The organism is Bacillus sp. I-2, from assembly GCF_001974945.1.
GTDB lineage: Bacteria > Bacillota > Bacilli > Bacillales > Bacillaceae > Bacillus > Bacillus safensis.
Genome location: NZ_LZRW01000004.1, coordinates 1 through 56,343, shown reverse-complemented (window position 1 = coordinate 56,343; position 56,343 = coordinate 1). Strand labels below are relative to the sequence as shown.

Annotated in this window: 65 protein-coding genes, 1 riboswitch and 1 other annotated feature (1 of these 67 only partly in view); of the genes, 42 read left to right on the top strand and 23 right to left on the bottom strand. The window is 41.5% G+C overall.

Annotated elements, in window-relative coordinates:
* Positions 1 to 834, top strand: partial view of an o-succinylbenzoate--CoA ligase gene (locus BAE31_RS01905; protein ID WP_076839342.1) — the 3' portion only. The gene continues 627 nt to the left of window position 1, outside the view; 834 of the gene's 1,461 nt are visible here — the last part of the coding sequence; its start codon lies beyond the left edge, outside the window; its stop codon occupies positions 832 to 834.
* On the top strand, positions 821 to 1,945 hold the full coding sequence (gene menC, locus BAE31_RS01900) for an o-succinylbenzoate synthase (RefSeq protein ID WP_024425781.1): 1,125 nt from the start codon (positions 821 to 823) through the stop codon (positions 1,943 to 1,945). Before BAE31_RS01905 ends, menC begins: the two co-directional genes overlap by 14 nt.
* A 106-nt stretch (positions 1,946 to 2,051) precedes the next feature.
* Here menC and BAE31_RS01895 read toward each other — a convergent pair whose 3' ends face one another.
* The 4 genes from BAE31_RS01895 to BAE31_RS01880 form a co-directional block, all read right to left on the bottom strand.
* Positions 2,052 to 2,243, bottom strand: coding sequence for a hypothetical protein (locus BAE31_RS01895; RefSeq protein ID WP_076839341.1), 192 nt, complete (start codon positions 2,241 to 2,243; stop codon positions 2,052 to 2,054).
* A gap of 25 nt (positions 2,244 to 2,268) precedes the next feature.
* Positions 2,269 to 2,427, bottom strand: coding sequence for a DUF1540 domain-containing protein (locus BAE31_RS01890; RefSeq protein ID WP_008360682.1), 159 nt, complete (start codon positions 2,425 to 2,427; stop codon positions 2,269 to 2,271).
* A gap of 68 nt (positions 2,428 to 2,495) precedes the next feature.
* Entirely contained in the window at positions 2,496 to 3,542 is a 1,047-nt protein-coding gene (locus BAE31_RS01885; protein WP_170871266.1) for a cytochrome d ubiquinol oxidase subunit II, read from the bottom strand.
* A gap of 22 nt (positions 3,543 to 3,564) precedes the next feature.
* Positions 3,565 to 4,896 (bottom strand): cytochrome ubiquinol oxidase subunit I, encoded by a 1,332-nt coding sequence (locus BAE31_RS01880; RefSeq protein ID WP_024425783.1) that lies wholly within the window; start codon positions 4,894 to 4,896, stop codon positions 3,565 to 3,567.
* Between the two features lie 176 nt (positions 4,897 to 5,072).
* Between BAE31_RS01880 and BAE31_RS01875 the strand changes: the two genes are divergently transcribed.
* The gene (locus tag BAE31_RS01875) at positions 5,073 to 5,315 is read left to right on the top strand and encodes a type B 50S ribosomal protein L31 (protein ID WP_076839339.1); all 243 of its coding nucleotides are present in this window, start codon (positions 5,073 to 5,075) and stop codon (positions 5,313 to 5,315) included.
* Between the two features lie 77 nt (positions 5,316 to 5,392).
* Here the strand turns inward: BAE31_RS01875 and BAE31_RS01870 are convergent, their stop codons facing one another.
* Positions 5,393 to 6,382 carry a metal ABC transporter solute-binding protein, Zn/Mn family gene (locus BAE31_RS01870; RefSeq protein ID WP_076839338.1) on the bottom strand — a complete coding sequence of 330 codons (990 nt, stop codon included), beginning with the start codon at positions 6,380 to 6,382 and terminating at the stop codon, positions 5,393 to 5,395.
* Positions 6,383 to 6,596: 214 nt separating this feature from the next.
* On the opposite strand from BAE31_RS01870, the gene BAE31_RS01865 reads away from it, so the two are divergent.
* Positions 6,597 to 7,163 (top strand): beta-class carbonic anhydrase, encoded by a 567-nt coding sequence (locus tag BAE31_RS01865; protein ID WP_024424929.1) that lies wholly within the window; start codon positions 6,597 to 6,599, stop codon positions 7,161 to 7,163.
* A 1-nt stretch (position 7,164) separates the two neighbouring features.
* On the opposite strand, the gene yidD is transcribed toward BAE31_RS01865, so the two are convergent.
* Positions 7,165 to 7,389 (bottom strand): membrane protein insertion efficiency factor YidD, encoded by a 225-nt coding sequence (yidD, locus tag BAE31_RS01860; RefSeq protein ID WP_076839336.1) that lies wholly within the window; start codon positions 7,387 to 7,389, stop codon positions 7,165 to 7,167.
* 126 nt (positions 7,390 to 7,515) lie between these two features.
* On the opposite strand from yidD, the gene BAE31_RS01855 reads away from it, so the two are divergent.
* Positions 7,516 to 7,989: an S-ribosylhomocysteine lyase gene (locus BAE31_RS01855; protein WP_003217624.1), complete on the top strand. Its 474-nt coding sequence runs from the start codon at positions 7,516 to 7,518 to the stop codon at positions 7,987 to 7,989.
* A 118-nt stretch (positions 7,990 to 8,107) separates the two neighbouring features.
* Positions 8,108 to 8,545: a FixH family protein gene (locus BAE31_RS01850; RefSeq protein WP_024424927.1), complete on the top strand. Its 438-nt coding sequence runs from the start codon at positions 8,108 to 8,110 to the stop codon at positions 8,543 to 8,545.
* A gap of 6 nt (positions 8,546 to 8,551) precedes the next feature.
* Here the strand turns inward: BAE31_RS01850 and ytzI are convergent, their stop codons facing one another.
* Positions 8,552 to 8,698 carry a YtzI protein gene (gene ytzI, locus BAE31_RS01845; protein WP_003217544.1) on the bottom strand — a complete coding sequence of 49 codons (147 nt, stop codon included), beginning with the start codon at positions 8,696 to 8,698 and terminating at the stop codon, positions 8,552 to 8,554.
* Between the two features lie 131 nt (positions 8,699 to 8,829).
* Here ytzI and BAE31_RS01840 point away from each other — a divergent pair, with 131 nt between their 5' ends.
* The 4 genes from BAE31_RS01840 (at position 8,830) to BAE31_RS01820 (ending at position 10,695) form a co-directional block, all read left to right on the top strand.
* A complete protein-coding gene (locus BAE31_RS01840; RefSeq protein WP_024424926.1) occupies positions 8,830 to 9,267 on the top strand; it encodes a Dps family protein in 438 nt (145 codons plus the stop codon).
* A 127-nt stretch (positions 9,268 to 9,394) separates the two neighbouring features.
* Positions 9,395 to 9,586 (top strand): hypothetical protein, encoded by a 192-nt coding sequence (locus BAE31_RS01835; protein ID WP_024424925.1) that lies wholly within the window; start codon positions 9,395 to 9,397, stop codon positions 9,584 to 9,586.
* Between the two features lie 352 nt (positions 9,587 to 9,938).
* On the top strand, positions 9,939 to 10,343 hold the full coding sequence (locus tag BAE31_RS01825) for a phage holin family protein (RefSeq protein ID WP_076839335.1): 405 nt from the start codon (positions 9,939 to 9,941) through the stop codon (positions 10,341 to 10,343).
* Between the two features lie 43 nt (positions 10,344 to 10,386).
* A complete protein-coding gene (locus tag BAE31_RS01820; RefSeq protein ID WP_076839333.1) occupies positions 10,387 to 10,695 on the top strand; it encodes a hydrolase in 309 nt (102 codons plus the stop codon).
* A 28-nt stretch (positions 10,696 to 10,723) separates the two neighbouring features.
* Here the strand turns inward: BAE31_RS01820 and BAE31_RS01815 are convergent, their stop codons facing one another.
* A complete protein-coding gene (locus BAE31_RS01815; RefSeq protein ID WP_024424922.1) occupies positions 10,724 to 11,509 on the bottom strand; it encodes an AIM24 family protein in 786 nt (261 codons plus the stop codon).
* A gap of 22 nt (positions 11,510 to 11,531) precedes the next feature.
* Positions 11,532 to 12,143: a TerD family protein gene (locus BAE31_RS01810; RefSeq protein WP_076839332.1), complete on the bottom strand. Its 612-nt coding sequence runs from the start codon at positions 12,141 to 12,143 to the stop codon at positions 11,532 to 11,534.
* A 248-nt stretch (positions 12,144 to 12,391) separates the two neighbouring features.
* On the opposite strand from BAE31_RS01810, the gene ytkD reads away from it, so the two are divergent.
* On the top strand, positions 12,392 to 12,868 hold the full coding sequence (gene ytkD / locus BAE31_RS01805) for an RNA deprotection pyrophosphohydrolase (RefSeq protein WP_025093666.1): 477 nt from the start codon (positions 12,392 to 12,394) through the stop codon (positions 12,866 to 12,868).
* A 30-nt stretch (positions 12,869 to 12,898) separates the two neighbouring features.
* Here the strand turns inward: ytkD and BAE31_RS01800 are convergent, their stop codons facing one another.
* Genes BAE31_RS01800 through BAE31_RS01790 form a run of 3 tightly spaced genes read right to left on the bottom strand, consistent with a single transcriptional unit; the run spans position 12,899 to position 15,467 of the window.
* Positions 12,899 to 13,645 (bottom strand): ABC transporter permease, encoded by a 747-nt coding sequence (locus BAE31_RS01800; protein ID WP_370880888.1) that lies wholly within the window; start codon positions 13,643 to 13,645, stop codon positions 12,899 to 12,901.
* A gap of 34 nt (positions 13,646 to 13,679) precedes the next feature.
* A complete protein-coding gene (locus BAE31_RS01795) occupies positions 13,680 to 14,450 on the bottom strand; it encodes an ABC transporter ATP-binding protein (RefSeq protein WP_076839330.1) in 771 nt (256 codons plus the stop codon).
* Between the two features lie 15 nt (positions 14,451 to 14,465).
* Positions 14,466 to 15,467, bottom strand: coding sequence for an ABC transporter substrate-binding protein (locus BAE31_RS01790; protein ID WP_076839328.1), 1,002 nt, complete (start codon positions 15,465 to 15,467; stop codon positions 14,466 to 14,468).
* Between the two features lie 174 nt (positions 15,468 to 15,641).
* Between BAE31_RS01790 and BAE31_RS01785 the strand changes: the two genes are divergently transcribed.
* The 6 genes from BAE31_RS01785 to BAE31_RS01760 are packed head-to-tail and all read left to right on the top strand — an operon-like array spanning position 15,642 to position 20,778.
* A complete protein-coding gene (locus BAE31_RS01785; protein WP_076839327.1) occupies positions 15,642 to 16,370 on the top strand; it encodes a carotenoid biosynthesis protein in 729 nt (242 codons plus the stop codon).
* On the top strand, positions 16,339 to 17,085 hold the full coding sequence (locus BAE31_RS01780; RefSeq protein WP_076839325.1) for a lysophospholipid acyltransferase family protein: 747 nt from the start codon (positions 16,339 to 16,341) through the stop codon (positions 17,083 to 17,085). Before BAE31_RS01785 ends, BAE31_RS01780 begins: the two co-directional genes overlap by 32 nt.
* Entirely contained in the window at positions 17,070 to 18,197 is a 1,128-nt protein-coding gene (locus BAE31_RS01775) for a glycosyltransferase family 2 protein (RefSeq protein ID WP_076839324.1), read from the top strand. The genes BAE31_RS01780 and BAE31_RS01775 overlap by 16 nt, the downstream gene beginning before the upstream one ends.
* Positions 18,194 to 19,675, top strand: a complete 1,482-nt coding sequence (locus BAE31_RS01770) for a phytoene desaturase family protein (protein WP_076839322.1) — start codon at positions 18,194 to 18,196, stop codon at positions 19,673 to 19,675. Before BAE31_RS01775 ends, BAE31_RS01770 begins: the two co-directional genes overlap by 4 nt.
* A gap of 26 nt (positions 19,676 to 19,701) precedes the next feature.
* The gene (locus tag BAE31_RS01765) at positions 19,702 to 20,496 is read left to right on the top strand and encodes an alpha/beta hydrolase family protein (protein ID WP_076839354.1); all 795 of its coding nucleotides are present in this window, start codon (positions 19,702 to 19,704) and stop codon (positions 20,494 to 20,496) included.
* 39 nt (positions 20,497 to 20,535) lie between these two features.
* Complete coding sequence (locus BAE31_RS01760; protein ID WP_025092385.1) at positions 20,536 to 20,778, top strand: DUF2584 domain-containing protein; 243 nt, start codon at positions 20,536 to 20,538, stop codon at positions 20,776 to 20,778.
* 42 nt (positions 20,779 to 20,820) lie between these two features.
* Here BAE31_RS01760 and pckA read toward each other — a convergent pair whose 3' ends face one another.
* Positions 20,821 to 22,407 carry a phosphoenolpyruvate carboxykinase (ATP) gene (pckA, locus tag BAE31_RS01755; protein ID WP_048239156.1) on the bottom strand — a complete coding sequence of 529 codons (1,587 nt, stop codon included), beginning with the start codon at positions 22,405 to 22,407 and terminating at the stop codon, positions 20,821 to 20,823.
* 226 nt (positions 22,408 to 22,633) lie between these two features.
* Positions 22,634 to 22,768: riboswitch (SAM riboswitch) on the top strand.
* Positions 22,769 to 22,963: 195 nt separating this feature from the next.
* On the opposite strand from pckA, the gene metK reads away from it, so the two are divergent.
* Both metK and asnB read left to right on the top strand, forming a co-directional pair.
* Positions 22,964 to 24,166, top strand: a complete 1,203-nt coding sequence (metK, locus tag BAE31_RS01750) for a methionine adenosyltransferase (protein WP_075621974.1) — start codon at positions 22,964 to 22,966, stop codon at positions 24,164 to 24,166.
* Between the two features lie 148 nt (positions 24,167 to 24,314).
* Positions 24,315 to 26,213 (top strand): asparagine synthase (glutamine-hydrolyzing), encoded by a 1,899-nt coding sequence (gene asnB / locus BAE31_RS01745; protein ID WP_041107362.1) that lies wholly within the window; start codon positions 24,315 to 24,317, stop codon positions 26,211 to 26,213.
* A gap of 142 nt (positions 26,214 to 26,355) precedes the next feature.
* Here the strand turns inward: asnB and BAE31_RS01740 are convergent, their stop codons facing one another.
* Positions 26,356 to 26,931 (bottom strand): gamma carbonic anhydrase, encoded by a 576-nt coding sequence (locus BAE31_RS01740; RefSeq protein ID WP_264082779.1) that lies wholly within the window; start codon positions 26,929 to 26,931, stop codon positions 26,356 to 26,358.
* Here BAE31_RS01740 and BAE31_RS01735 point away from each other — a divergent pair.
* Positions 26,917 to 27,696, top strand: a complete 780-nt coding sequence (locus tag BAE31_RS01735; RefSeq protein WP_024424906.1) for an alpha/beta hydrolase — start codon at positions 26,917 to 26,919, stop codon at positions 27,694 to 27,696. The genes BAE31_RS01740 and BAE31_RS01735 overlap by 15 nt on opposite strands.
* Before the next feature lie 30 nt (positions 27,697 to 27,726).
* On the top strand, positions 27,727 to 28,806 hold the full coding sequence (locus BAE31_RS01730) for a tetraprenyl-beta-curcumene synthase family protein (RefSeq protein WP_076839321.1): 1,080 nt from the start codon (positions 27,727 to 27,729) through the stop codon (positions 28,804 to 28,806).
* Between the two features lie 15 nt (positions 28,807 to 28,821).
* On the opposite strand, the gene mnmM is transcribed toward BAE31_RS01730, so the two are convergent.
* Both mnmM and mnmL read right to left on the bottom strand, forming a co-directional pair.
* Positions 28,822 to 29,397 (bottom strand): tRNA 5-(aminomethyl)-2-thiouridylate-methyltransferase MnmM, encoded by a 576-nt coding sequence (gene mnmM, locus BAE31_RS01725; RefSeq protein ID WP_075621977.1) that lies wholly within the window; start codon positions 29,395 to 29,397, stop codon positions 28,822 to 28,824.
* Positions 29,394 to 30,359 carry a tRNA modification radical SAM protein MnmL/YtqA gene (mnmL, locus tag BAE31_RS01720; protein WP_017358356.1) on the bottom strand — a complete coding sequence of 322 codons (966 nt, stop codon included), beginning with the start codon at positions 30,357 to 30,359 and terminating at the stop codon, positions 29,394 to 29,396. The genes mnmM and mnmL overlap by 4 nt, the downstream gene beginning before the upstream one ends.
* Positions 30,360 to 30,511: 152 nt before the next feature.
* Here mnmL and BAE31_RS01715 point away from each other — a divergent pair, with 152 nt between their 5' ends.
* The 7 genes from BAE31_RS01715 (at position 30,512) to BAE31_RS01685 (ending at position 35,391) form a co-directional block, all read left to right on the top strand.
* The gene (locus tag BAE31_RS01715) at positions 30,512 to 30,787 is read left to right on the top strand and encodes a YtzC family protein (RefSeq protein WP_056768312.1); all 276 of its coding nucleotides are present in this window, start codon (positions 30,512 to 30,514) and stop codon (positions 30,785 to 30,787) included.
* A 143-nt stretch (positions 30,788 to 30,930) separates the two neighbouring features.
* Positions 30,931 to 31,110 carry a hypothetical protein gene (locus tag BAE31_RS01710; protein WP_076839319.1) on the top strand — a complete coding sequence of 60 codons (180 nt, stop codon included), beginning with the start codon at positions 30,931 to 30,933 and terminating at the stop codon, positions 31,108 to 31,110.
* A 17-nt stretch (positions 31,111 to 31,127) separates the two neighbouring features.
* On the top strand, positions 31,128 to 31,520 hold the full coding sequence (locus BAE31_RS01705; RefSeq protein WP_019743690.1) for a GntR family transcriptional regulator: 393 nt from the start codon (positions 31,128 to 31,130) through the stop codon (positions 31,518 to 31,520).
* Positions 31,513 to 32,391 carry an ATP-binding cassette domain-containing protein gene (locus BAE31_RS01700; protein ID WP_024426211.1) on the top strand — a complete coding sequence of 293 codons (879 nt, stop codon included), beginning with the start codon at positions 31,513 to 31,515 and terminating at the stop codon, positions 32,389 to 32,391. The genes BAE31_RS01705 and BAE31_RS01700 overlap by 8 nt, the downstream gene beginning before the upstream one ends.
* Positions 32,385 to 33,371: an ABC transporter permease subunit gene (locus tag BAE31_RS01695; protein ID WP_056768310.1), complete on the top strand. Its 987-nt coding sequence runs from the start codon at positions 32,385 to 32,387 to the stop codon at positions 33,369 to 33,371. Before BAE31_RS01700 ends, BAE31_RS01695 begins: the two co-directional genes overlap by 7 nt.
* Positions 33,372 to 33,392: 21 nt before the next feature.
* A complete protein-coding gene (locus tag BAE31_RS01690; protein ID WP_024424897.1) occupies positions 33,393 to 34,091 on the top strand; it encodes an ABC transporter ATP-binding protein in 699 nt (232 codons plus the stop codon).
* The gene (locus BAE31_RS01685; RefSeq protein ID WP_076839317.1) at positions 34,081 to 35,391 is read left to right on the top strand and encodes an ABC transporter permease; all 1,311 of its coding nucleotides are present in this window, start codon (positions 34,081 to 34,083) and stop codon (positions 35,389 to 35,391) included. The genes BAE31_RS01690 and BAE31_RS01685 overlap by 11 nt, the downstream gene beginning before the upstream one ends.
* A 66-nt stretch (positions 35,392 to 35,457) precedes the next feature.
* Here the strand turns inward: BAE31_RS01685 and BAE31_RS01680 are convergent, their stop codons facing one another.
* Positions 35,458 to 36,156, bottom strand: coding sequence for a sunset domain-containing protein (locus BAE31_RS01680; RefSeq protein WP_076839315.1), 699 nt, complete (start codon positions 36,154 to 36,156; stop codon positions 35,458 to 35,460).
* Positions 36,157 to 36,242: 86 nt separating this feature from the next.
* Positions 36,243 to 37,046, bottom strand: a complete 804-nt coding sequence (gene ytvA, locus BAE31_RS01675; protein WP_076839313.1) for a YtvA family blue-light photoreceptor — start codon at positions 37,044 to 37,046, stop codon at positions 36,243 to 36,245.
* A 422-nt stretch (positions 37,047 to 37,468) separates the two neighbouring features.
* Here ytvA and BAE31_RS01670 point away from each other — a divergent pair, with 422 nt between their 5' ends.
* From BAE31_RS01670 to BAE31_RS01645, 6 genes are all read left to right on the top strand, one after another.
* Positions 37,469 to 37,798: a DUF4257 domain-containing protein gene (locus BAE31_RS01670; protein ID WP_008343006.1), complete on the top strand. Its 330-nt coding sequence runs from the start codon at positions 37,469 to 37,471 to the stop codon at positions 37,796 to 37,798.
* A 103-nt stretch (positions 37,799 to 37,901) separates the two neighbouring features.
* Positions 37,902 to 38,130, top strand: a binding site (T-box leader).
* A gap of 97 nt (positions 38,131 to 38,227) precedes the next feature.
* Positions 38,228 to 40,642 carry a leucine--tRNA ligase gene (leuS, locus tag BAE31_RS01665; protein WP_024424893.1) on the top strand — a complete coding sequence of 805 codons (2,415 nt, stop codon included), beginning with the start codon at positions 38,228 to 38,230 and terminating at the stop codon, positions 40,640 to 40,642.
* A 130-nt stretch (positions 40,643 to 40,772) separates the two neighbouring features.
* Entirely contained in the window at positions 40,773 to 41,675 is a 903-nt protein-coding gene (locus tag BAE31_RS01660) for a dienelactone hydrolase family protein (RefSeq protein WP_076839312.1), read from the top strand.
* Positions 41,676 to 41,722: 47 nt separating this feature from the next.
* A complete protein-coding gene (locus BAE31_RS01655) occupies positions 41,723 to 42,475 on the top strand; it encodes an NAD-dependent epimerase/dehydratase family protein (protein ID WP_076839310.1) in 753 nt (250 codons plus the stop codon).
* Between the two features lie 219 nt (positions 42,476 to 42,694).
* Positions 42,695 to 43,555: a carbohydrate ABC transporter permease gene (locus BAE31_RS01650; protein ID WP_095117953.1), complete on the top strand. Its 861-nt coding sequence runs from the start codon at positions 42,695 to 42,697 to the stop codon at positions 43,553 to 43,555.
* 25 nt (positions 43,556 to 43,580) lie between these two features.
* Positions 43,581 to 45,080 (top strand): extracellular solute-binding protein, encoded by a 1,500-nt coding sequence (locus BAE31_RS01645; protein WP_076839308.1) that lies wholly within the window; start codon positions 43,581 to 43,583, stop codon positions 45,078 to 45,080.
* A 45-nt stretch (positions 45,081 to 45,125) separates the two neighbouring features.
* Here the strand turns inward: BAE31_RS01645 and BAE31_RS01640 are convergent, their stop codons facing one another.
* Both BAE31_RS01640 and BAE31_RS01635 read right to left on the bottom strand, forming a co-directional pair.
* Complete coding sequence (locus tag BAE31_RS01640) at positions 45,126 to 45,968, bottom strand: aldo/keto reductase (protein WP_076839306.1); 843 nt, start codon at positions 45,966 to 45,968, stop codon at positions 45,126 to 45,128.
* 10 nt (positions 45,969 to 45,978) lie between these two features.
* Positions 45,979 to 47,166 (bottom strand): MFS transporter, encoded by a 1,188-nt coding sequence (locus tag BAE31_RS01635; RefSeq protein ID WP_326149176.1) that lies wholly within the window; start codon positions 47,164 to 47,166, stop codon positions 45,979 to 45,981.
* Positions 47,167 to 47,321: 155 nt separating this feature from the next.
* Between BAE31_RS01635 and BAE31_RS01630 the strand changes: the two genes are divergently transcribed.
* Positions 47,322 to 47,693 carry a winged helix-turn-helix transcriptional regulator gene (locus BAE31_RS01630; RefSeq protein ID WP_003217763.1) on the top strand — a complete coding sequence of 124 codons (372 nt, stop codon included), beginning with the start codon at positions 47,322 to 47,324 and terminating at the stop codon, positions 47,691 to 47,693.
* A 38-nt stretch (positions 47,694 to 47,731) separates the two neighbouring features.
* On the opposite strand, the gene BAE31_RS01625 is transcribed toward BAE31_RS01630, so the two are convergent.
* Positions 47,732 to 50,032, bottom strand: a complete 2,301-nt coding sequence (locus BAE31_RS01625; protein WP_076839303.1) for a helix-turn-helix domain-containing protein — start codon at positions 50,030 to 50,032, stop codon at positions 47,732 to 47,734.
* 231 nt (positions 50,033 to 50,263) lie between these two features.
* Here BAE31_RS01625 and BAE31_RS01620 point away from each other — a divergent pair, with 231 nt between their 5' ends.
* The 7 genes from BAE31_RS01620 to BAE31_RS01590 all read left to right on the top strand — a co-directional run bounded on the left by BAE31_RS01620 (position 50,264) and on the right by BAE31_RS01590 (position 55,541).
* Complete coding sequence (locus BAE31_RS01620) at positions 50,264 to 51,229, top strand: ABC transporter permease (protein ID WP_041107330.1); 966 nt, start codon at positions 50,264 to 50,266, stop codon at positions 51,227 to 51,229.
* 18 nt (positions 51,230 to 51,247) lie between these two features.
* A complete protein-coding gene (locus BAE31_RS01615) occupies positions 51,248 to 52,360 on the top strand; it encodes a glycoside hydrolase family 88/105 protein (RefSeq protein WP_076839302.1) in 1,113 nt (370 codons plus the stop codon).
* On the top strand, positions 52,357 to 52,881 hold the full coding sequence (locus BAE31_RS01610; RefSeq protein ID WP_076839301.1) for a lipoprotein YteS: 525 nt from the start codon (positions 52,357 to 52,359) through the stop codon (positions 52,879 to 52,881). Before BAE31_RS01615 ends, BAE31_RS01610 begins: the two co-directional genes overlap by 4 nt.
* Before the next feature lie 17 nt (positions 52,882 to 52,898).
* Complete coding sequence (locus BAE31_RS01605; protein WP_041107324.1) at positions 52,899 to 54,188, top strand: Gfo/Idh/MocA family protein; 1,290 nt, start codon at positions 52,899 to 52,901, stop codon at positions 54,186 to 54,188.
* 20 nt (positions 54,189 to 54,208) lie between these two features.
* Positions 54,209 to 54,892, top strand: coding sequence for a YesL family protein (locus tag BAE31_RS01600; RefSeq protein WP_041107322.1), 684 nt, complete (start codon positions 54,209 to 54,211; stop codon positions 54,890 to 54,892).
* 54 nt (positions 54,893 to 54,946) lie between these two features.
* A complete protein-coding gene (locus BAE31_RS01595; protein ID WP_024424882.1) occupies positions 54,947 to 55,258 on the top strand; it encodes a rhodanese-like domain-containing protein in 312 nt (103 codons plus the stop codon).
* Positions 55,259 to 55,358: 100 nt separating this feature from the next.
* Positions 55,359 to 55,541, top strand: a complete 183-nt coding sequence (locus tag BAE31_RS01590) for a sporulation protein Cse60 (RefSeq protein ID WP_024424881.1) — start codon at positions 55,359 to 55,361, stop codon at positions 55,539 to 55,541.
* A gap of 45 nt (positions 55,542 to 55,586) precedes the next feature.
* On the opposite strand, the gene BAE31_RS01585 is transcribed toward BAE31_RS01590, so the two are convergent.
* Both BAE31_RS01585 and BAE31_RS19435 read right to left on the bottom strand, forming a co-directional pair.
* Positions 55,587 to 56,111, bottom strand: coding sequence for a CbrC family protein (locus tag BAE31_RS01585; protein ID WP_076839299.1), 525 nt, complete (start codon positions 56,109 to 56,111; stop codon positions 55,587 to 55,589).
* Between the two features lie 145 nt (positions 56,112 to 56,256).
* Entirely contained in the window at positions 56,257 to 56,316 is a 60-nt protein-coding gene (locus BAE31_RS19435) for a hypothetical protein (protein ID WP_481747120.1), read from the bottom strand.
* Between the last annotated feature and the right edge of the window lie 27 nt (positions 56,317 to 56,343).

Genomic DNA, 56,343 nt, shown 5'->3' with positions numbered 1-56,343 from the left:
ATGACAGTCGTGCTTCATCAGAAGTTTGATGTTGATGAAGTAAAGGATTCTATTGAACGGCATCGTGTGACGATGATTTCTGTTGTTCAGACGATGTTATCTCGTTTATTAAGCAGACTGGAAGAATGTCCATCTTCTTTGCGCTGTCTTTTATTAGGCGGAGGGCCTGCGCCTTATGCGATGCTCCAAGAAAGCAAAGAGAAGGGCTTTCCTGTCTTTCAATCGTACGGGATGACGGAAACCTGTTCACAAATTGTGACCCTTGCGCCCGAATTTAGCGTAGAGAAACTTGGTTCAGCGGGAAAACCTCTTTTTGGGTGTGAGCTGAAAATTCAAGATGGTGATCGCATTTGCCGTCCTTTTGAGCATGGCGAAATTATGGTGAAAGGTGCAAATGTGATGAAAGGATACCTTTACCGTGAAGAAGCGACCTCGGATGCCTTTGATGAGGGCTGGCTGAAAACGGGCGATATTGGCTATGTGGATGAGGAAGGGTTCTTATTTGTGCTTGACCGCCGTTCAGATTTAATTATTTCTGGCGGAGAAAATATTTATCCTGCGGAAATTGAAGCGGTTCTGCTAACACATCCGCATGTAAAGGAAGCCGGAGTAACGGGTATGTATGATGATAGATGGGGAGAGGTACCTGCTGCTTTCCTTGTAACAGATGATAAGATACCGGAGAATGAGCTCTATGCTTTATGTGGGTCGCATTTAGCCAAATATAAATGGCCCGCAGCTTTTCACTTTGTGGACGAGCTGCCAAGAAATGCGTCGAATAAATTGCAAAGGCACAGACTCAGATCAAAGGGGTTTTCAAATGATTCAAATTGAACGAGTAATTTTATATCATGTCACGATGAAGCTTAAACAGCCATTTACAACAAGTCTTGGAACCATTTCAGAGCGTGAGTTTATTATTGTTGAAGTCAAAGATCAGACAGGATTGACTGGATGGGGAGAAGTTTCTGCTTTTTCTTCTCCGTGGTATACAGAAGAAACAATTGAGACTTGCTATCATATGCTGAGGGCTTTCTTTATCCCGAACGTGCTGACGCGCACCTTTACACATCCTTCAGAAATCCCTGACAGTCTGTATCATTTTAAAGGCAATAGGATGGCGAAAGCAGGCATTGAAGCGGCTGTTTGGGATATTTATGCGAAGCGTGAGAATAAGTCTTTACGCGATGTATTAGGCGGTACAAAAGATAAAATACCATCTGGCGTTGTGGCGGGGTTAGGCCCTATTGACGATATGCTTGAGCAAATTCAGCAATTTGTTGACCAAGGCTATCAGCGGGTGAAGGTGAAAATTAAACCAGGACAAGATATTGGACTTCTTCAAAAGATCAGAGAGTCTTTTCCTGATCTGCCATTAATGGCAGATGCAAACTCTGCTTATGAATTAAAAGATATTAGCAAGCTTAAGCAGCTCGACGATATTCGTTTATTAATGATTGAACAGCCTTTAGCTGCAGATGATATTGTGGACCATCGCCATTTGCAAAAGCATTTAAAAACGCCGATTTGTTTAGATGAAAGTATCTGTTCTTTAGATGATGCTAGAAAAGCTGTAGAGCTTGGCAGCTGTCAAATTATTAATGTGAAGCCTTCACGAGTTGGCGGATTGACAGAGGCTCTTAAAATTCATACGTTCAGTAAGGAGCATCAAATTCCATTATGGTGCGGAGGGATGATTGAAACAGGTATTTCCCGAGCGCAGAACGTAGCACTTGCTTCGCTTCCTCAATTTACGATTCCCGGTGATATTTCAGCTTCGTCAAAATTTTGGGAGCAGGATATCATTTTTCCTGAAATTAAGGTTGAAAATGGGTTTATTGAGGTGCCCCGCTCCCCAGGAATGGGCGTGGAAGTTGATTACCAAGCGCTCCGTTCGTTTTCAGATAAAATCGACGTGTTTACAAAACATGATTTTGTGAGATAAAAACGAAGGAATCACCTTTTGCATCCCCAATATAATCTAGGTATAGTGAGAGAAAGTTTTTCCTTCCTGTCTGAACAAAAAAGAAAGAGCGGTGATCCGCTCTTTCTTACTCTTCAACCAGCTCGCTGTCAAAAGCAAGCTGTCCGATATACTGATGAATTTCACTTGGCATGTTTGATGCATGTCCATATTCATAATCCCAAAGATTTAAAAAGGAGTGAGCGGCTTGGTGGAATGCGGCTTCATCCGCGTCATGAATTTCGTCAAAAAACGTTTGAAGCAGCCGATCGTGTTTCAAATTGAAGCGCCTCCTTTAATGAGACTTAAAGGTCTTGTGGTTTAAACGTTTTACAATCCGTTTCTTCACTTTTCTCAGCCGTATTTCCTGTGTGGCTGACGACATATATTGCATCTGCACCACAGCGGTTTCCAGCATTCCAATAGGAACAGTTATTGACTTCACAAAGGATTTTTTGACTCATACAGATGACCTCCTTTTGAGTATGTCTTTCATCTATAATGTAACCGAAATGAAGCTCGTCCATTCATGTTAATCTTCCTGGCGAATATAGCGCTTATCCTTCATAAATAATTTCCAGAAGAAATAAAATCCGGGAAACAAGATGATAAACCCTACAATATAGGTGATAAATAATGCCCTAAATGTGACAGGGTCTGTAAATCCAGACATGATTGTAATATCTGGATAAGCCATGTAAGGCAAATGGGCACGCCCATACACATAGCTTGCTAAGAAATATTGAATGGTAATTGCAATGACGGCAAGGCGTGGTCTCCCTTTCCGATGCTTAAACCGGCTGTTTGGTAAAAATAGAGCCAGTCCTGCGAGCAGAAACATTAAGAGAGATACAAGAAGAATAGGAATGTTCTGCATCATTTTTGTGAACAGCCAATTGGCCTCGCTTCGTAATGTCAGCATGATAAAAAAGGCCATCATGAGTGAAAGTGGACCCGTAATGAGCGCCCCTCTTCTATAAATGCTGTAAGCTTCATCTTCATCAGCAACATTAGAGAAATCAGCTAAAAGCAAGGACGAAAGAAAAAGGGTGCTGAAAATGGCAAAGCCGACAAAAGAATAGACATTTGCACTTGTAAAGACCAGTCCAAGATCTAATGAGTAGACGTTGTTCTCCTGAAAGATAAAGCCACCATGGGTGATTGGGAGAACCATGATCAGGATGGACGGAATGATAAAGCCGCTGATCCCTGAAATATACGTCACCGCTTTTCGGTATTTCTTAGGCAGTGAATGAGAAAACACGAGAAACCCGCTTCGCAGTGCAAGAAGCAATAATATAATGCTGCCGGGTATTAATAAAACGGTACCAAGTACAAAGGTCGCACCTGGAAACAGGCTGAACAATGCGACAACGATGGCGACAATAAAGACGTTTGTCACTTCCCATGTTGGAGAAAGGTACTTATTTGCGATATTAGCGGCCTTTGTTTGTTCTCTATTCATATAAATCATCGACCAAAATCCTGCGCCGAAATCCATTGATGCCATCACTGCATAGATAAAAACGAATCCCCATAAGATGGTGATTGCAATGAGCGCATCAGTTGTAACATCCATTTGCATCAAGATCGCTCCCTTTTTAAGATTCTGTTAACCGTAGGTCTTCTTCAATCGAATGTTTTCTAAAGTAGTACGTCAGCACAATAACGGTTGCTATGCCTAAGATGAGATAGACAATGGCAAAAAGGATAAAAAGTGTCCCGATCGAGCCTGATGATGTGACAACCTCTGACGTTTTGAGCATTCGATAAATGACCCATGGCTGGCGGCCTGTACAAGCAAAGATCCAGCCAAATTCAATAGCCAAAAGACTAAGAGGCCCGCCGAATAAGTAAAGAAAAAGAAGCCACTTCGGAAATTTGTCCCGTTTTAAAATTTTACGGTAAAGCAGCGCTAATACCGCAAATAGAATGAGTACCGATCCAATAATGACCATGCCGTTAAATAATGTGTGTATAAATAAAGGCGGCCACTCGTCACGAGGAAAATCATTTAAGCCTTTGACCACTGTATCGAAGCTATTTCCTGCCAGAAAACTGAGCGCCCAAGGAATTTCGATCGCACCTTTAATTTCCTGCGAATCAGCATCCGTAAAACCACCTATTGCAAGAGGCGCATGTGATTGCGTTTCAAATAAACCTTCAGCTCCAGCCAGCTTTTCAGGCTGATATTCATACAGAAGCTGAGCGGATTCGTGGCCATTTAAGGCTGTTAGAAAAGAGAAAAGTCCTCCTACAATGAGTCCAAGAAAAAGGGCTTTTCGATGAAATGTATAGAGCTTCTCATTTTTTCTCGTTTTGAGCATTTTAAAAGCTGCAACTGAAGCAATCACAAAAGCACCTGTTGTAAAAGCAGACAGCACAACATGTGTAGCAGTTACAGCAAAGCTTGGATTGAAAAAGGCCTTCCAAGGCTCGATATTTGTGATTTCTCCATTTACCATCTGAAAGCCAGCAGGAGTTCCTTCAAAAGCATGTACGTTTGTAATTAGAATCGCTGATGCAGCTGCACCAATGACGATAAAAATAACCGTAATGATGCGCATTGCATTTGATAGGCGGTCCGCTGCGTACACATAAATAGACATAAATAATGCTTCTATAAAGAACGCATAGATTTCAATCTGGAATGGCAGTGACATGACCTTTCCGATGACCTCCATAAAACCTGGCCATAAAAGGGCAAGCTGCGTACCAGCAATGGTGCCTGTTGGAATGGCGACCCCTAACAGAACAGCCTGTGCTTTTGTCCACCGCTTGGCCATGATGGCATAATGCGGGTCCTTCGTTTTTTGAAAGATGAGTTCAGCTAACAAAATCATTAGCGGGATGCCAACGCCAAGCGAGGCATAAATAATATGAAAGCCCATGGTTGTGCCGAACAGGCTTCTAGCTAAAACGAGATCAGTCAATTTTTTCTCCGCCTTTCTTATCGCTTCTCTTTTTCATGATGCTTATTATTCTCCACCATTTTTAGATTATTCTTCCTGACTAAGAAAGCTTGTTTTTTGACAAGTTGTAAAAGAGGGAGTAGAATATAAATATAAAACGTAACCATTACGTTTTATTAACGAAAGGAGTTTTGACATTGAAAAAAGATATTCATCCAACCTCACATGAAGTTGTATTTATGGACGTAAACAGCGGTTACCGCTTCTTGAGTAGATCAACAAAGACATCAAACGAGACAGTAGAGTGGGAAGATGGGAAAACGTATCCTGTCATTAAAGTAGAAACAAGCTCTGATACGCATCCTTTTTATACAGGACGTCAAAAATTCGGAGAAAAAGGCGGAAGAGCTGAGCAGTTTAAGAAAAAATATCAAATGTAATCAAAAAAGCACGCCCGATAACGGTGTGCTTTTTTTACAGCAAAAAACCCCGGTTGATCACCCGGGGTTCAAAAGCATTAATCATTTAATGCAGTTTTTAAGGTCTTTAAGTTTTGTTTCATTAAGCTGACGTAGTTTTCGCCATTTTTGGCATCATCTTCAGTAATGGATTCTAGATTTTTAAGGGTCAAGCTTTTTGCCCCAATTTCACTGCGGATTGTATCTGATACTTTGCTGCTGACATTGTTTTCAAAAATAACGTATTGAATGTGATGCTTTTCCGCTTTTTGTACAATGTTTTCGAGCTGTTTTTGTGATGGCTCCTCAGAAGCGGATAACCCTAAAACACTGATTTGCTCAATGCCATAGCGCTTTTCCCAATAACCATAAGCTGCGTGAGAAACAAGAATTTCTTTATGTTTAGCTTTAGATAACGTTGTTTTAAATTCTTGATCTAACGATTGCAAATCTTTTTTTAGATGTTCATAGTTTTTTGTGTATTCGTCTTTATGATCTGGATCTAAAGAGACGAGTGTGTCTTTAATGTTTTTCGCCATTTGCTGTGCATAAACTGGGTCTAACCATGCATGAGGGTCTTTATCTCCGTGATCGTGCCCGTCATGATCATGGTCGTGGTCTTGACCTTCATGGTCATGATCTTCGCCTTCTTCATGTGCATGTTCTTCTTTTGTCGATAACAATTTGATGCCTTCGGCTGCTTTGACTGTTTTCACACCTTGGTCTTTTAAAGTGGCAGCAGTTTTGTCTGCGAATGCTTCAGCCCCTGTGCCGCTGTAGATAAAGGCATCACCTTCAGCCATTTCAACCATTGTTTTTGAACTTGGTTCAAAGCTGTGTGCATCTGCATTTGCAGGATACACGCTTTGAGCATGAACGTGAGAGCCGCCAATTTTTTCAGTGAAATCTTGAATTGGGAAGATCGTGGTGTAAATGATTAGTTTCCCGTCTGCCTTTCCTTTTGAAGCATTAGTGCCCGCACTGCTTGAGCAAGCGGCAAGACCGATCGCGAATAAAGCAGCTGTTAAAATAAAAAAGATTTTTTTCATGTAGAAAATGTCTCCTCTCAATCTAATAGATAGAAATGATTACGATTTAATGTCCTGAGTTATTGTATCGTAATAATTACGATTTGAAAAGAGGAAAATAAAAAATTTTCATCAGCAGATGTTTCCTTTAAAAAAATAAGCTGCAAAACGTGACGAAATTTCTTACATTGTGCTATATTTATTTTTAAAAAAAGATAAAGGAATGGACAAACGTATGAAACTTTTAGATGAAATCATCGAATATAATCAACAATTTATTGAAGAAAAGAAATACGAAGAATTTACAACAACAAAGTTTCCACAGAAAAAAGCTGTCATTCTATCGTGTATGGATACAAGACTTGTTGAACTGCTTCCGCGTGCCATGAACATGAAAAATGGTGATATTAAGATTGTCAAAAGTGCTGGGGCGCTTGTTTCTCATCCATTTGGAAGTATTATGCGAAGCATTTTAGTTGCTGTTTACGAATTAAATGCTGACGAGGTATATGTCATTGGGCATCATGATTGCGGGATGAGTAAAATAGACAGCCAGACACTTTTAAATAAAGCCGTTGAGCGCGGTATTCCAGAAAAACGTATTGAAGTACTGGAATACTCAGGAATTGATTTTAAACAGTGGCTCAAAAGCTTTAGTTCAGTTGAAGAGAGCGTGAAGGACAGTGTGTCTGTAGTAAAAAATCACCCGCTTCTTCCATCAGATGTACCTGTACATGGGCTTGTCATTGACCCTGGAACAGGGAAGCTTGACTTAGTTGTCAACGGATATGAAGAAAAGTAAGTTATTTTTCCTTTTTAGGCGGGACAGGATCGATGCCTCCAGGATGAAGCGGATGACATTTCAAAATCCGTTTTGTGGTGAGCCAGCCGCCCTTGATCGCGCCATGCGTTTTGATTGCCTCTAGTCCATAGTTTGAGCATGTTGGATAAAACCGGCAGCTTGGCGGTGTCAGAGGGGAAATGCATTTTTGATAAAAGCGTATCATGCCGATAAAAATTTGTTTCATAGAGGTTCCTCCTTGTCTGTCTTCCACAGTATAAGAAAAAAGGACAAAGAAGGAAAGTTTTATAAACTAAACTGGTCGGAGAAATATGTTATAATATAGGAAATTGCAATTATAGGAGTGGTGATTATGCCTTCAGTCGAAAGCTTTGAACTTGATCATAATGCTGTAAAAGCGCCATATGTTCGTCATTGCGGCGTTCATAAAGTGGGATCAGATGGGGAAGTAAATAAATTCGATATTCGTTTTTGTCAGCCCAACAAGCAGGCGATGAAACCTGATACGATTCATACATTAGAGCATTTGCTTGCGTTTAATATTAGAACACACTCTGAGAAATATGATCATTTTGATATCATCGATATTTCTCCAATGGGCTGCCAGACAGGCTACTATTTAGTTGTCAGCGGTGCACCAACTCCAAAAGAGATCGTTGAACTTCTTGATGCAACATTCAAGGATGCGGTTGAAGTAACAGAAATACCTGCTGCAAACGAAGAGCAATGCGGCCAAGCGAAGCTTCATGACCTTGAAGGGGCAAAACGTTTAATGCGTTTCTGGCTTTCTCAGGATCAAGAAGAGCTTTTAAAAGTATTTGGTTAATAGAATGATGAACCGGGCATTTAGATGTCCGGTTTTTTATTTGAATTCAAACAGAGATGTCAAAATAGGGGATATTTGTTAAAATGGACATGTCAGTAAAAGAAGGGGGAAACGCAGGATGCGAAAAATGTTGGGAATGATTCTGATGCTCACGTTATTGAGTGCATGTGGAAACTCTGCAGCAAATAGCGGCAAAGGGGAAGTGCCTGAGCTATTAGAAGTAAAGCTCACAGGACCTGAGCAAGTGGAGAAAAATGAAAGCGTTATAGTAAAAGCAGCTGTCACATACGGTGATACGCCTGTTGATGATGCAGATGATGTTCAATTTGAAGTGTGGAAAGATGGCGACAAGGATAACAGCAAGATGATTCAGCCAAAGAAAGAAAACAAAGGTGTATACGAATTGCATACAGCCTTCAAAAAAGATGGCCTTTATATCATACAAGTCCATGTGACAGCTAAACAGCAGCATAATATGCCGAAAACGAACATCCACGTAGGTGAGGTGAAAAAAGAGAGTTCAACTACTGCAGAAGAAGAAACCTCACATCATTAAAAGGATTTATTTTGGATTAGGACGTTGATTTGGTTCTGCATCCTGTGGTGAATCGACTTTATGCTTATATTCATAAGCCTTCGATGTCGTCCACAATGATAAAAAGACAACGATTGAGATAATGATAAAGCTGATAATCCCAAGTAACAGCATCTAACTCCCTCCTTATTTCCATATTAACATATATTTCATGCAGTCAAAATAGAAGAAATTGACGGCAGGTTTCAGTATAATAAGAAAAGGGTATTCTCATACTAAACGCAATTACATAAGGAGGAATAAATATGTCTGAACAATTATTAAACGTCGTCAATAAACAAGTAGCTGATTGGACTGTGCTTTACGTGAAATTACATAACTATCATTGGTATGTAAAGGGGAAAGATTTCTTTACACTCCATGAGAAATTTGAAGAACTATATACAGAAACAGCTACATATATTGATGATTTGGCTGAGCGTATGCTTGCTTTAAATGGACAGCCTGTTGCGACAATGAAAGAGTGCTTAGAAATTTCCAGCATTCAAGAAGCAGAGGGCAAAGAATCAGCGGAGCAAATGGTGAAAAATCTATATGATGATTTCTCCAATATCGCTGAGGAATTAAAGCAAGGAATGGAGCTAGCTGCAGAGGTTGGCGATGAAACTACAGGTGATATGCTGCTTGCGATTCATCAATCCATTGAAAAACACAACTGGATGCTTAAAGCATATTTAGGATAATACACGTATGTGAAAAGAATGTCGGTCATAAATAGACCGACATTCTTTTTTTACTGGAATCGGGACAGACAGCCCATTGAAATCATAGGGCTTTCAGCCGAAGAGAAAAGAGAAGGGAGGGAAGAAGATGTCTTCTATTGCAGGAATGATGAGTCAGCAAGTAGCGAGCATTCAAAAGACACTCAATATTAGTTTGTTGAATTCACAGCTTGCTACGAATACAGCACAAGCTATGGTGATGCTGGATCAAGTGCAGCAGCAGCCTCAAGCTGTTCAGCCAAAGGATTCAGATGCTTCATTTATTGATGTCAGAGTCTAAAAAGAGAAGCCGCCTCATGGGCGGCTTCAGCGTGTAGACAAACCCTCGCATTCGGTGTCAGGTCTGCGCTCCGGTGCTCACGAATGTTTCAATTCGCTCCGCTCCGGTACTCGCCCTTCCTAGGGCTGCAAAGGTTTTCTATCACGCTGAAAAGAAGACAAAGGGCTAAAATCAAGATCATTTTAGCCCTTTGTCAACAGTCTAAAGCCGCCTCATGGGGCGGCTTTTTTGGTCTCATTCGTCTCCCTGAATACATAACAGCGCCTTTATTTTTTGTCGTCCAAGCTATTGCGAGAAATCGGCATATACTATTGAGGTAAGGAGTTCCACTTTGAAAGGATGTTGATGCCAAGTGAGCAAGGATTTAGGCATCTTTTCGTTGGTTACAGTGAGTTTGTCGGCGATGGGCTTTCTGTTTGGTGGAGCAGGATATTTACTGATGATTTTAGTGACGTTGATGGCTATTGAATTAATTTGTTCAAGCCTAAGAGAATCTTTGACTGGGCAGCTCACAATGAAGCGGTTTTTAACGCGGATTGTTCGAAAGGTCGTGACAGTCTCCTTAATATCTATGGCACATTTCTTCGATGTCATGCTGAAGACAAATGGGACGATTAAGGATTTAGCGATCATCTTTTATATTATTTATGAATCTTACCAAATCGTCTCGACAGCCAGAGCCCTTGGAGTTCCCATTCCACAGTTGTTTATTGATGTATTGGACATGTTGAAAAATAAATTGCGCAAAAAGCCGTAATTTCCTCATATCTGGTCATACTAAAGGAAAAAGGATGATTCAGATGGCGCGACACACGTACTATGTATCCGTACAAGATGGATCGATATCGCAGCATAGAGATGCAGCGGCTTGGCAATTTCAAATAGAAGCAGATGATGATCAAATTTTGCAGCTGAGAGACTATTTCGATGAACAGTATATGACAGATTGGAAAGGCTTCTTTCGGGCGCATGTTCCGTTTCTTGAATATCATTATGATAGTCCAAATGATGAAATGGATAGAAAAAGAAAAGAGATTTACACAATGATTTATGAGCTCGGCAATGAAGAAACAAGGAGCTTTATTGAGACAAATGGTTTGATGAGTTGAAAAAGCATGTAGAGAATCTCTACATGCTTTATTTTCGCGGTTGTAAAATGCCTCCGATCAAATCACTGATCCCGCCGCCTCTATTTTCTTGCTGTGAATTGGTGAATTCATGAGAGGAGCTCTGGCTCTGAGGTTTGTAGCGATTATCATCTAAGCCCACCCGTAAGCCAGATGTGCGCTCAGATGGCTGGATAATGACGATTTGATCTTGTTCCTGGAACTCAAATAAGTAGGATTCGCCAGATGTTTGTCCAATGAAAGTTTTCCAGTTCACATCTAGTTTGACCTTCGGTGCTTTGCCTGTCCAAGCAACAATTGCGTCAGGGTCTACACGGCAGGGGGCTTTTAAAATGAGCGGATTTCCATTCGTTTTAATGGCGACCTGCGCTCCGTGCCCTTGATAAGAGAGTTTTGATGTAAACAGTCCTTTCTGTGATAAAATACCAACGCCCACTGGTGTGACGCCGTAATGGCATTCCTCAGTAAAGGCAAGTAAATCTTCACTTTCTACACTTACATGCTGCCAAGGACCGCTTGGCTCAAGATTAATCACTGTTACATGCTCGCTTGCATCCGCCAAGTAGCAAGTACCTTGTCCACTCACTTCCATCATTTCAAGGTTTTCACCTGTGAATTTCCTGCTGATATGGTTAAATACTTGGCTGACCATATTTCCTTTATTCGTTCCAAGTAATCGCTTGCGGTATTGGAAACTTCCTTGATCAGCAATCATGGCGCCTTTTTTGGCAAAAAAGATTCCGCTGCCTTCTGCTTGTAAGGTAAGTTCTTCTATCGTGTTGAAATGAAATCCCATAGGTGCCGGCTCCTTTCCTGCGTCAAGATGTAAATCCGTAGATGCGGCATAAATCATTTAAATCTAGAGTAGTCCCTTGCCCGGTCGCGGTGATTTTCCATTCCTCCTGATCTCTCGTGAGTTCAGCGCATATAATGGATGTACAATACGAATAATCCTCTGTTAACTGAAAGGTACAAATCTCTTGCTGCGAGATTTGATCCGTAAGTCGCACGTAGGCATTGGTGACTTGTCCAAAATGATGCTGGCGTTCGTGTGCATCATGTATCGTGGCTGTGACGACAATTTTATGAATATCAGGTGAGACTCTGCTTAATTGCATAATAATCATTTCATTGTCTCGATACCCTCCGCCAAATTGATGATCACCAAGATGACGAACAGCTCCATCTAAGCTTTGCTGCTGGTGATAATAGATCAGATGCTTAGGAGACAACAGCTTATCCTCTTCATTTAAAAGAAACACTTGCGTATCTAAATCAATTGGCTGACCAGCCAGGTCCCAGCCAAGCCCGATATGAATTTGGTCGACCGATGGATTGTCTTTTGTTAAATCTAACTTTTGTCCTTTCACGAGGTGTTTCTTGATCACCTCATGGGGTGAGTCTTGTTTTGACCCATTTTTTATACTCATGCTGATTTCCTCCTCGTTGTCATAGGACAAACACTGATTCATTTACGTCATATAGGGATAAAAGGTTTCATGATTAAAATTGGGTGAAGTTGGAGATGATAAAAAGGTTTTAGCAACAATACCTCATTTTAGATACAGACGAGTTGGAACCACTTGTTTGTTTCACTTTTGATAAAAATTCTTCAGATAAATGTGATCTGTGGTATGATGTTTTACAAGAAGCAAGGACAGGATATGAGGGATTTCACATGCATGTATTTAAAGACTATTATCATAATACGGTCAAGCTCTCTTTTGAGGAGAAGCCTTTTTCAAGTCATCCTAAGCATGTTTGGGCCATCTGCCGCTACCAAGGGAAATGGCTGCTCACTGAACATGAGGATCGGGGCTATGAGTTTCCAGGAGGGAAAGTTGAGCCGGATGAAGAAGCAGACCAAGCCGCTATACGGGAGATTCAAGAAGAGACGGGTGCTGTTGTTCGTGAATTAACGTATATTGGTCAATATCAGGTGCTGGGCAGAGAAAAGGTCATTGTCAAGAATATTTATTTCGCTGATATTGAAAAACTAGTGAAGCAAGACACGTATTTTGAAACGAAAGGACCCGTTCTTTTCGCAGACTTGCCAAGATCCATCGCAAAAAATAAGAATTTCAGTTTTATTATGAAAGATGATGTGTTAAGACAAAGTCTTGCTTATTTAGAAAAGAACGGTTTGATTCGTTAAAAAAGCGCAGGGTGACAATCCCTGTGCTTTTTATTTTTGAAGAAAACGACGTTCGAGCCATTCCACAAGCTGGTACATGATGGTCGCAAACACGGCAATAATGAAAAGACTTAAGAACACGAGTGTAAAGTTGAAGACTTGAAAGCCGTAAATGATCATGTAGCCGAGCCCTTTTGAGGAAACAAGAAATTCCCCTACAATAACCCCTACCCAAGAAAGGCCGACATTGACCTTGATCGCAGAAATCATCGTTGGAATACTAGCTGGCAAAATGACCTCGCGAAAGACGACGCTTTTTTTCGCACCAAAGGTTTTCATCACCTTTAAATAATTCTCATCGACCTCTTGAAAGGCTGTATATATGACGATCGTCGTAATGATTACACTAATGATTGCGCCCATGGCAACGATGCTGATCATGCCAGGCCCAAGGGCAACAATTAAAATCGGGGCGAGGGCAACTTTTGGCATGGCATTTAAAATGACTAAATAAGGATCAAGAACGTTTGCCAGGCGGGTGGACCACCATAAGGCGGCAGCGAGCAAAATGCCGCAAAAGGTACCAAGTAGAAATCCGAGCACTGTTTCAAATAATGTAATACTCATATGATTCATTAAAGACCCATCGGATATTTTTTGTACAAACAATTGGCAGACTGCTGATGGTGAACTAAATATCAGTGGATCGATAAGACGAAAATGACTGGCAAGCTCCCAAAGCGAAAAGAAGCTGGCGAAAATAATGAACTGATAGATTCGGGTCATGCGTTTTTCCATTCGGTATTTTTTGCGATAGGCTTCATGTAAAAGGTCACTGTGTTTCAACGGTTTTCAGCTCCTTCCAAATCGTTTGAAAGAGCTCTTGGAAACTCTGGGTCTGTCTTGTTTCGAAAGGAGAAAGAGTCCTCAGTTCATCTGGAACGGTAAACATTCGCTTGATTGAGCCAGGATGCTTAGAGAATAAGAAAATGCGGTCACTCATCGCAATGGCTTCGCCGATGTCATGTGTCACAAGGACCGCTGTTTTTTGATAGTTTTTGAGTGTATGAAAGACGAGATCCTCTAAAGTGAGTTTGGTTTGATAGTCTAGAGCTGAAAAGGGTTCATCTAGTAAAAGCAGACCGGGATTCACTGCAAGCGTTCGGGCGAGAGCCGCACGCTGCCTCATACCGCCTGACAGCTCCTTCGGGTATTTTTCCTCTACATCATGAAGGCCAAGCTTAGGCAGTAAGCCAAGAGCGGCGGAGGTGGCTTCATGTGAATCTTGCTTGGTAATTTTTAACCCGAGAATGATATTTTCCTTGATGGTTTTCCAAGGAAACAAATAATCTTGCTGGAGCATGTAGCCGATTTGATGCTCTTTTTGATTCGGTTCTTTTCCTTCGATTAAAATTCGGCCTTCAGAGGGCGGCGTTATTCCTGCAATGATAGACAGCAGGGTGGTTTTTCCGCAGCCGCTGGGACCAATAAATGAGATAAATTCTCCTTGGTCTATCTCCATATTGATGTGCTGTATGGCCGTTGTTTTTTCTTTTAAAGAGAAGTACGTGTGGGTCACATGGTCAATTTGAAGGAAAGACATGTGCTACCTCCTATTCTATTTGTGTTCTGTGACCTTCTTTGCAATGGATGAATCGACAAGTTGTTTGTACGGGATAAATTTCGGCAATTCATCGCTCTCCTTCATGATTTCCTGCAATTTGTTCCATTCCTCTTCATTCAGAAGGGGATCTGCTGCATAGGAGTTTTGCTGTTTGTAGCGTTTGATGGCAGTTGATAAGACATCAAGTTCTGTGTCAGGAAAATGAGATTGAATGGTTTTGGCAATCTCCTCCGGCTGCTTGGCTTCTACCCATTTCTGCGCTTTGTAAATGGCGCGAGTGAAGGCTTCAGCTGTCTCTTTGTTTTCCTCTAAGTAACTCTTCTTTGCCATGAAGGTGGTATACGGCACCTTTCCGGAAGCCTCTCCAAAGGAGGCGGTAATGTACCCTTTGCCTTCTTTTTCAATTAAGGATGCTGTCGGTTCGAATAACTGCACAAAATCGCCAGTTCCAGAGGAGAAAGCGCCTGAAATGTTGGCAAAATCAATATTTTGAATCATGCGGAGATCCTTTTTTACATCAATGCCTTCCTTTTTCAGGACATATTCACCGACCATTTGCGGCATGCCGCCTTTCCGCTGTCCAAGAAAGTCTTTTCCTTTTAATTGATCCCAAGAGAATTCGCTCACTTTCTCCCTTGAAACAAGAAATGTACCGTCTGTTTGTGTCAGCTGTGCAAAGTTGATGACAGAGTCTTTTGTGTCTTGAGCCTCTACATAGATAGAGGATTCAGATCCGGTCAGGGCGATATCTGCACCGCCGGATAAGAGAGCTGTCATCGTTTTATCACCGCCCCAAGTCGTTTTTAATTCAACCTCTAGCCCTTCTTCTTTGAAGAAATCCTCAGATAAGGCAACATATAGCGGAGCATAAAAAACCGAATGGGTCACCTCGGCTACTTGTACGGTCTGCTCTTGTTCTTTTTTACAGGCGACAAATGGAATAAAGAGCAGGACAACGACGATGAATGCAAGTCTGACTTTGATGGAACGATTCAAGAGTAATTCGCCTCCTTTGTTCTAGATCACTAATTAAAGTATGTCAAAAGGGATTTTTGGTGAGTGCCTAGATGAAAATAAGAAGCGCATTGTTTATTTATAGAACGTGTCTTTTTTTCTATACTAGAAGCATGAATACTTTCTTGAATTTGGAAGAAATAAAGGGGCGGTTTCGTGTATAGAGTGAGTTGGGTATTTCTTGGATGGTATTTAGTAGGGCTCATATTAATGGTCTCTTTTGAAGTGCCAGCATGGCTTCAGTTTGCAAATGGCATTTTCCTTGTGCTGTATGCCTGCTGTGTGATAGAGATTGGGCGAAATATTTATGGGGCATGGGGGGGTGTGATCAAAAGGGCAGCCGTTGTCGGGGTGCTGACCTTTACGGTTGAATGGATAGGGATCACAACCGGTTTTCCTTTCGGGGCCTATGACTATTATCCGACGTTAGGTTTTCTAGTGGCAGGGGTGCCTTTAACCATTGCTTTTGCATGGGTTGGTGTGTTTTTAAACAGCCTTTTTTTATCCAATCAGCAGTCGAAATGGAAACGAGCAGTCGAAACGGGGATATGGATTGTCTTGCTTGACCTCATATTAGACCCAGTAGCGGCTGAACGGAAATTTTGGGTGTGGTATGACGGCGGCGGTTTTTATGGTATTCCTTTTGAGAATTTTGTGAGCTGGGGTATGATTGGAGCAGGACTTTCCTTTCTCTTCCCGCTTGTTCAGATTGATCAAAAGGCTCTGAGCTGGACGAGCCGTATTTATCAGGCAATGGTGTTCTTTTTTGGTGTGCTGGCATTAAAGGGCGGGCTCGATGTCATTTTTTATTTAGCACTGATCATTGTTATTTTGTGTGAAGGAAGGGTTCAATTTGAAAGAAAGCGACAAAAGCCGATCGTTTAGACGTATATTTTCTCTTTATCTTGAGCGGTATTTACTTCATAAACATTTCCGCTGCGTGATGATGAAAGGCACTGTGGACCCAAACGAGAAGCTGCCTGTTCTTTATATCGCCAATCATAGCTCATGGTGGGATGGACTGATCATCTTTCTTTTAACAGAAAAAGCGTCCGAACTCGATCACTATATGATGATGGAGGAGAAACAGCTGAAGCAATATGCCTTTTTCCGAAAGCTTGGTGCCTTTCCGGTTCAGAAAGAGAATCTGAAAAGTGTGAAGCAAGCATTAATGACGGCAAAAGAGAACATGCAGGCTGGCAGGGCTGTATGGCTTTTTCCACAGGGGAAAATCATGCATCAGGATATGCGGCCGCTTGAATTGGAGGGCGGGGCTTCATTTTTAGTGAGACAATTTGAGCAAGTCGTGGTGAAGCCTGTGACCTTGCATTATACATTTAATCAATTTCAAAAGCCGACAGTATCTGCTGTGTTTGGTGAAGATACCTTAGTATCTGGCGGAGAATTTCGAAGCAAGGACGTGACGCATCTGCTTAGAGATCTGCTTGAAACGCAGCTAAATACACATCAAGCACAGGTCATCGCAGATCCTGATTTTTCAACTAATCAAGAATTTAGACAGATGACAAGGACAAGTCAATCAACAAGTGATGCGTTTGATTCCTTTAAAAAGTGGGTGAAAACATGGCGGTCTTCTTAACCGTAATCAGTGTACTCTTGCTCTGTCAGTTTATTTTCACCATATGGAATATGAGGCAGCTTCCTGTTTTAAAGCCAGCACCCTTTTCGCCGGGTGAACCTATTTCGTTATCAATTCTGATTCCAGCGAGAAATGAGGAAAAACGAATAGAAGCCTGTCTTCAGTCGATCGTTGATCAACGCTTTTATCCGAAAGAGCTTATCGTACTTGATGACCATTCGACAGATCAGACTAGAGCACTGGTGGAGCGCTTCGCAGAAACATATCCGTGGATCCGAGTCCAGTCAGGTCAGCCATTAAAGCGGGGCTGGCTTGGTAAATCATATGCCTGTTCTCAGCTCGCAGAAGCAGCAGCTTCTGATTGGCTGCTATTTTTAGATGCGGATGTCCGGTTAAAAAAAGGGGCAGTTGAATCAGTATACAAGCAGTTATGTATGCAAAAAACGGGCATGCTGTCAGGTTTTCCAGAACAAAAAACAGGTACATTTTTTGAGCATCTTGTCGTTCCTATGATGATGTTTACCATTGGCTGTCATCTGCCAGTGAAATGGGTAAGAAAATCTAAGAACCCCGCTTTTGCTGCAGCACATGGTGGTTTTATTGCCATTGAAAAGAATTGTTATCACGACATTGGCGGGCATGAAGCGATCAAGGATTCACTCGTTGATGATATGGCTTTGGCTAGAAGGGTGAAGGAAAAAGGCTTTCCGTTCACACTTGCAAGCATTCATCCATTTGTGTATATGAGAATGTATGAAAGTGGACAAGAGGTTTGGGAAGGTTACCGGAAAAATTTGTTCCCGGGGGTGAATCGAAGCATTGCTTTGTTAAGCAGTGTCTTTTGTTTATACACCCTCCTTTATTTGGCTCCTGTCATTTGTTTCATGATCGCCTTGTTTCAGCTGGATGTTTTGAGCATATGCTTAGCCATTCTTTGCTATGGGCTGGGTGTATCGATTAAAGCAGCAATTGATACTGAAAATGGGCGGACATCTGCGATGGCTTTTTTATTGCCGGTCAGTATTTTAAGCCTGATCGCCATTGGCTTTGCTTCTATGAAAATCAGTCTGAAAAAAGAAGGGTATGAATGGAAAGGGAGAAGGTACGAATGAAAAAAGTGATCATCATCGGCGGTGGACTTGGCGGATTATCAGCAGCGATCCGTCTACAGTCACGCGGGGTTCAGGTCACCATTTTAGAAAAAGAAGCGGCTTTAGGGGGGAAATTGCAGCGCCATCACGAGGCAGGCTACTCTTTTGATTTAGGACCGAGCACCATTACAATGAAGGCCTATTTTGAAGAAGTGTTTACATCCTGTCATAGACGGATGGAGGATTATGTGACCTTTTATCCGATTTCTCCGCTTACCAAAAATATTTTTCCAGATGGACATACGGTCGAGTTTACGCCGAATATTGAGCAAATGGAATCACAAATTGCTGCATTCAGTCCTGAAGATGCGAAGCAATACCGCGCATTTTTGCAGGAATCAAAGACGCTTTTTCAAAAGGCAGAGGAGCAGTTTTTAAATCGTTTGTTATTGAGCTGGAAGGATAAGGCGGATGTAAAGCTGATGAAAGCACTTCTCGCTGTCAAACCGTTCACATCGGTTCAGCGCCTGCTGCGTCAATATTTCCGTCATCCCCATACATTGGCGATGTTTGGACGGTATGCCACTTATATTGGCTCTTCTCCCTACGAGGCGCCGGCTATTTTTAATATGATGGCGTATTTAGAAGGGGAGAAAGGGATTTATGGAATACAGGGCGGTACGTATCGTTTAGTTGAGGCATTTGAGACACTGGCAAAAGAATTAGGCGTTCAGATTTACCTCAATGAACGAGTGAACAAGATTCATGTGAAGGATCGGCGGATCAAAGGAGTTGAGACGGATCAGCAGATGTATGAGGCAGATCAAGTCATTGCAGGAGCAGATGCGCTGACTGTATACCGTCATCTCATAGATGAAAAAGACCGTCCTCGTTTTTTAAATCAAAAACTGTCTGGCATTGAACCGTCGTTGTCGGGCTTTGTTCTCTTATTAGGGGTACCTAAAGTCTATGAACAGCTGGTCCATCACAATGTGTTTTTCCCTGAGGATTATGAGCAAGAATTCAAGGATATTTTTCAGAAAAAACAACTGCCTCAAGACCCGGCGCTATACATATGCTATTCAGGCCATTCAGAACCAGCTTTAAGCGGAGGACCGGGAAGAAGCAACCTGTTTGTACTGGCCAATGCACCTTATGTGACAAAAGAGCAAGATTGGGACATGCTAAAGGAGACATATCGTCAGCATGTAAAAAACAAATTAATGGAAAAAGGTCTTTTTGATTTGGATGAGCTTATCGAATATGAAGCGGTTCAAACCCCGCTCGATTTGCAGCAGAAAACGGGGGCATATCGTGGAGCCATTTATGGCATGTCTTCAAACTCGTTCAAACAGGCATTCTTTCGCATCAATAATCAGTCAAAGGACATTGAAGGACTTTGGTTTGTTGGTGGAACAAGTCATCCAGGCGGCGGCACGCCGATGGTGACAAAATCAGGCCAGCTTGTCGCAGAAGCGATACTGAAGCAATGGACGTAATCAAAGATGAAAAGGAGAGAAATCGAGTGATTGTGGAAAAAAGAAGGTTTCCGTCGCCCCATCCGCATATCCACTTATATACAGTGACCTATGAGGCAGATGGACTTCGGATGAAAGGCCTGCTCGCTGAACCAGCCGGGGAAGGTTTCTACGACGGCTTTTTGTATTTACGAGGCGGCATTAAAAATGTGGGGATGGTCAGACCTGGCCGGATTGTGCAATTTGCCGCGCAGGGCTTTGTCGTCTTTGCTCCCTTTTACCGGGGAAACCAAGGAGGCGAAGGGAACGAAGATTTTGCCGGAGAAGATCGAAAAGATGCGTTCGCTGCCTTTCAGCTGTTAAAACAGCACAAAAAAGTGAAGAAGGACCGCATTCATATCTTTGGTTTTTCGCGAGGCGGTATTATGGGCATCTGGACCGCTGTTGAAATGAAACAGGTGGCAGCTTCCTTTGTCACATGGGGAGGCGTCAGTGACATGAAACTGACTTATGAAGAGCGTGTGGATATGAGACGGATGATGAAACGTGTGATTGGCGGTCCGCCGCATAAGGTGCCAGAGGCATATGAGAACAGAACCCCTTTAAATGATGTGGACAAAATTGAAGCACCTGTCCTTATCATCCACGGAGAAGAGGATCAAAATGTATCGATTGAGCATGCGTATTTGTTAGAAGATGCGCTGCGCCAGCACGGGAAGTCCGTGGAGACATGGTATTTCCACGGATACAACCACTATTTCCCGCCGCAGCATAATCGAGAAATTGTGAGAAGGCTGACCACATGGATGCACAGCCGAAAAAGCGGAAATGTGGTAAAATAAGCAGTATAACGAAATATAGAAAGTAGGGGGATTTTCATTATGGGAATGCCTGTTGAATTTAATACAATGATTGTCACAAAGGGAAAAGAGACTAGAATTGAAGAAAATGTATTTGAACTCATGAAGGATGGATACCGCATTTATCCATTAAATATTCCACTTGAGGTGCGCAAAACGAAAGACGGAGAAAAAACAGGGACAGCACATGTTGAAAAGCTGGAGCTGACAGACAATGTCACGAAGGTGACGTACCGTCTTGTGTCATTGCATTCAACAAACTAAAAAAGCTGAGGGATTTTATTCTCCTCAGCTTTTTTCATTTGGTTATACGAGTGGACCGCCTTTGGCTTCAATGTCACTTGCCGCATGGCTGAATTTTTGGAAATTCTTTTTAAATTCATTGGCAAGGAAGTGTGCTTTTTCTTGATAAGCCTCTTGGTCAACCCATGTTTTAGCAGGTTGAAGCACTTCATCTGGTACACCAGGAATATGAAGCGGGATGTGTAAGCCAAAGATGTCATCAGTAATCATCTCGGCATTGTCAAGGTCACCTTCGATTGCTGCCTGCACCATTGCTCTTGTATGAGCGAGATTCATTCGTTTGCCTGTACCGTAGCCTCCGCCAGTCCAGCCTGTATTCACAAGGAATACTTTTGCACCGTGCTCATCAATCTTTTTGCCAAGCATTTCAGCATAGACGTGAGCTGGAAGCGGAAGGAATGGTGAACCGAAGCAAGTAGAGAATGTCGTTTCTGGTGATGTGACACCGCGCTCAGTTCCAGCTAATTTACTTGTGTACCCGCTCAAGAAATGGTACATTGCCTGCTCTTTTGTTAAACGGCTGATTGGAGGTAAGACGCCAAACGCATCAGCTGTTAAGAAGACAATGGCAGATGGGTGTCCTGCGATACTTGGTTTCACGATGTTATCAATCATTTCGATTGGGTAAGCAGCGCGTGTATTTTCAGTAAAGAAAGTATCATCGTAATCCGCTTCACGTGTTTCTTCATCAAGCACAACGTTCTCAAGAACTGATCCGAAGCTGATCGCTTTGTAGATCTGAGGTTCTTTTTCTTCACTTAAGTTCACACATTTCGCATAGCATCCGCCCTCGATATTGAAGACCCCTGTGCCAGACCAGCCGTGTTCATCGTCTCCGATCAGCTTGCGGCTTGCGCTTGCAGAAAGCGTCGTTTTCCCAGTACCTGAAAGCCCGAAGAATAAGGCTACATCGCCTTCTTGACCTACGTTTGCTGAGCAGTGCATGGATAAAATGTCTTGCTCAGGAAGCAGGTAGTTCATCACAGAGAAAATGGACTTTTTCATTTCTCCTGCATATTCTGTTCCACCGATAAGAATCGTGCGTTTTTCAAAAGAAACGATGATAAACGTTTCAGAGTTTGTGCCATCTGTTGCAGGATCTGCTTTAAAGTGCGGTGCAGATAAGATGGTGAAAGGTTTTTCGTTTGAAGAAGGTGTTGACCCGTCAGGTCTGATAAATAGCTGCTTGGCAAAAAGATTGTGCCATGCGAATTCGTTTACAACTGTAATCGGCATACGATATCTTTCATCAGCGCCTGCAAACCCTTCAAAGACGAATAGTTCATCACGTTCTTTTAAGTATGACACAACTTTTGTATATAAACGGTCAAATGCTTCTTTGGAGATCGGCTGGTTGACTTGACCCCAATCGATTTTATGTTCAGAGCTTTCTTCTTTGACGATAAATTTATCTTTAGGCGAACGTCCTGTATAGGCTCCAGTTGTGGCGCGGACAGCTCCAGTTGATGTTAAAACGCCTTCATTACGTGCCAAAATCTTTTCAACAAGTTTCGGAACAGATAAATTTTGGTGCGTATTTTCTAATGAGAGCAATGACTGCAAATCTTCTTTTAAATCCACTGAGTTCATAAAAAAACCCTTCCTTTACCGTTGAATTTGTTTGTTTCGATTAGTATAACACATTAATAATAATAGTCTATACTATTTAAAAATTTTTGTGTGTGTTTTTTCATTTCTGCTATGAAAATATGCTTTTTGGTGATGCTAATGGTGAGGAGAAAAAAGAGGGAGATAATTCTTATGAAGCATTGACATGACGCAAGGGTTTAAGATAAGATATCTTATTGAACGGATACTCTTATCCCGAGTTGGTGGAGGGACAGGCCCGATGAAGCCCAGCAACCGGTTTCTTATTTAAAAGGCATGAAAATGCTGAGAAACCAAGGTGCTAACCTGATGCAAGGTACAAGAACACCTTGAGCGATAAGAGTGAAAGGCATGCGATCTCAGACCCTTTCCTCGCAATGAAGGAAATGGTTTTTTTATTTTTGGGATATCATATGAACAAATTGCCAATAACATCTCTAATATAAACGTTTTCAAATATAAGAGGGAACGAGTTCCGTATCATATTGGAGGCCTCATCTTGGGATGATGTGGTCTTGTACAGGAGGAAATAGCCATTATGAGTCAAAATCGTCGTTTATTTACTTCAGAATCAGTGACAGAAGGACATCCGGATAAAATCTGTGATCAAATTTCAGACAGCATTTTGGATGAAATTTTAAAGAAAGATCCAAATGCACGTGTTGCCTGTGAAACTTCTGTTACAACCGGTCTCGTATTAGTAAGCGGTGAAATTACAACGTCTACTTATGTCGATATTCCAAAGACGGTGCGTGACACAATTAAGGAAATTGGCTACACACGTGCGAAATATGGTTTTGATGCGGAAACATGTGCGGTACTTACATCAATTGATGAACAGTCTGCTGATATTGCGCAAGGTGTAGACAAAGCGCTTGAAGCACGTGAAGGAACAATGACTGAAGAAGAAATTGATGCGATTGGTGCAGGTGACCAAGGCTTGATGTTTGGTTTTGCCAACAACGAAACCGAAGAGCTCATGCCGCTGCCAATTTCACTAGCGCATAAATTATCTCGCCGTTTAACAGAAGTACGCAAGAATGAAACACTTGCATACCTTCGTCCAGACGGAAAAACACAAGTCACAGTTGAATATGATGAGCAAAACAAACCAGTTCGTATTGATACAGTGGTTATTTCTACGCAGCATGCACCAGAAGTGATGCTTGAACAAATTCAAAGTGACTTAAAAGAGCATGTCATCAGTCCTGTCGTTCCAAGTGAACTGATTGATGAACAGACAAAATACTTCATTAACCCAACTGGCCGTTTCGTGATCGGTGGACCTCAAGGGGATGCTGGTTTAACTGGACGTAAAATCATCGTTGATACGTATGGCGGATACGCTCGTCATGGCGGCGGTGCTTTCTCAGGTAAGGATGCAACGAAGGTTGACCGTTCTGCGGCATATGCTGCTCGTTACGTAGCGAAAAACATCGTAGCTGCCGGCCTTGCAGATTCTTGTGAAGTACAGCTTGCTTATGCAATTGGTGTAGCACAGCCTGTATCGATTTCAATTGATACATTCGGGACAGGAAAAGCTTCAGAAGAAAAATTAATTGAAGTGGTTCGTGCAAACTTTGATCTTCGTCCAGCTGGCATTATTAAAATGCTTGACCTGCGCCGTCCGATCTACAAACAAACAGCTGCATACGGACATTTCGGCCGTCACGACTTAGATCTTCCGTGGGAAAAAACGGATAAAGCCGATACACTTCGCAAAGAAGCATTGGGACAATAACAACATAAAAAACCGCTTATTTTAAGCGGTTTTCCTTTTGATTAAAAAAAAATCTTCAAAAAGCGAAAAAATGTGAAACAAAATCGGACAAAATACTGTCTAATTATAGGTCTACTTTTAAGAAATAACATAACGTGGAGGCAATAATATGTGTGGGTTTGTTGGTGTATTTAATCACCGTCCATTGTCCGAAACTACTGAACAGGAAGAGCTAATTAAACAAATGAATCGTCTCATCGTTCATCGTGGTCCGGATGATGAGGGTTACTTTCATGATGAGCATGTAGGATTTGGATTTAGACGTTTAAGTATTATAGATGTTGAGCACGGAAAGCAGCCGCTTTCTTATGAAGATGAAAAGTATTGGATTATTTTCAACGGAGAAATTTATAACTATGTGGAGCTGAAGGAAGAGCTTGTGAAAAAAGGCTATACGTTCAGCACAGATTCTGATACGGAAGTACTTCTTGCTACATACCGTCATTATAAAGAAGAAGCGGCTTCTAAGCTTCGCGGCATGTTTGCATTTTTAATTTGGGATAAAGAAGCGCAATTATTATATGGCGCAAGAGATCCTTTCGGCATCAAACCGCTTTATTTTACACAAATGGATGAGCAAGTGTACTTTGCGTCTGAACGCAAAAGCTTGATGGCAGTGAACGAGAACATTTTATTTGATGAGACTGCTTTGCAGCAATACATGTCATTCCAGTTCGTACCTGAGCCAAATACACTTGATCAAAAGGTGCACAAAGTAGAGCCAGGTCATCAGTTTACTTTACGCCCAGGACAGGAGATTGAATTTAAGACTTACTGGAAAGTTCAATTCAAGCCTGAGCAAACACAAGAACAGAAGCTGATTGAAGAAGTACGCGATGCAATCTATGATTCTGTGAAAATTCATATGAGAAGTGACGTACCTGTTGGTTCATTCCTATCAGGTGGTATCGATTCTTCTTTCATCGTATCTGTTGCAAAGGAATTTCATCCTGAGCTGAAGACATTCTCTGTTGGCTTCCAGCAGGATGGTTTTAGTGAAGTTGATGTAGCGAAGGAAACGGCTGACAAGCTGGGCTTACAAAACTTCAGCGCTGTGATTTCTCCTGAGGAATATATGAATGAGCTTCCGAAGATTGTTTGGCATTTAGATGATCCTTTAGCTGATCCGGCGGCGATTCCATTGTATTTCGTGGCAAAGGAAGCGAAAAAACAAGTGACGGTTGTTCTTTCTGGTGAGGGAGCAGACGAGCTGTTCGGTGGTTATAATATTTACCGTGAGCCGCTTTCTCTTAAACCATTTGAATCTGTTCCATCTATGCTGAAAAAGCTTCTTCTTCGTCTGGCGCGCTTAATGCCAGAAGGAATGAAAGGAAAAAGCTTTATCGTCCGCGGCTGTACACCATTAGAGGAACGTTATATCGGTAATGCGAAAATCTTTGAAGAGCCAGTAAAGAAAAACCTCTTAAAGCAGTATGATCCGAACATTACGTATCGAGATGTGACGAAGACATACTTCGAGGAAAGTGCAGGCTACAGTGATATTAACAAAATGCAATATGTTGATATTCATACGTGGATGCGCGGGGACATCTTACTGAAAGCAGATAAGATGACAATGGCGAATTCTCTTGAGCTTCGCGTTCCTTTCCTTGATAAGGTCGTATTTGAAGCGGCTTCTAAAATTCCAGAAGAGCTGAAAACAAAAGATGGCACAACGAAATATTTATTGCGTAAAGCAGCAGAAGGCATTGTGCCTGACCATGTGTTAAACCGCAAGAAGCTGGGCTTCCCTGTTCCAATTCGTCATTGGCTGAAAAATGAGATGAACGCTTGGGCGAAAGACATCATTAAAAACAGTCAAACTGACGAATATATTAACAAAGCGTATGTGCTTGATTTATTAAATGAACATTGTGCTGGTAAAGCAGATCATAGCCGTAAGATTTGGACCGTCCTGATCTTTATGATTTGGCACAGCATTTATGTCGAGCGCAGTATTGATCCAGAGCAATTGAATCATCAACCGAAAGAAGTCATCTTTAGTTAATGAAAAAAGGTTTTCAGCTTTGTGCTGAAAACCTTTTTTGTCATGATAGAAAGTGGCGGAAAAGGGTAAAATAACAAGCGGTTCATAGTTATTGCTTAATATCCTGAAAAAAACGTGATAAAGTGAAGATACACGTATGATGTTAACGAGATAAAAGGGAACGATAGTATTGTCCTTTTTCTACATATTCTCTGCGGATTCGGTCCATGTCTTGAATATCTTCATCTGTTAACAGCCGAACGACTTTGGCTGGACGGCCAAAAGCGAGTGATCCTTTTGGGATGACCTTTCCTTGAGGGACAAGACTTCCTGCACCGATAAAGGCGCCTTCGCCAATCTCCGCACCATCGAGAATGATGGAACCCATGCCAATGAGGGCATTTTTTCGAATGATTGAGCTATGTAATGTGACTTGGTGTCCAATGGTAGCACCATCTTCAATAAGAAGTGTTTTTCCAGGACTTTGATGCAGGCACGATAAATCTTGAATGTTGACGTTCTTTCCAATTCTCACAGGTGCAACATCGCCTCTGATGACGGTTTGAAACCACACGCTCGAATATTCTCCAATTGTGACATCACCGGTAATGGTGGCGTTATCTGCGACAAAGACCGATTCATGAATCTCAGGTGTAAACTGATGAAATGGATAAATCACTTTTTCGACTTCCTTTCTTAATACAACATTTGTGAGGTGTTTCCTTTGTGGACTTGGCATGCTGAAAGACCAGTTGGTACAATTGTCATTGTACATGGTGCGAGTGAATATCACGGCCGATATAAATGGCTGATTGAAATGTGGCGGAATGCAGGCTATCACGTCGTCATGGGTGACTTGCCTGGGCAAGGCACATCGACACGTGCGCGAGGCCACATTCGTTCGTTTCAAGAATACATTGATACAGTCGATGAATGGATCGAACATGCGAAATCATTCAGGCTTCCTACTTTTTTACTTGGACACAGTATGGGTGGACTCATTTCAATTGAGTGGATGAAGCAGTATACCCATACGAAGTTGAATGGCCTTATTTTATCATCACCTTGTTTAGGTCTGCAATTTAAACCGAAGAAGCTGATGGATTTTGCGTCAAAAGGTCTAAATGTGCTGGCACCGTCTTTTAAAGTGGAGTCAGGGCTGTCGATTGAACTAGCCACACGAAATCAGGCGGTCATTGAGGCAGACTCAAATGATTCTCTTTACGTGACAAAGGTGTCGGTTCGCTGGTATCGAGAGCTGATCAAAAATATCGATGCGGCGATGCAGCCGACGAATGTCTTTAAATCGATCCCGCTCCTTTTAATGCAGGCGGGTGATGATAAGATCGTCGATAAAACGAGGGTGATTAAATGGTTCAATGGCATAGAATCAACCAATAAATCATACCGTGAATGGGAAGAGCTGTATCACGAAATTTTTAATGAACCAGAAAGAGAAGATGTGTTTAAGGCGGCAAGAGCCTTTACAGATCAATATATTTGATTGTGAGCTTTAAGTTGGGGGTGGAGTGATTTGTCAGTACCAGAGCGTCCTTTTGCACTGATGACAAAGGTGTATAAAGATATTTTTCCGCTTGTTCATCAGGAGCTGAAAAAGTGGCGGGCTCATGCCGAAATGATTGAAAATGAAGAACTGAGAACGCAGGCACTAGCGAGCATATCGAGTAAAACGTTTCACTGTGAAGGCGGAGGCATTTTATCTCTTCTAGCAGGTGAAGAGAAAGAAATGTGTATTGAATTCATTGTGGCGTATCAAACCATTAGTGATTACTTAGATAACCTATGTGACCGCAGCACGTCGCTTGATCCAAAGGATTTCCAGATGCTGCATCAAGCGATGAGAGATGCGCTTGATATTCATGCTGAGCTCAAGCCATACTATCAATTCCGTGATGATCAAGAGGATCATGGATATTTACATGCGCTTGTCCGCACATGTCAAAACGTGCTTACGCGCGTTCGGCATTATCCGATCATTCAGCCATATTTACACACGCTGTGTGACTACTATAGTGACCTGCAAGTACATAAGCATGTCGTTCCTCATGAACGTGTGCCAAGATTAGAGTCGTGGTTCCGTCAATATGAAAAGGATTTGCCGAAGATGGAGTGGTATGAGTTTTCAGCTTGTGCGGGATCAACGTTAGGGATATTCTGTCTTGTGGCGTATGCGCTGCAGCCTGATTTTACAGAAAAGCAGGCGAAGCAGATTTACGAAAGCTATTTCCCTTATATTCAAGGTCTGCACATTTTACTCGATTATTTAATAGACCAAGAAGAGGACCGGCTTGGGGGAGATCTGAACTTTTGCTCATACTATGATTCTCATCATGAGATGATGGATAGACTTCAGCATTTTATCGAAAAAGCGGATGAGCAGCTGAAAGGCATTCCGCATGAAAACTTTCACAAATTGATTAACAGAGGATTACTGGCGGTCTATTTGTCCGATGAAAAAGTGACAGCCCAAAAAGAGATGAACAAGCTGGCAAAGCGGCTGATCAAATCAAGCGGGAAAACATCGTTCTTTTTCTATATTAACGGAAGAGCCTATCGGACCTATCAGAAAATGCCTTGGATGAAATCATCATAAAAAAGCTCAAATCCATTAGGATTTGAGCTTTTTTTCAATGGCGACCACAAACGGCGGGTCGTTTTGAATATTCATGTATTGATATGATAAAACTTGTACCTCTTCATGAGGCAGTGATCTGCAATAGTCGAGAAGCACTTCTTTTTCTCTTTTTCCTTCGGGATGTCCATGGTAGATCACAAGGACGATTAGACCTCCGGGTTTGAGCCATTCGAGGAGCTGCTTGATGGCTTCAATGGTTGTATGAGCCTGAGTGGTAACGGCTTTATCGCCTCCAGGCAAATACCCAAGGTTAAACACTGCACCAGATATATGTCCATAAACATCCTTCGGAAGATGATCCGCCAGTTTTTCATGTCCATCATGGATCAGGTGAACGTAAGGATATTGACCTCCAAGCCTTTTGCTTGTCTGCTGCAAGGCTTCCTCTTGCACGTCGAATGCAAACACTTGTCCATCAGTTCCTACAAGGTCAGCTAAATAGAGTGTATCGTGGCCGTTGCCCATTGTTGCATCTATAACGATGTCGCCTTTTTGACAAGCGCGTTCTAACAGCTCTTTACTAAAAGGAAGCATGCGTTTCAAAATCATTTGGCTGCTTCTTCCAATCTGACGAAACGTTTCCCTTGGTAGCTGTTACGTCTTTCGAGCTCAGCATTAATGGCATTGAGTACTTCCCACTTGTTTACACTCCACATTGGACCAACCATTAATTCAATTGGGCCGTCGCCTGTAATACGATGAATAATCATTTCTGGCGGCAGAATCTCCAGCTGATCACAAACAAGCTGAACATATTCCTCCTGGCTTAAAAACTCAAGCTTTCCTTTTTCATATTGCTTGACCATTGGAGTCCCTTTTAAAAGGTGAAGCAAATGAATTTTAATTCCCTGCACATCTAAATCCGCAACAGCTTTTGCTGTTTCCATCATCATGTCCCGGTTTTCAAGAGGCAATCCATTGATGATATGTGAGCAGACACGAATTCCGTGTTTTCTCAGTTTTTCTACACCTTCAACGTAGCATTCATAATCATGAGCACGGTTAATGAGCATAGCTGTCCGTTCGTGTACCGTTTGAAGACCAAGCTCTACCCATAGGTAAGTGCGTTCGTTTAATTCGGCTAAATACTCCACTACGTCATCCGGCAGACAGTCAGGTCTTGTTGCAATGGATAGACCTACGACACCATCCAGATTCATGACGGTTTCATATTTTTCTTTTAGGACAGGGAGCGGCGCGTGTGTGTTTGTATACGCCTGAAAATACGCCATGTATTTTCCATCTTTCCATTTTGTATGCATCCGGTCTTTGATTTCGTTAAATTGAGTGATGAGATCATCAGCCCGGTTTCCTGCAAAATCACCAGATCCAGCGGCACTGCAAAATGTACAGCCGCCGTGGGCTACAGTACCATCACGGTTTGGACAGTCAAAGCCGCCGTCTAAGGCAACTTTAAATACTTTATGACCAAAGTGTTCACGCAAATGATAATTCCATGTGTGATAACGTTTTTCGCTGTTTGAATATAAAAAAGGGTTATGCTGATCCAAGTCAGTAACCTCCTTGCATAATAATAGGCATCCTTAAAGTTTAACAAAAATCACGAAGGAGGACAATTGAATCTGTCCAACATTTTCTTTAGTGAAAAAGCTTTACATGGGCAAAATAGGCGGGAGCGATGATGAAATGGAGGGAATGTAAGATGGCAACAAGGCAGTCGATCGATGAATTTATCCAAAAAAGTACGGAAACCCTTGAGTTTGCAAATGAACAATTTGATTTGAGCTCACGTCAGGAACATTATAATGAGGAAGAGTTTTCAAAAGCACAGCTCATGCTTGAGAGTACGGTCAACGAATTAGAAAAATTAAAAGATGTCGCCAATGACCAGCAAAGAGAACGGTTAGACAGGGCGCGTGTTCAAATTCAGAGCTTGCAAAACCAAATGATTTTAGGGATTTCCTACGATAATGAATGATGAACAGATCCTTCTTTTAAGGGTCTGTTTTTTATTTTTTTAATAAGCTATTGACTTTTATACTGGGTGTCTATATTGTATTAAGTGTACTACATCAACTAATACACTACAGACACTTAAAAAGTGAAGAAAGGTGTTCAACCATGAAAAAAGAAAAAAAATCAATCAATTTGAAGTGGATGGTGCTGGCTGTTGCGATAGCATGTACATTTTTTTTCGTTCTCGTTTTCATTGGTTTTGAAGTTCAAAAAGATTTGATACCCAATTCGTTTCCTTTAATGCAAGGACATGAACAAGCGATAGGACTGCAAAAGCATGAATGAGGAAAGAGGGAGCCATCATGATCCAAATAGATCCAAGAAGCGCTGCGCCAATATATGAACAAATCATTGAGCAGCTCAAAATTTTATGTTTAAAAGGCGTGATGAAGCCAGGTGACAAACTGCCCTCTGTCAGAGAGCTCGCCACCATTATTATTGCCAACCCAAACACCGTCAGCAAAGCGTATAAAGAGCTTGAGCGGGAAGGCATTATTGAAACTCTGCGGGGCCGCGGTACGTATGTAACAGAAGGTGCTCAGTTAAAGCTGAATGAAGGGAAGGTGCTCGAGATGAAAGAACAGTTAAGACAACTCATCATAGAAGCTCATTATGCTGGTATTGATATTCATCAGCTCAAGGAATGGCTAGAAGAGATCGGCTCAAGTCTAAAAGGAGGAAAACAAGTTGATTGAGGTCAGAAATGTATCGAAGAAATTAAATGGACGCGAAGTACTCAGCGACGTTTCCTTCAAAATAGGCGAAGGTGAGATCTTCGGTCTGCTTGGCCGGAATGGCTCTGGGAAAACAACACTTCTCAGATTGATTCAGCAAATTCTTCTTCCAGATGAAGGAGAGATTTATTTTAAAGATGTGCTAGTGAAAGACCACCCTTTAGTAAAGCAAAATATTGTATTCATGCCAGTCGTGAATCCTTACTTTGACAGATACAATTACGGACAGCTTGTCCAGCTGTTAAAGCATATTTATCCAAAGTTTGACGTGACCTATGCCAATGAGCTTGTGAACCGCTATGAAATTCCGGAAAAAGTGAAGTATCGTGAATTGTCGACAGGGTTAAAGAAACAGCTGTCATTAATTTTAAGCTTTGCCATCAAACCAGCGGTCATTTTATTAGATGAGCCGACTGATGGTATTGATGCCGTCACAAGAAATGACGTTCTTCAGCTGATGATTGACGAGGTGGCAGAACGACAAACAACGATTTTAATTACATCTCACCGCTTAGAGGACATTGAGCGTATGTGTAATCGAATCGGGTTTTTAGAAGGAAATCAGCTCACAAGTGTCATGGATTTAGATGAATTAAAGAATGACTATGTCAAAATCCAAATGGCTTTTGAAGAAGATATGAACTTAAGTATTCGAAAAAATGGTGTTGCGATTTTGGATCAAGCGGGCGTTTTCTATACAGCGCTTGTTCTAAAAACCGACGAAGAAGCTAAAGAGTACTTGAAGTCACTGAAGCCAAAAGTATGGCATGAACTGCCTGTGAATTTAGAAGAAGTATTCATTGCGAAGTTTGGAGGGAAACGCAGATGGTAAAGCGGCAATTATTATATAAGGAGTGGAAGCAATCTGAGCTGACATTCATTTTAGTGATGCTTGTTGCGATGTTTGCGACACCATTATCCCTCTTAATGGATTACTCAACCTTTCAAGATTGTTTGAAAAATTCAGACTGTATAATGGATTCAACAACATTCACTTATATGTTTAAGAAGGATGCATTTCTCTCACTTTCATGGTTAATGGGAATATTTTTTGCTGTGATTCAGCTAGGGTTTGAGAGAAATAAAGGGCAGATGGACTTTACATTATCCTTGCCATTTAGCAGAAGTGCTATCTTTCATACCAAGTTTTTCTTAGGTGCTGGCATCATCGCAGGCGTTCATGTTGTCTCATATCTTATCATTTATTTACTCAAATTAGGCCTTCATCCAATAGAAACACCTGAGTTCAACAGTCGTTATTTTTATGCACTGTTGTCAGCTTTGATGATCTACACTTTATTTTTTGCAGCAGGTACATTAACAGGAAGTGCTATATCCCAAGCAATCGTTGGATTCAGTACGTCCATTCTACCATTTTTGTTAATTGGACTTCCGATTGTTCATTTAGATTTTATCTTTAGAACAAGTGAGAGGTGGATAGATACGAGCCTCAATTATTTGATATCGCCTATTTCACCAATTACTTATATTACAAATGACATTTTTCAACAAGAATATCAGCATTGGTTTAATGGTGAAGCATTCATCATTCCACTTGTCATGATGGTCATATTTTACCTAATTGGTTTGTTTAGCTTTATAAAACATCCAATTGAAAGAAATGGCCGCTTCTTCCTTTACTCAAGTATGGATAGACCTATTCAGATTATGGTCATTGTCTTCGGTGTTCTAGGGTTTGGATGGTTTGGTTTTTCTTCAGATAATTCCATATTTGGTTATATCGTTGGCATGCTCATCGGTGGAGCTGTGGGCGCACTAACGAGTTATTTCTTAATCTATCGAAAAAGATAAACAGAGAGCAGGGGAGTAGAGATGATTCAGATTCAAGCATTAGATCATGTATTTAAAATTGGTAAAAAGGGCAGGGAAAATGAAATTCCTGTGCTGAAAGGAATTGACCTGTCCATCAAAAGAGGCGATATTGCTTGTATTGTTGGACGAAGTGGTTCGGGGAAATCAACTTTATTGAACTTAATATCAGGCTATATTACGCCAACGAGCGGTAAAATTGTCATTGATGGCACCGATGTGACCGGCTTTAATGAAAAAGAATGGGCAGACTTTCGCTTAGATCACTTTGGCTTTATCTTTCAAAGCTTTCAGTTGATCGGGAGCTTAACAACGTATGAGAATGTTGAACTTCCGCTCACTTTAAAAGGGGTGAAGCCGTCTGAACGAAAGGCGAAAGTAAAAGAAATGCTGAAACGAGTAGGACTTGAACATCATGCAGGACATTACCCAAATGAGCTGTCAGGCGGACAGCAGCAACGTGTGAGTATTGCAAGAGCCTTGATTTTAAATCCATCAATTATTTTAGCGGATGAACCAACAGGCAGTCTGGATTCAGAAACTGAAGGGGAAATTTTAGCCTTTATCCAGCAGCTCAATCGTGAAAAAGGAATTACATTTGTCATCATTACACATGACGATGAAGTCGCTTCAATTGCAGACACAACGTTCCAGCTTCACGATGGTGTATTAAAGAAAGGGGAACAATCCATTGAAATTTAGAGATCAGGTCAAATTCATTAGAAGAAATATGAAGAAAAATAGATTGCGTGTGTTTATGACCATTCTTGCGACGACAATGGCATGCTCTTTCTTAATCGTTCTAGCGTCTGTCGGTTTTGGTTTGCAAAAATCAGCTCAAGATGAAATTATGAAACAGCAAATCATCACAGAAATTAAAGTGTTAGGAAAAGAAAAAGGAGACGTTAAGATTGATGATTTAAAGAAATATGATCATGTGAAATCTGTCGTCTCAAGAACGGCGATCAATCCATCGGTTAACGTCGAGCTCGATAACCGTTCAAGTGAAACGCAGGCTGCTTTGACTGATATGAAAGAAGAAAAAGAAGCAGGTCTTGAACTAGACCGAGGAAAAGTCCCAACATCAGCGAACGAAATTGTGGTTGGGTATCATATGGCGCAGCAATTGTGGACAAAAAAAGAACGCGAAGCCTATGAAAAAGAATTAAACCAGACGTCAAATGGGGAAGAAACACCGAAGGAGCCAAAAGGCTACACGAAGGATATTTTAAATAAAGTGATTCAAATCAAAGTGCCAAAACTAAATGAAGAAGGTGAAGTCGTTAAAGAAAAAACATTTGATTTCCGTGTAGTAGGTGTTTTGAAAAAGCCGAATTTGGAGTGGCAGGAGGATCATAAAATTCTAATTCCGAATGCTTATGAAAAAGAATTTGGTCAAATACTCGACCTGTCTCCTGAAGCAGGAAATGTCGAGAAAAAGACCTCTGTTTATGCAGATAAATTCGACAATGTCGGTACGCTCACGAATAAACTGACAGATGAGGGCTATCAAGTCATCTCTGTGACGAACCAGCTTGAAGGAATGGATATGTTCTTTACGGTCTTCAAAATTGGACTCATTTTTGTCGGATGTATTGCAGTCATTATTTCTGCCATCGGAATTTTCAATACGATGACCATGGCGGTAACAGAGCGAACACAAGAGATTGGGATTATGAAAGCCATTGGCGCGAATCCATCCATTATCAAGCGGATGTTCCTAATGGAAAGTGCTTATATTGGAGTAATCGGATCAATCATCGGTATTATCATCTCATATTTGATTAGTTTCGCCGTTAATTTAATCATCCCAGCCATTTTGTCGTCCATGTCTGAGGGAGGATCAAGCGATCAATTCTCGATTACTTTTTCCTATATTCCACTCAGCCTTGTCATTACAGCGACAGTGATCAGCGCAGGGGTAGCGATCATTTCAGGGCTTAACCCGGCACGTAAGGCAACAAAAACGAATGTATTAGCAGCTTTAAGAAGAGAAATCTAAAAAAACCCTCCTGTAAACCCGATTGGGCGCTCAGGAGGTTCTTTTTTTTATCTTCATTAAACATCGCTATTGCTTAGGTGCCCTGTATCCGGCACGCTCTGCTTCTTCTACTGAGCAGAACATTTTGGTTATATTCTTTGTTCTAGAGTAGTATCTGCTGCTTGGTGTGTGGTAAATGCCGTTGACACTCCCTTTAATGTTACAGGCAGCCGATTCTTTTTTTGTTTCCTTTTGTGATTCATGACCGCCTGTGCTTTTTCCTTCATCTTTAGGTGCGGAGCGCTGGACGGTGGAAGACTTCGTATCGCTGCTGCTATTCTTGATTTTTTGTTTGAGTGTTTTATTGCTGGAGGTGAGCTTGTCTATTTTCTCTTCAAGCGATTGAATGGTCTTCTCTTGCTGTTTGACCGTTTCTTTTTCTGAGGTGATGGTTTCCAGCTTTTTTTCCAGCTTTTCTTTTTCCTTCTCTGCATCTTCTAAAGAGGAGATAAGCGACTCTTTATCAGCTTTTATGCGCGAAATGTCAGATGAGAGTTCCTTTTGATCCTTTAACAGCTGTTCAGAAGATGGATCGGCTTGTGCCTTTGGCGCATTTCCAGCAGTAAGCGGTAATGACATAATGGAAAAGAAGAGACCAATGATCAAAAAAGGATAAAAAAGTTTCTTTGAAAAAATCAGCTCGTTCTTGCGTTTGAGTAAGAAGAAATTGACGGCATATCCGATGGCAAAACAAACACATAAAAGTCCTAATATGAGTAACAACATATCTAACAGCCCCCCTAAATTGCTATTTACACCTATCATACCTCATTTTTCCATTTTGGGGAGCGGTTCAATTAAAAAAACCCTGTTTACACAGGGTTTTCAGCTAATGGTAATCCTTTTATGGCTTCTTTTACTGTCAAATAAGTGATCGTATTCTGGAAATCTGTATCGAGGTCTTTCATTTTCAGCGCAAGCTGCGGCTTAATCCCAGTGATGATCAGTTCGGTTCCAGTTAGATTGAGAAGGTGATGCAGTTTGAAAATACGTGCTGCGACGGAATCATCGACCTCGATTAAACCAGAAAGGTCGACAATTAAATAATCATCCTTTGAATCATCTAATATACAGGTTAACTTAGCGACAATGGCATCAAAGCGTTCTTCAGATAATTTTCCGATAAGCGGAAGAGCAGATACACCACTTTTGATTGGGACGATTGGCGTCGAAAGAGAGGTGACTTCCTGTAAGGAATCTTCTAGGAGCTGTTCATATTCTTTCTGTTTCGTAATATCCTTTTGAAAACCAATGAAAAATGTTTTGTCATCTTGTTCAATGTATAGAGGATCTATATTGAGTTCATTCCAAAAAAAAGTGCCGTCTTTTTTATAATTTTTTAGCTGTGTGGTAATAGGTGTTTTGTTTTGAATTCCATCACGAATTAAAGCAAGCTGCTTTTGATCCGTGTCTTTTCCTTGAAGGAATCGACAATTACGACCAAGAATCTCATCTGGTTTGTATCCAGTCATTTGTGTAAAGCCGTGATTCACATAAACGATAGGGTTATCCTCTAAGGAAGGGTCTGTAATGACAACACCGATCCGCGCATGATCCAGCGCTTTTTTGATGAGTTCAAGCTGTTTTTGCAAGCCGAAAATGTTCGAGCTGACCATATTACCCTCCTTTGCTGCTATAAGACATATCAAATGGTTGTCTTTTCAACCAAACGAATCCTTTTAAACGTAACATAACATATGTTCTGTTTCAACGATTGCAAACGCTTTGTTAAATTTGTCATCATAGTTTGTCCTCCATTAGAATAGAGTAAGTAAGGAGACTTTTCATTAGAAAAAGAAGGAATCAATTACTCATCATTCATAAAATGACAAAAATAGTTAATATGGATTAGGTAAAAATGATTCCAATGCATCAAGATTGTTTTTAGGTCATTCACATATAATGGAAGAAACAAGCTTTTTTTCTTCGTTAGAGAGAATAGACCTTTTACATGGATTATGACGGAACAGCAGAATGGCATTACAGGGGGCTGGACAGCCTGAAGTCGCTTTACTATTCTAAGGGCTTTAGGAAGGTGATGAAAATGCTGCAACAAGTCATTATTGCTTGCGCCATTGGAGGGGTCATGGGCATTCTCGGTCACGTAAAGAAAAAAGGCAGGCTAGAGAAGCCCAGAATGACAAAAAAGTTTATTTACTTAGGGTTTATTGAAGATTGGCTCGTTGGGATGATTGCCGCTACACTGCTTGTCTTATCCTCAAATCCCGAATCTAGTCTGCACTTGATCATCTTATCCATTATTTCAGGTTACGGAGGAGAAGCAGTTCTGCGAAGCTTCGATTTTGTGAGAGAAGAACGTTCACAGGATGCAGGCTCCAACCGTCATAACCGATCTCCACACGAATAATATCCTCTACTTTACCCTAGTCTAGGGTACATTTCCATTGTATACAAACCTGCTTGCACTTATGATCATAATTCTATAAAATACTACTTAGATGACGGTTACGATAAGAACAGTGAAGAGGAGTAGTAGGAAAGCAGTATTTGTCTTTAGAGAATTGACGGCTGGTGAAAGTCAATCAAATCTGCTTCTGAACTCGCCTCAGAGTTGCAGTTGCGTTAAAGCTTCTGTCGCATGTCTGCGTTAAAGATATTAAGTGAGCGTACGAACAGCATGTAGCATGTTACGCTAACAAGGGTGGTACCGCGGGAACCAAAAAATCTCTCGTCCCTTTCCAGGGATGAGGGTTTTTTGTTGATTTTAGAAAAATCTGAATTCTTGCAGTGGTCATCTAAGCAGATAAAGCCGTACATATTAAAGGAGGTTTTCACATTGAGTTTTCAGCATCGGGAAATTGAAAAGAAGTGGCAGGATTATTGGCTGACACATAAAACATTCGCCACATCTGACTCGGAAGATAAACCGAAGTTTTATGCACTTGATATGTTTCCATATCCATCAGGAGCAGGGCTTCATGTCGGGCACCCTGAGGGCTATACAGCAACGGATATTCTATCACGCATGAAACGTATGCAGGGATATGATGTTCTTCATCCAATGGGATGGGACGCATTTGGTCTCCCGGCAGAACAGTATGCACTTGATACAGGAAATGACCCGGCGGCCTTTACAGAAGAGAACATCAATAACTTCCGCCGCCAAATTCAATCACTAGGGTTCTCGTATGATTGGGATCGAGAAATTAACACGACAGATCCGAATTACTACAAATGGACACAATGGATTTTCTTAAAATTGTACGAAAAAGGATTGGCCTATATTGATGAAGTACCAGTGAACTGGTGCCCAGCGCTTGGCACAGTGCTTGCAAATGAAGAAGTCATTGATGGAAAAAGTGAACGCGGAGGCCATCCTGTTGAAAGACGTCCTATGAAGCAGTGGATGCTAAAGATTACAGCATATGCGGACAGGCTGTTAGAAGATTTAGAGGACATTGATTGGCCTGAAAGCATCAAAGATATGCAACGTAACTGGATCGGACGCTCTGAAGGTGCGCACGTTCATTTTGAAGTAGAAGGACATGACGAACAGTTTACGGTTTTCACAACGCGTCCTGATACACTATTTGGCGCAACATATGCAGTGCTTGCACCAGAGCATGCACTTGTTGAAAAAATTACATCAGATGCTCAAAAAGAAGCTGTCAAAGCGTATATCAAAGAGATTCAATCAAAGAGTGACTTAGAGCGGACAGATCTTGCTAAAACGAAGACAGGTATTTTCACTGGAGCGTATGCCATCAATCCTTTAAATGGTGAAAAGATGCCGATCTGGATTGCCGATTACGTGCTGGCGACTTATGGAACTGGAGCCATTATGGCGGTTCCTGCCCATGATGAACGTGACTATGAATTCGCCAAAACCTTTGATCTTCCAATTAAAGAAGTTGTAGAAGGCGGAGACATTGAAAAAGAAGCCTACACAGGTGATGGAAAGCACATTAACTCTGATTTCCTAAATGGCTTAGGAAAAGAAGAAGCGATTGAAAAAGCGATTGCATGGCTTGAAGAACATCAAAAAGGTGAAAAGAAAGTCACATATCGTTTAAGAGACTGGCTGTTCAGCCGTCAGCGCTACTGGGGTGAGCCGATTCCAATCATTCATTGGGAGGACGGAACATCTTCAGCTGTTTCAGAAGAAGAGCTTCCACTGATCTTGCCTAAGACGACAGAGATTAAGCCAAGTGGTACAGGTGAATCACCATTAGCCAATATTAAAGACTGGGTTGAGGTTGTAGATCCTGTTACAGGTAAAAAAGGCCGCCGCGAAACGAATACAATGCCGCAATGGGCAGGCAGCTGCTGGTATTTCTTACGTTATATTGATCCTCATAACACAGAAGAGCTTGCCTCTCCTGAGAAGCTGAAGAAATGGCTTCCAGTTGATGTGTATATCGGCGGAGCAGAACACGCTGTACTGCATCTTCTATATGCACGCTTCTGGCATAAGTTCTTGTATGATATCGGTGTTGTTCCAACAAAAGAACCTTTCATGAAATTGTTCAACCAAGGTATGATTCTTGGGGAAAACAATGAAAAAATGAGTAAATCAAAAGGAAATGTGGTCAACCCAGATGATATCGTAGAATCTCATGGTGCGGATACATTACGACTTTATGAAATGTTCATGGGACCTTTAGATGCGTCAATTGCTTGGTCTGAAACAGGACTTGATGGCGCTCGTCGTTTCCTTGATCGTGTATGGCGTCTCTTTACAAATGAAGATGGCTCACTCAGTGATAAAGTGACAGAGCAATCTGGCGGCGCATTAGAACGCAGCTATCATGAAACAGTCATGAAGGTAACGGATCATTATGAAGGCTTGCGTTTCAATACAGGCATTTCACAATTAATGGTGTTTATCAACGATGCCTATAAGGCGGATACACTGCCGAAAGAATATGCAGAAGGCTTTGTAAAGCTTCTTTCTCCAATTGCACCGCATTTAGCAGAAGAGCTTTGGAATAAACTTGGTCATGAAGGATCTATTTCTTATGAAGCATGGCCTCAATATGATGAGTCAAAGCTTGTCGACGATGAAGTAGAAATTGTCGTACAGCTTAACGGTAAAGTAAAAGCAAAATTAACCGTTCCTGCTGATGCAACAAGGGAGCAGTTAGAAGAGCTCGCGAAAAATGATGCACGTGTAAAAGAACAGCTTGAAGGGAAAACCATTCGTAAAGTGATTGCAGTTCCTGGGAAGCTTGTCAATATTGTTGCGAACTAATGATGACACCCATCGGTATGAACCGATGGGTGTTCTTTATTTCCCGGGACATAATTTTGTCGAAAACAAGGTGATTCCCGCATCGGTCTCGTATTTTAACAGGTGATCAAGAAAATGAGGAGTGACGTCAATGGAAAAGGAAAGCAAACGTGAACAACTGCTCAGTCTGTTAGGAGAAATGCCAGAACGTCATCGCGTGGAGGCTTATACGTTAAAAATGGAGGAACGTGAATCATATGTAGTGGAAACACTCATTCTCTCCATGAATGGTGTAGAGGAAGTACCTGCTTATTTCGTGAAACCGAAGGATACAGTGAAAAAAAGACCCGTTGTGCTGTTCCAGCACTCTCATGGCGGGAATTACGTGAATGGGAAGGAAGAGCTGTTAAAGGGAGCCCATTATTTGCAAGAGCCTTCATATGCAAAAGAGTTTACATCAAAAGGATATAGTGTACTGGCCATTGATCATGCAGGGTTTGGTGAGAGAAGAGGAAGAACAGAAAGTGAAATTTTTAAGGAAATGCTTTTAACAGGAAAAGTGATGTGGGGCATGATGCTGTATGAAAGTATGTGTGCGATTGATTATTTGCTGTCTCGATCTGATGTGCTGGCGGACAGGTTAGCTGTCTTTGGGATGTCAATGGGCGGTCTTCTTTCCTGGTGGACGGCTGCACTTGATGAGAGGGTCAGTGTGTGTATTGATCTTTGCGCACAGGTGGACCATCATACATTAATTGAAACGAACAATTTGGACAGACATGGCTTTTATTACTATGTACCGAGTTTGGCGAAGCATTTTACAGCAGCGGACATTCAAGAAATGATTTTTCCAAGACCGCATTTAAGCTTAGTTGGAAAACTTGATCAGCTCACGCCTGCTGAAGGCGTTGGAAGGATTCAAAAGGTATTGAGTCAAACCTATGAAGCTGCTTCATTGAAAGAACGATATCAGCTTACCCGTCTTCATGCAGGTCATTTTGAAACAGCCGCTATGCGTCACGAGGCGACACGATTTTTGAAAAAGTGGCTGTAATCAAGAAACGCTTGGACATACTACGTCAAAAGAAAGGAGGAGACTAGATGAAAAAAATCACCATCATTGGCGGATGCGGTGTGATTGGACGTATTTTAACAAAAGTGCTCTCTACTGAGTACAGCGTCACGATTATTGATCTAACGAGCTGTGTAGAAGGAGTCATTTTAGCCGATGCAGCGAATGAACAGAATGTATATGAGGCAATTCCGCGGGATACAGATGTCATTTTGCATCTTCTAAACATGGACATGACGCATGATGTGATGGATCATGAAGAATTTGCAAAAATGACTGATATTTTTTGGAGGAGTACCTATTATATGTTTCGTTCAGCCGCCCGGCATGGCATACGAAAAGTCATTTTTGCAAGCAGCAACCATGTGACGGATCGTTATGAAGAGGATGGACGCTCCTTACTTGGACGGCAGATTACAACTGACGATGTGCCTGCGACTAAAAATGTCTATGGCATTTTAAAGTTTGCTTCCGAACAGCTGGGACGTTTGTTCCACGATCAATCGGGAATGTCTGTCATCAATTTAAGAATTGGAACAGTTGTAACAGATGAGATGAAGGCATTGCACAAAAAGCAAAGAACAAAAAGAACTCTGCTGTCACATGAGGATCTTACAGGTATGATAAAGGCAGCGATTGAATCGGATATTCCCTTTGGGACCTATTATGCTGTATCAGAGAATGAAGAAAAGCCGTGGTCTACTGAGAAAACGAAGCTGGAGTTAGGCTATGAACCAGATGTCAATACGACGGAAATCCTCGAAGAAAATGGTCGAGCATAAGGCATAATCATGTCATGAGTTAATGATCTTATTCTTTTGTTTCATGAGCACAAAAGCACGGCTGATATGATCTATCCAGTTGGTCTGTCAAAATGATTATAGACGCTTTCTTCCCCCGTTTGTTACATTTTAATCACGATATCGTCACAGGCTGCAGCTTACTTTCAGATGAAATGATAACGCTTTCAAAGAAAGGGCGTGATGAACATAGATCGTTCTATTAAAGACCGATTGTTCAATTTATTTAATTACTCTTTTCTACTCATGTTCGCATTAATATGTGTGCTTCCGTTCATCCATGTCATTGCTGCCTCTTTTGCAACAGTAGAAGAGGTCATCACGAAGAAGTTTATCTTGTTCCCGACGACGTTTTCTCTAGAGGCATATCGATATATTTTTTCTACAGATATTGTGTATCGCAGTCTCATTGTGTCCATTCTTGTGACGCTTGTTGGAACAGCTGTCAGCATGTTTTTGTCCTCGCTTATGGCATACGGTCTGTCTCGACAGGAGCTAAAAGGCCGGAGAACACTGATGTTTCTCGTTGTTTTCACGATGCTGTTTAGCGGGGGTATGATTCCGACGTTTATTGTGGTGAAAACACTTGGTCTGCTTGATACCTATTGGTCACTTATTCTTCCGGTTGCAATCAATGCGTTCAACTTAATCATTTTGAAAAACTTCTTTCAAAACATACCGGCAAGCCTTGAGGAATCAGCGAAGATGGACGGTTGTAACGATTTAGGGATTTTCTTTAAAATTGTGCTCCCACTTTCTTTGCCTGCCATTGCAACCATTTCACTTTTTTATGCTGTGACGTATTGGAATACGTACATGACCGCCATTTTGTATTTAAATGATTCAGTGAAGTGGCCGATTCAGGTGCTGCTGAGACAGATTGTCATTGTCTCAAGCGGAATGCAGGGAGATATGTCGGATATGGGCTCATCCACACCACCGCCAGACCAGACGATTAAAATGGCTGTCATTGTTGTGGCAACCATTCCGGTTCTGCTTGTCTATCCATTTATTCAAAAGCATTTCAACAAAGGGGCATTACTAGGTTCTGTAAAGGGTTAAAAAGATGGAACAACGGAGGGATCTTATGGGGAGAAAGAAATTATGGCTGATTGCGTTTGTCCTGTTATTTGCAGCAAGCGGAATTTTGTCAGCCTGTTCAAGTAAAGGGGCAAACTCATCAGATGAGAAGGTTGATTTAGACAAAAAGGTAAAGCTGACATGGATGGCGATTTTATATCATCAGCAGCCGCCGAAGGATTCCGTTTTAAAAGAGATTGAGAAGCTCACAAATACAGAGCTTGATATTACATGGGTGCCTGATGCAGTGAAGGAAGATCGTTTAAACTCCGCACTTGCAGCAGGGAATTTGCCGCAAATTGTGACGATTCAAGACATTAAAAATTCGTCTGCGATTAATGCGTTCAGATCAGGCATGTTTTGGGAAGTCGGTCCGTATTTAAAGGATTATCCAAATTTAAGTAAGATGAACGAACTGATTAATAAAAACGCCTCTATAGACGGTAAGCTTTATGGCATCTATAGAGAAAGACCACTTTCAAGACAAGGGATTGTCATTCGAAAGGATTGGCTTGAAAATTTAAATTTGGATACACCAAAAACATTGGATGATTTGTATGAAGTAGCCAAAGCCTTTACGGAAAAAGACCCGAATCAAAACGGAAAAGCCGATACAATTGGCTTTACGGATCGTAACGATTTAATTTATGGCGCATTTAAAACACTTGGTTCATATGAAGGAATGCCGACAGACTGGAAAGAAGAAAACGGGAAATTCACGCCGGACTTTATGACAGATGAGTACATGAATACAATGAAATACATGAAAAAGCTGCGCGACAATGGCTATATCAACAAAGACTTCCCAGTGACAAGCAAAACACAGCAGCAGGAATTATTCTCACAAGGAAAATCAGGTATCTATGTTGGAAATATGGTAGATGCCGTGAACCTGCGAGATGATGCGACAGATAAAAACATGAAAGTAGATATTATCAACCGAATCAAAGGCCCAGATGGCAAAGAACGTGTGTGGGCATCAGGGGGGCATAATGGCATCTTCGCATTCCCTAAAACAAGCGTGAAATCAGAGGCGGAATTAAAGCGGATTTTGGCCTTCTTTGACCGTATTGCCGAAGAAGATGTATATGGTCTCATGACGTACGGTATAGATGGCAAGCATTATAAGAAAGAAGAAGGAAATACATTTGTCAGGGAAGAAAGCCAAGTGAAAGACTGGCAGACAGATGTACAGCCGCTTGTCAGTCTTGTAGGAATTGATAAACGTTACTTGAAAAATAAAGGGGATGCAGTTCGTTCTAAATATGAAGAGCTAGAAGAAGACAATCAAAACATCATTGTTGCCAACCCTGCTGAAAGCCTTTATTCAGAAACAGCATCAGAGCGTGGAAACGAATTGAAGAAAATCATCGATGATGCGACGTATAAGTTCATTCTTGGAGACATCAGTGAAGATCAATTTCAGAAGGATGTAGAGAAGTGGAAATCCAATGGTGGGAATAAAATCATAGAAGAATATGAAGCTTCCTTTAAAAAATCAAAATGACCAATAGGAACACCCCCGCAAAGCAAAAAAGCGGGGGTGTTTTCATTAAAAGTCGAAGTTATCTGGATCTGGACCGATACGTTTGTTTTCATTTAAGTCAGAAAGACGTTTCATATCTTCATCAGATAAGACAAAATCAAATATATCAGCGTTTTCCTTTAAACGATGTGCTTTCGTTGATTTTGGGATGGTGATGATACCTTTTTGTACATCCCAGCGCAAAATAATTTGAGCAGGTGTTTTACCGTATGTGTCTGCGAGCTCTGTGATCAGCGGGTGATGCAGTAGTTCACCCTGCATCAGCGGTGACCAAGCTTCCATTTGAATGCCATGAGAGTTCAAATAGGTAGAGAGTGTTTCCTGCGTTAGCTTTGGATGAAATTCTACTTGGTTGATCGCTGGTTTGATGTCTGCATCTTTTAATAGCTCGTCTAGGTGATGCGGCTGGAAGTTGCTCACTCCGATGGCTCTGACCTTTCCTTCACGATACAAGGTTTCCAGTGCACGCCAAGCTTCTTTGTATTTTCCTTCAACCGGCCAATGGATTAAATACAGATCAAGGTAGTCAAGCTGAAGCTTTTTTAAGCTTTCTTCGTATGCATTTAGAGTAGATTCATATCCTAAATCGGCATTCCACACTTTTGAGGTGACAAAGATATCCTCACGGTGCAGTCCTGTTTCTGCTAAACCAAGCTGTATGCCTCGTCCAACACCTTCTTCATTTCCGTAAATAGCCGCTGTATCAATACTGCGATAGCCTAATTGAATGGCTGTTTTGACAGCATCAACTAATTCTGCTCCATCTTCTACCTTGAATACACCAAGGCCAAAGCCTGGCATGAGAACCCCATTGTTTAATGTTTTTGTACTTTGTAAATGTTCCATCATAAAAACTCCTTTAAATGGTTTGTGTTTGTTCTTTTTGTTCTATTTGATAACTGATCATCGTAAGAATCGCTGCGATGAGGACCATGATGCCGCCGACCCAGCCTGTATGCACAAGCCCAAGTGTATCTGTCACGATGCCGCCTAAAAATGAGCCAATAGCAATACCGGCATTAAAGGCAGCGATATTCATAGCAGATGCGACGTCGACCGCTCCAGGTGTGTATCTTTCTGCAAAATCAACGACGGCTACTTGCAGCCCAGGCACATTCATGAAAGCAAACAGCCCCATCAGCATGACGGTTCCAATGCCTAACACTGTGAATCCTGCAGTGAAGCTAAGGATAAACAAGATGATGCTTTGGATGATAAACATATAGATCAGTGCTTTCATTGGCTGTTCATTAGCAGCTTTTCCGCCAATGACATTTCCGGCTGCGATCGTGATTCCGTATAAAAGCAGGATCAAGGCCACAGCCCCAGGCGCAAGACCTGTCACATGCTGCAAGAGAGGAGATAAATACGTGAAGACGACAAAGGTTCCTCCATACCCTGTGGCTGTAATGACAAATAAAAGCAAAATTCTTTTTGTTTTTAATAGGACAGCTTGATCTTTAAAAGATGTTTTCACACCCTGCTTTAATTCAGACGGAACAAGAAAATAGTTGGAAATCAGTGCAATTAGACCAATGATCACAATCACACCAAATGATGTCCGCCAGCCGAGCTCATGACCAAGAAATGTCCCGAATGGCACACCTGTCACAGTCGCTACTGTTAAACCAGTGAACATAAAGGCAATCGCGCTTGCCCGTTTTTCTTTCACGACAAGGCTTGCAGCAATCGTAGAACCGATGGACATGAAGATTCCATGGGACAAGGCTGAAATCACCCGGCCGATTAACAGCACTGAAAAAGTCGGGGCAACGGTGGCAAGTGTATTACCAATCAAAAAGACGAGCATAATGAGCAAAAGCAATGTCTTTCTTTTCATCGTGGAAGTAAGGGAAGTCAAAATAGGCGCACCAAATGTCACACCAAGTGCATATAAAGAGACAGTCCAGCCCGCCTGACTGACGCTCACTCCAAAGTCTTCTGAGATCATTGGCAAAAGACCGACACTAATGAACTCAGTTGTTCCTATAGCAAAAGCACTAATCGCTAGTGCGAGAAGAGCAAAATGGTTTTGCTTTTTCTTCATAAGTAAGTTCACATCCTTCTGTGATGACATTTTGATAGACGAAGCCGATCGGCAAGAGTTATTATCTAACATAGATGACGAAAAAAAAAGTACGTACTTTTTTGTAATATAGGTACTAAAAAGTGCCTGTTCGTACAAAGAGGAGTGAACATTCGATGGAAAAGAAAAAATATAATATCTCTGTGGAAGCAACGCTTGAGGTCATAGGCGGGAAGTGGAAGTGTGTGATTTTATGTCATTTGACACACGGGAAAAAACGGACGAGCGAATTGAAGCGGCTCATGCCAAACATCACACAAAAAATGCTCACGCAGCAGCTGAGAGAGCTTGAAAGTGATGGGGTCATTAATCGAATTGTCTATGAACAGGTGCCGCCTAAAGTGGAATATGAATTAAGTGAATACGGACAGTCGCTCGAAAGAATTCTCAATGCGCTATGCGATTGGGGGGCAGCTCATATTGAACGTGTGTATGGAGAGCCGCTTTCCGTGCTGGAAGACAGCATCTTAAATGAACAGTTTAAATAAAAGAGTCCCGCTTTCTTGTGAGAGCGGGACTCTTTGTCTTACATGCCTTTTTTCTGGTCGCGGTATTTCCCAGGAGTAGTACCTTCCAGCTTTTTGAAGGACCGGATGAAATTTTGCGGGTTTTTATATTTCAGTTTTTCCGAAATTTCTTTGACGGACATATCGGTTTCTACTAGCCAGTTTTTAGCGACATGGTGTCTGTAGGAAGAGAGATACTCACTAAAGGAGATATCCATTTCCTTTCTGAAAATGCTGCTTAAATAATTGGGATTGTAATGCAGACGTGTGGCGATTTCATCCAATGTGAGATCTGAGTCGAATTCTTGATGAATAATATGAATGATTTTTTCTGAGATGTTTTTGTATTGTGAGTCTTCACGTGCAGCAAGCTGGTCAATAATTGGCCGGATGATCTCATGTTTGAGCCATGCTTCCGTATCTTCAAAGGTTTTAAATTCAAAAATCGTATCATAGAGCATTTTGTTATCTTCGACCTCAAATAATTCAATGCCCAGCAAATGCATCAGCTCAATTAAATTGTTTAAAAAACGAGCGAGGGCAATATGATATTCGTGCGGTCCTGCATTTTTAGAGAAAATGGATTGCAGGAGCACATGTAAATAGTGATCCGCTTTGCCTTGATCGCCAGCTTTCATCGCATCAAATAAATCATGCTGCAGCTGCTTTGGAAAATGGGTTTTGAACGTCTTTCCTTGCTGGATATGCTCATATAAGATAATGGACTTTTTCTCTGCTTTGAGTCTGTATTTTAAGGCTTCTTTTCCTTCAATGTAAGCATGTTTTGCCATCGTGAGTTCCTTAAACTGACGGCTGATCCCAATGCTGATCGATAAACCGAGCTCTTCTTCAATACGCTGCTGAATGCTTTCTGCTAATTGATTTAAATATTCAGTAAACTCTTCATCTGACTTTGAGTGGTTGAGGATAATCGTTGTTTGATGCTGATTGACAACGGTTGGCTGAAGGTGCTCCTCTTGCGGAATAATCTGCTCGATCAGTCCATTGATCGCAAATAAAAGCAAGTCAGCATCTTTTTTTTCATAAGGTGTTCCTTTTAATGTATCGATTTGGGTCACAAGCATGGACAAATGAGACCAGCCCTGAGGAAAGCCTAAGCTTTGGAACCGGTTGTTTACTTCTTCATCTGTCAGCTTTCCAAGCAGCAGCCGTACCATAAAGTATTGCTGTAAGTGTGTCACTTGTTGCTCAATCCGTTCCTCTAAATCATTGTTTTGATCTTTCATTTGTTTAATACTCGATTCAATCAACTCAAATTCATTTTGAAAAGGCTGTTTTTGCAAAAATGATTCATTGCGTGCAAATGACTCGTATAATAAGCGGATTGGTTTATAAAAATGTCTAGAACCAAACCATGAAAATAGTAATGAAAGCGCTAACAAAATAGAGCAGATAATAAAGGTAATCCACCCAATTGATTTCGTTTGCTGTTTAAGTTCTGGAATAGAAACAAAGGATAGGTACGTCCATTCATTATAATCTGATTTTTGAAATGTGATTTGATAGTTGAGTTCGTCGACCTTCATATCAAATTGGCCTGATCGTTTTTCAAGTGAGAGCACATGTTTGACGATATCTTGATGTTTCAGCGATTCACCAATTTGTTCTTTGCGATTATGTAGCAGCACTTTTCCGTTTGTATCGATGACAAACATACTATCCGATTGAGAGAAGTCAGGCATGTTATCAGCAATTACGCAGCTTGGAATGCTGGCGACAGCGATTCCCTTTTTTTGAACGCTGTTCATAGGCAGTTGTTTGATTAAATTCACATTGTACTTGCAAAAGGATGCTTTTCCTTCTTTGGTTGCAACAAGTGGATTATTCTCTTCAAGTGCCCAGCTGGAGTGACTTGGTATATTGAGGTAAGAGGTCAGCGCTTTTTCTTGGTCTTCGCTTGTGACATGATAAAGCCCCGAATTGTTCATGTACCAGTCTTCCATTTTACTGACGAGTGTAATATTGGAAAGGTCGGTGTCAAAGGTTTGCAGGTAGTTCAGTTCCTGCTGTACTTGATTATAAAGCTGGAATTGGTCTGGATTTAAAGGTTCTGCCAGTGTTTGAAGGAGAGGCGGCGAACTGACATAGTGAGTGAGAGAATGATCAACAGTTTTTAAAATATGCTCAATATTGGATTGCGTTTGTTTAACGCTGTCGAGCTTTTCATTTGAGATATTTTCAAGTGCTGTTTTTTGCGAATGCTGATAAGAAAAAATGCCGACAATGATAACAGGAATCGTACTAAGTATGAAAAAAAACGTCACTAGCTTGTAATAAAATTTGTACTGCCTTCTTTTCATAAAACCCCCCATTTCAAACGAAACAATCTTTTCCCCTTAATTTATTAATCCAAAAATCTGGTAGGTTTGTCAATAATCATTTTCTGAGATTAGGATCATTTTCTTATGTTTTATGTAACGTTTTGATCAGCATCACCTATGAAAATATGATCTGTTGATATGATTGTAGACGGATTTTTCATCCTTAAGATACAGTTAACACATGCATTAGCATGAGGGGAGGCTTTATCAATGAAAACAGAGGATGTCACTGCCAAGGGTGTGCCTGCGGCAGCTTTGAAAAGTGAAAAAAGAAAGCGCTTACTTAATCAATTGCTTAGTCAAAAGTTTTTGTATTTAATGATTTTGCCGGGGCTCATTTATTTTATTGTTTTTAAATATGTGCCAATGTGGGGGCTCATCATTGCCTTTCAAGATTACCAGCCGTTTCTCGGCATTCTTGGCAGTGAGTGGGTTGGCTTCAAACACTTTATTCGATTGTTTACAGAACCAACATTTTTCATCTTATTAAAAAATACGCTGATTTTATTTGCCATGAATGTCGTGATTTTCTTTCCAATTCCGATCTTATTAGCCCTTCTTTTAAATGAAGTGAGATTGGCATTGTTTAAGAAATTTGTACAGACGATGATTTATATCCCTCACTTCATGTCATGGGTAATTGTCGTGTCCTTATCTTTTGTTTTGTTAACAGTAGATGGCGGGTTAATTAATGAATTGATTGCTTTCTTTGGAGGAGAAAAGATTAACTTCCTTCTTAGTCAGGAATGGTTTAGACCGATGTACATTTTACAGGTAATCTGGCGGGAAGCAGGATGGTCAACAATCATTTACCTTGCGGCGATTACAGCGGTAGATCCCCAGCTATATGAAGCAGCAAAAATGGATGGGGCCGGGAGACTGAGACAAATGTGGCACATCACACTTCCTGCCATTAAAAGTGTCATTGTGGTTCTGCTTATTTTAAAAATCGGTGATACGCTTGAGCTTGGCTTTGAGCATGTCTATCTATTACTGAACGCAACGAACCGGGAAGTAGCAGAGATTTTTGATACGTACGTTTATACAGCAGGTCTTAAGCAAGGACAATTCAGCTATAGTACCGCTGTTGGTTTATTTAAAGCAGCCGTTGGACTTATTTTGGTCATGCTGGCAAACCGTTTAGCGAAGAAATTCGGGGAAGAAGGTATTTATTAAAAAGGGAGATGAGGAAGAATGACATTATCAATTGAAAAGGGATCACCACTTGAGCATGCAGAGAAATTAGCACAAACCATTATGAAAGCGTATACACCGATTGAGCTCCCGCCAGCTGGAAGATGGCATTATCATCAAGGGGTTTTCCTTTGCGGTGTCATGAAGCTATATGAGGCAACAGGGAACGAGGCGTATTTCGATTATGTGAAAAACTATGCGGACTCACTCATTGATGAGTACGGAAATTTATTATTTCGCAGGGATGAGCTTGATGCCATTCAAGCAGGACTCATTTTATTCCCTCTTTACGAACGAACGAGAGAGAAACGGTATGTGCTGGCGGCGGAGAAGCTGCGCGGACTTTATCGTACGCTAAACCGCACGTCTGAGGGCGGATTTTGGCATAAAGACAATTATGCTTATCAAATGTGGCTCGATGGTCTCTACATGGGCGGTCCTTTTGCCTTAAAGTATGCTCAGCTTAAAGGTGAAGAGTCACTAGTGGATATGGTCATTCATCAAGAGCATCTCATGAGAAAGCATACGAAAGATGAACAAACAGGTCTGTATTATCACGCGTGGGATGAACGAAAAACGATGCCATGGGCTGATCAAAAGACCGGCTGTTCCCCAGAGTTTTGGGCAAGATCGTTTGGCTGGTATGTCCTTGCATTAGCAGATATGATCGAGGATCTGCCCGAGCATCATGAAAGGCGGAAGGTGTGGAAGGAAACGCTGACAGACATGCTGGAAAGTGTGGCAAAGTACCAGGATCAAAAGACAGGTCTCTGGCATCAAATCATTGATAAAGGAAATCACAGTGACAATTGGCTTGAAAGCTCGGGGTCGTGTTTATTCATGTACGCTATGGCAAAGGCCATGAATGAAGGGTATGTGAGCCTCCGTTATGTTGATCATGTGGTCAGAGCATATCAAGGCTTGATTCAGCATAAGACGGCTGAGAAAGAAAATGGTGATTTTATCATCAATGATATTTGTATCGGAACATCTGCGGGATTTTATGATTACTACGTTGGAAGAGAGCGGAGCACAAATGACTTGCACGGGGCAGGCGCTTTTATTATGGCGTTAACTGAGCTAGAAAAGCTGTTTGTTTTTCAAAAGGCATGAGGAGGCAAAAAAGAGCCGCCGTATGGCTCATCAGTTTCATCGCTGCCATTTGTTTATCTGCCTGTCAGGGGAAAACAAACGGGATCGATGTCCTGATTTTTTCTGATATGTCAAAGGGAATGAAGGATCAATTAGTGGAGAAGGCTTTTCAGCCGAAACAAGAGACTTATAGCGTCCACATCTTTTCGGCGATTCCTGAAAAGCTTCTTGTTGAAATTACCTCAAAAGAGGGGGACGTGATGCTTGTTCCGGAAGAAATGTTTAGAACGTATGATGATCCTGACAGCTTTCAGCTGCTGGAAGAGATGGAAATAGGCGATCAAGCAGCAGGACCATATACGGTCGAGGACAAAAAGACAGGGAAAACGGTCGATTATGCAGTTCAAATCAATAAAGGAAAGAAAAAACTCAACGGCTATACCTTTCAATTACATCGAGATATGGTCGCTTTCATTCCCGTGTATGCTGATAAGACGGAAGAGGCGCTGTCTCTCATGAAACAGCTTCGTGAAAACCAATAGAAAATGGGGTGGGGAATGTGAAACGGGTCGTGATTTGCGGGCTGAGCCATCGTGCGTTCAATATGTTTATTCAACCGCTCATTGAGGATTTCAATGAGCATTATCGGATTACAGGGCTCCTAGATATAGATCATCAGCGGTATATACTTTGTCAGGAGCGTTTTCCGTCACTCCGGGGCGTTTCGTTTTTTCATGAAGATGCATTTGATCAGATGGTCAAAGAAACAAAACCAGATATCGTCATTGTGGCAGGCAGGGATGACACACATGTCACATATATCATGCAGGCACTTGACCATGATCTAGATGTCATCACTGAAAAGCCGATGGTGACAACAGCAAAAGACGCCAAAAAAGTGATGGAAAAAGAGGCGGAAAGTAAAGGGAAGGTCACGGTCACCTTTAATTATCGCTACAATCCTTTCCATCGAAAGGTAAAAGAACTGATTCTAGACGGGAAAATTGGAAGGGTCACATCTGTTGAACTGAGCTGGCTTATTGATACATATCATGGTGCTAGTTATTTCAAAAGGTGGAACCGTACACGTCAATTTTCTGGCGGACTGTCTATTCATAAGTCGACGCATCATTTTGATCTGGTCAACTGGTGGATTGATCAAAAGCCGAAGCAAGTATTTGCCTACGGGGCGCTGAACTATTACGGCAGCGAAAGCCCTTGGAATCCCTTGCAGGGGGAGGAAAATAGATTTTGCGGAACATGTCATGTGAAGGATATATGTCACTATGAAGCAAGGTGGAATCCGCGGGTTGAGCGCTCGAAGGTGGAGGACGACCATATTGAATCCGGTCAGGAGCAAACGCAGCAGTACTCAAACTATCGCCCGGATGCGTGCATTTTTGATCAGGAAATAGATATTGAGGATACATATGTGGCGTCAGTCGCTTATGATCAAGGGGCTTTGCTCAGCTATTCGATTCAATTCTCAGCCCCATATGAAGGCTACCGTCTGGCTATTAATGGGACGAAGGGGCGTATTGAAACAAATGAGTTTCATGTCCCATCAAGAATTCCTTTTCAATTCCCAGAACAAACAATTTCTTATTACCCGATGTTTGGATCAAAGGAGACGATTGAAGTCGTAAAACAGCCAGGCGGACATGGCGGAGGAGATCCTCTGCTTTTGGCTGATTTATTTATAGGAAAAGATCCCTTGATTCACTATGACATCTTAGCAGGAGCAGAGGCTGGTGCTTATTCGATTGCTCTTGGTGAAGGCATGTGGCGCTCTGTCACAGAAAAACGCCCAATTGAAATCGATGAATTGTTTCATAAAGAGAAGGTGTAAAGAGAGAGGAGGGGAAAGAGATGGATCATGATGGTTCAATGAGCAGAATGCTGAGGATGTGTGAGTGGGTGATGAGACTCGCCTATACGAATTTGTTATGGCTTTTGTTCACCATTCTAGGGCTTGGCGTTTTTGGCTTGATGCCCGCGACCACTGCGTTATTTTCCGTGATGAGAAAGTGGATTCAAGGTCATGAGCAAGTCAATGTATTCCGCACTTTTTGGAAGGTATTCAGGGAGGAGTTTGTACGCTCTAACGTCATTGGAGTGGTGCTGTTCATCATTGGAACGATTATTTATGTCGACCTTGCTTATATCTATCCAACGAGCTGGCTCTTACATGTGCTTCGCTTTGCTATATATATTTTCGGTTTTCTGTTTATTGTGAGCTTATTTTATATTTTTCCGCTGCTGGCTCATTACGATTGGAAAAAACGTCTCTATCTGAAATTCTCTCTTCTGCTTGGTATCTCATATTTGCAATATACACTCTCTATGCTTGTTTTCTCGGCTGTGCTGTTTGTTCTGTTTGCTTATTTACCGGGAATCGTGCCGTTTTTTAGTGTGAGCATACTCGCTTACGGTCATATGTGGCTGGCCTATCAAGTCTTTAAAAAGGTAGAGTTTGAAAGTGAGCACGAGACAGCCGAAGTGAAAAAGCGGCTGCCGTCTTTCCTTCAATCAAAGCGGGTGAATACGCAGTGAAGTGAATCATTTGCTATAATGGTGTCACCGTAATGAAAAGGAGAGATGAGAGTCGTGTCAGTGAAAGAAATTTCAATAGAAGAATTAAAACAAAAGCTGGAGCAGGAAGATGCCATTCAGCTTGTCGATGTACGTGAGGATGAAGAGGTAGCAGAAGGCATGATCCCGGAAGCCATCCACATTCGAATGGGCGATATCCCTGAGAAGCTGGATGCATTCGATCAAACGCAGGAATATTATATTATTTGCCGCTCTGGTAAACGTAGTGAAAATGTCTGCTATTATCTAGAAGATCAAGGCTACCAAGCGACCAATGTCGTTGGCGGGATGCTTGCTTGGACAGGAGAAACAAAACCGAAGCTGTAAATAGAAGGCCTTTCATCTTAACGATGAAAGGTTTTTTTGTTCATATGCCTCTCTCTATGTGCATAAAGATAGAGTAGCGAGAGAAGGGAGAGTGGCATAGGTGCTAAAGGTAGCTGTATTTGATGAAGAGCATGAGAAAGATTTGCAGAGTGAAATCAATCATTTTTTAAAAGGAATGGATGACGACCAAATCATTGACATCAAGTACAATGTAGCGGTGATCTGTGAGCAGGGAGGGGAACAGCTCTACTGTTTTTCTGCACTCATTTTATATAAAAAATAGACGGCATCAAAAAAAGGACCTGCTTGAAGGGTCCTTTTACTTTGGTTAGCTGGCGTCAATATATAACCGATGCTTGTTGCAGTGAACACATTGAAAGAGGTAGCCTTGTAAGTCTCCTCCGTTGACGAGCCATTGCTTTAGGTTCTCTTTTGTTAATCCTTCGCCACTGCAAATGTCTTCGATATCCTCGGCGAGTTCTTCCTCTAGATGTTCAATCTCCTTCCAGCCGACATACTGGACGATTGCGCAAAAATCTCCGCAATGACTTAACCAATATTCTTGCTGCCACCCGCGATAGCCTGGCGTTCTGAAGATCAGCTCATCGATATATTCCTCTTGATCGACGTCATCACAGCTTGCATCGTCTTGAAAGGTTCCATTATATTTTTTAGCCGCTGATCCATCTTTAATGCACCAAGGACAAATTCCCTCCACATTTTCCACAGTATAAAAAGGACCATGGTACACATAATCTCTTTCTTTCTCACAAACAGGACATGTTGTATGCTCTTTTTTGATCACATTTAACGAAACTGGATCTGGGTTGTACTTGAACGTAGGTAACGTCATATAAACCTCCATTATGTAGAAAGTGATGATTCATCACTATTTTAAAGGAATCCTCAAGCTTACGACAATCTTAAATTGTTTATATAGAAAAAAGCCGTTCGGATGGGGACTGACCCCCGTTTTTGAGACAGGGATCAAAACACCTTTATAAAACAGCCAGTTGCCGAAACTCTTTTGGTGACTGGCTGTTTAATTTCAATTGAATTCGGATATTGTTATAATAATCAATATA

Coding starts and splice junctions, on each gene's coding strand:
- BAE31_RS01885 (WP_170871266.1), bottom strand. CDS start 3,542: ATGGATGTTACAACTGATGCGCTCATTGCAATCACCATCTTATGGGGA.
- BAE31_RS01740 (WP_264082779.1), bottom strand. CDS start 26,931: ATGCCAAGTCCACAAAGGAAACACCTCACAAATGTTGTATTAAGAAAG.
- BAE31_RS01620 (WP_041107330.1), top strand. CDS start 50,264: ATGAAAACAGAGGATGTCACTGCCAAGGGTGTGCCTGCGGCAGCTTTG.
- BAE31_RS01800 (WP_370880888.1), bottom strand. CDS start 13,645: ATGGAAAAACGCATGACCCGAATCTATCAGTTCATTATTTTCGCCAGC.
- BAE31_RS01600 (WP_041107322.1), top strand. CDS start 54,209: ATGGATCATGATGGTTCAATGAGCAGAATGCTGAGGATGTGTGAGTGG.
- BAE31_RS01710 (WP_076839319.1), top strand. CDS start 30,931: ATGAAAAAAGAAAAAAAATCAATCAATTTGAAGTGGATGGTGCTGGCT.
- yidD (WP_076839336.1), bottom strand. CDS start 7,389: ATGAAACAAATTTTTATCGGCATGATACGCTTTTATCAAAAATGCATT.
- BAE31_RS01635 (WP_326149176.1), bottom strand. CDS start 47,166: ATGAAGAAAAAGCAAAACCATTTTGCTCTTCTCGCACTAGCGATTAGT.
- BAE31_RS01820 (WP_076839333.1), top strand. CDS start 10,387: ATGGCGCGACACACGTACTATGTATCCGTACAAGATGGATCGATATCG.
- BAE31_RS01855 (WP_003217624.1), top strand. CDS start 7,516: ATGCCTTCAGTCGAAAGCTTTGAACTTGATCATAATGCTGTAAAAGCG.
- BAE31_RS01795 (WP_076839330.1), bottom strand. CDS start 14,450: ATGTCTTTCCTTCAAATTGACCATGTGACCCACACGTACTTCTCTTTA.
- BAE31_RS01870 (WP_076839338.1), bottom strand. CDS start 6,382: ATGAAAAAAATCTTTTTTATTTTAACAGCTGCTTTATTCGCGATCGGT.
- ytvA (WP_076839313.1), bottom strand. CDS start 37,046: ATGGTCAGCTCGAACATTTTCGGCTTGCAAAAACAGCTTGAACTCATC.
- BAE31_RS01655 (WP_076839310.1), top strand. CDS start 41,723: ATGAAAAAAATCACCATCATTGGCGGATGCGGTGTGATTGGACGTATT.
- BAE31_RS01645 (WP_076839308.1), top strand. CDS start 43,581: ATGGGGAGAAAGAAATTATGGCTGATTGCGTTTGTCCTGTTATTTGCA.
- BAE31_RS01630 (WP_003217763.1), top strand. CDS start 47,322: ATGGAAAAGAAAAAATATAATATCTCTGTGGAAGCAACGCTTGAGGTC.
- BAE31_RS01810 (WP_076839332.1), bottom strand. CDS start 12,143: ATGAGTATAAAAAATGGGTCAAAACAAGACTCACCCCATGAGGTGATC.
- asnB (WP_041107362.1), top strand. CDS start 24,315: ATGTGTGGGTTTGTTGGTGTATTTAATCACCGTCCATTGTCCGAAACT.
- ytzI (WP_003217544.1), bottom strand. CDS start 8,698: ATGCTGTTACTTGGGATTATCAGCTTTATCATTATCTCAATCGTTGTC.
- BAE31_RS01835 (WP_024424925.1), top strand. CDS start 9,395: ATGTCTTCTATTGCAGGAATGATGAGTCAGCAAGTAGCGAGCATTCAA.
- metK (WP_075621974.1), top strand. CDS start 22,964: ATGAGTCAAAATCGTCGTTTATTTACTTCAGAATCAGTGACAGAAGGA.
- menC (WP_024425781.1), top strand. CDS start 821: ATGATTCAAATTGAACGAGTAATTTTATATCATGTCACGATGAAGCTT.
- BAE31_RS01715 (WP_056768312.1), top strand. CDS start 30,512: ATGGCAACAAGGCAGTCGATCGATGAATTTATCCAAAAAAGTACGGAA.
- BAE31_RS01775 (WP_076839324.1), top strand. CDS start 17,070: ATGGCGGTCTTCTTAACCGTAATCAGTGTACTCTTGCTCTGTCAGTTT.
- BAE31_RS01610 (WP_076839301.1), top strand. CDS start 52,357: ATGAGGAGGCAAAAAAGAGCCGCCGTATGGCTCATCAGTTTCATCGCT.
- BAE31_RS01680 (WP_076839315.1), bottom strand. CDS start 36,156: ATGTTGTTACTCATATTAGGACTTTTATGTGTTTGTTTTGCCATCGGA.
- BAE31_RS01840 (WP_024424926.1), top strand. CDS start 8,830: ATGTCTGAACAATTATTAAACGTCGTCAATAAACAAGTAGCTGATTGG.
- BAE31_RS01865 (WP_024424929.1), top strand. CDS start 6,597: ATGAAACTTTTAGATGAAATCATCGAATATAATCAACAATTTATTGAA.
- BAE31_RS01690 (WP_024424897.1), top strand. CDS start 33,393: ATGATTCAGATTCAAGCATTAGATCATGTATTTAAAATTGGTAAAAAG.
- BAE31_RS01850 (WP_024424927.1), top strand. CDS start 8,108: ATGCGAAAAATGTTGGGAATGATTCTGATGCTCACGTTATTGAGTGCA.
- BAE31_RS01625 (WP_076839303.1), bottom strand. CDS start 50,032: ATGAAAAGAAGGCAGTACAAATTTTATTACAAGCTAGTGACGTTTTTT.
- BAE31_RS01660 (WP_076839312.1), top strand. CDS start 40,773: ATGGAAAAGGAAAGCAAACGTGAACAACTGCTCAGTCTGTTAGGAGAA.
- mnmM (WP_075621977.1), bottom strand. CDS start 29,397: ATGATTTTGAAACGCATGCTTCCTTTTAGTAAAGAGCTGTTAGAACGC.
- BAE31_RS01760 (WP_025092385.1), top strand. CDS start 20,536: ATGGGAATGCCTGTTGAATTTAATACAATGATTGTCACAAAGGGAAAA.
- ytkD (WP_025093666.1), top strand. CDS start 12,392: ATGCATGTATTTAAAGACTATTATCATAATACGGTCAAGCTCTCTTTT.
- BAE31_RS01890 (WP_008360682.1), bottom strand. CDS start 2,427: ATGAGTCAAAAAATCCTTTGTGAAGTCAATAACTGTTCCTATTGGAAT.
- BAE31_RS01705 (WP_019743690.1), top strand. CDS start 31,128: ATGATCCAAATAGATCCAAGAAGCGCTGCGCCAATATATGAACAAATC.
- pckA (WP_048239156.1), bottom strand. CDS start 22,407: ATGAACTCAGTGGATTTAAAAGAAGATTTGCAGTCATTGCTCTCATTA.
- BAE31_RS01615 (WP_076839302.1), top strand. CDS start 51,248: ATGACATTATCAATTGAAAAGGGATCACCACTTGAGCATGCAGAGAAA.
- BAE31_RS01815 (WP_024424922.1), bottom strand. CDS start 11,509: ATGGGATTTCATTTCAACACGATAGAAGAACTTACCTTACAAGCAGAA.
- BAE31_RS01770 (WP_076839322.1), top strand. CDS start 18,194: ATGAAAAAAGTGATCATCATCGGCGGTGGACTTGGCGGATTATCAGCA.
- BAE31_RS01585 (WP_076839299.1), bottom strand. CDS start 56,111: ATGACGTTACCTACGTTCAAGTACAACCCAGATCCAGTTTCGTTAAAT.
- BAE31_RS01670 (WP_008343006.1), top strand. CDS start 37,469: ATGAAAATGCTGCAACAAGTCATTATTGCTTGCGCCATTGGAGGGGTC.
- BAE31_RS01640 (WP_076839306.1), bottom strand. CDS start 45,968: ATGATGGAACATTTACAAAGTACAAAAACATTAAACAATGGGGTTCTC.
- BAE31_RS01695 (WP_056768310.1), top strand. CDS start 32,385: ATGGTAAAGCGGCAATTATTATATAAGGAGTGGAAGCAATCTGAGCTG.